This window comes from Bacillus sp. JS, assembly GCF_000259365.1.
Taxonomy (GTDB): Bacteria; Bacillota; Bacilli; order Bacillales; family Bacillaceae; genus Bacillus; species Bacillus stercoris.
On the sequence record NC_017743.1, the window covers coordinates 1006029 to 1063699 of the forward strand.

Annotated in this window: 57 protein-coding genes, 2 tRNA genes, 4 pseudogenes and 1 riboswitch (2 of these 64 cut by a window edge); of the genes and pseudogenes, 49 read left to right on the plus strand and 14 right to left on the minus strand. The window is 43.6% G+C overall.

Annotated features, from left to right (window positions below; all coding sequences use genetic code 11):
- Positions 1–41 (plus strand) — tRNA-Leu (locus MY9_RS05005); it begins 41 nt to the left of the window's first position.
- Between the two features lie 77 nt (positions 42–118).
- Here the strand turns inward: MY9_RS05005 and spo0M are convergent.
- The gene (gene spo0M / locus MY9_RS05010) at positions 119–895 is read right to left on the minus strand and encodes a sporulation control protein Spo0M (RefSeq protein WP_014663284.1); all 777 of its coding nucleotides are present in this window, start codon (positions 893–895) and stop codon (positions 119–121) included.
- A 140-nt stretch (positions 896–1035) separates the two neighbouring features.
- On the opposite strand from spo0M, the gene MY9_RS05015 reads away from it, so the two are divergent.
- Positions 1036–1239, plus strand: coding sequence for a hypothetical protein (locus MY9_RS05015; protein ID WP_014663285.1), 204 nt, complete (start codon positions 1036–1038; stop codon positions 1237–1239).
- Positions 1240–1323: 84 nt separating this feature from the next.
- Here MY9_RS05015 and MY9_RS21855 read toward each other — a convergent pair.
- Positions 1324–1593: pseudogene (locus tag MY9_RS21855) on the minus strand (spore coat protein).
- A 41-nt stretch (positions 1594–1634) separates the two neighbouring features.
- On the opposite strand from MY9_RS21855, the gene MY9_RS05025 reads away from it, so the two are divergent.
- Both MY9_RS05025 and thiC read left to right on the plus strand, forming a co-directional pair.
- On the plus strand, positions 1635–2336 hold the full coding sequence (locus tag MY9_RS05025) for a Type 1 glutamine amidotransferase-like domain-containing protein (RefSeq protein WP_041521272.1): 702 nt from the start codon (positions 1635–1637) through the stop codon (positions 2334–2336).
- A 59-nt stretch (positions 2337–2395) separates the two neighbouring features.
- Positions 2396–2503: riboswitch (TPP riboswitch) on the plus strand.
- 132 nt (positions 2504–2635) lie between these two features.
- The gene (thiC, locus tag MY9_RS05030) at positions 2636–4408 is read left to right on the plus strand and encodes a phosphomethylpyrimidine synthase ThiC (RefSeq protein ID WP_014663289.1); all 1773 of its coding nucleotides are present in this window, start codon (positions 2636–2638) and stop codon (positions 4406–4408) included.
- A gap of 37 nt (positions 4409–4445) precedes the next feature.
- On the opposite strand, the gene MY9_RS05035 is transcribed toward thiC, so the two are convergent.
- Positions 4446–5801 carry an FAD-binding oxidoreductase gene (locus MY9_RS05035; protein ID WP_014663290.1) on the minus strand — a complete coding sequence of 452 codons (1356 nt, stop codon included), beginning with the start codon at positions 5799–5801 and terminating at the stop codon, positions 4446–4448.
- A gap of 249 nt (positions 5802–6050) precedes the next feature.
- Between MY9_RS05035 and senS the strand changes: the two genes are divergently transcribed.
- The gene (gene senS, locus MY9_RS05040) at positions 6051–6248 is read left to right on the plus strand and encodes a transcriptional regulator SenS (RefSeq protein WP_003245192.1); all 198 of its coding nucleotides are present in this window, start codon (positions 6051–6053) and stop codon (positions 6246–6248) included.
- Between the two features lie 24 nt (positions 6249–6272).
- On the opposite strand, the gene katA is transcribed toward senS, so the two are convergent.
- Positions 6273–7724, minus strand: coding sequence for a catalase KatA (gene katA / locus MY9_RS05045; protein WP_014663291.1), 1452 nt, complete (start codon positions 7722–7724; stop codon positions 6273–6275).
- A 406-nt stretch (positions 7725–8130) separates the two neighbouring features.
- Here katA and MY9_RS05050 point away from each other — a divergent pair, with 406 nt between their 5' ends.
- The 6 genes from MY9_RS05050 to rpsN all read left to right on the plus strand — a co-directional run bounded on the left by MY9_RS05050 (position 8131) and on the right by rpsN (position 12912).
- Positions 8131–8898, plus strand: coding sequence for an ABC transporter ATP-binding protein (locus MY9_RS05050; protein WP_014663292.1), 768 nt, complete (start codon positions 8131–8133; stop codon positions 8896–8898).
- A gap of 17 nt (positions 8899–8915) precedes the next feature.
- Complete coding sequence (locus MY9_RS05055; RefSeq protein ID WP_014663293.1) at positions 8916–9914, plus strand: aliphatic sulfonate ABC transporter substrate-binding protein; 999 nt, start codon at positions 8916–8918, stop codon at positions 9912–9914.
- Entirely contained in the window at positions 9911–10741 is an 831-nt protein-coding gene (locus tag MY9_RS05060; protein WP_081483603.1) for an ABC transporter permease, read from the plus strand. The genes MY9_RS05055 and MY9_RS05060 overlap by 4 nt, the downstream gene beginning before the upstream one ends.
- 20 nt (positions 10742–10761) lie before the next feature.
- The gene (gene ssuD, locus MY9_RS05065) at positions 10762–11892 is read left to right on the plus strand and encodes an FMNH2-dependent alkanesulfonate monooxygenase (RefSeq protein ID WP_014663295.1); all 1131 of its coding nucleotides are present in this window, start codon (positions 10762–10764) and stop codon (positions 11890–11892) included.
- 100 nt (positions 11893–11992) lie between these two features.
- Positions 11993–12529: a hypothetical protein gene (locus tag MY9_RS05070; protein ID WP_041521494.1), complete on the plus strand. Its 537-nt coding sequence runs from the start codon at positions 11993–11995 to the stop codon at positions 12527–12529.
- Between the two features lie 113 nt (positions 12530–12642).
- On the plus strand, positions 12643–12912 hold the full coding sequence (rpsN, locus tag MY9_RS05075) for a 30S ribosomal protein S14 (RefSeq protein WP_014663297.1): 270 nt from the start codon (positions 12643–12645) through the stop codon (positions 12910–12912).
- Between the two features lie 17 nt (positions 12913–12929).
- Here the strand turns inward: rpsN and MY9_RS05080 are convergent, their stop codons facing one another.
- Positions 12930–13403, minus strand: a complete 474-nt coding sequence (locus MY9_RS05080) for a hypothetical protein (RefSeq protein ID WP_014663298.1) — start codon at positions 13401–13403, stop codon at positions 12930–12932.
- A 1-nt stretch (position 13404) separates the two neighbouring features.
- Entirely contained in the window at positions 13405–13605 is a 201-nt protein-coding gene (locus tag MY9_RS05085) for a helix-turn-helix transcriptional regulator (RefSeq protein WP_009966860.1), read from the minus strand.
- A 193-nt stretch (positions 13606–13798) separates the two neighbouring features.
- Between MY9_RS05085 and MY9_RS05090 the strand changes: the two genes are divergently transcribed.
- A tRNA-Gly gene (locus tag MY9_RS05090) sits at positions 13799–13872 on the plus strand.
- A 90-nt stretch (positions 13873–13962) separates the two neighbouring features.
- On the opposite strand, the gene MY9_RS05095 is transcribed toward MY9_RS05090, so the two are convergent.
- Positions 13963–14586: a B3/B4 domain-containing protein gene (locus MY9_RS05095; RefSeq protein ID WP_014663299.1), complete on the minus strand. Its 624-nt coding sequence runs from the start codon at positions 14584–14586 to the stop codon at positions 13963–13965.
- 82 nt (positions 14587–14668) lie between these two features.
- Between MY9_RS05095 and queG the strand changes: the two genes are divergently transcribed.
- The 19 genes and pseudogenes from queG to MY9_RS05190 all read left to right on the plus strand — a co-directional run bounded on the left by queG (position 14669) and on the right by MY9_RS05190 (position 30897).
- Positions 14669–15829 carry a tRNA epoxyqueuosine(34) reductase QueG gene (gene queG / locus MY9_RS05100; protein WP_014663300.1) on the plus strand — a complete coding sequence of 387 codons (1161 nt, stop codon included), beginning with the start codon at positions 14669–14671 and terminating at the stop codon, positions 15827–15829.
- A gap of 66 nt (positions 15830–15895) precedes the next feature.
- Positions 15896–16825 (plus strand): amidase domain-containing protein, encoded by a 930-nt coding sequence (locus tag MY9_RS05105; RefSeq protein WP_014663301.1) that lies wholly within the window; start codon positions 15896–15898, stop codon positions 16823–16825.
- A 37-nt stretch (positions 16826–16862) separates the two neighbouring features.
- Positions 16863–17345: a tRNA (uridine(34)/cytosine(34)/5-carboxymethylaminomethyluridine(34)-2'-O)-methyltransferase TrmL gene (gene trmL / locus MY9_RS05110; protein WP_003233442.1), complete on the plus strand. Its 483-nt coding sequence runs from the start codon at positions 16863–16865 to the stop codon at positions 17343–17345.
- Positions 17346–17468: 123 nt separating this feature from the next.
- Complete coding sequence (locus MY9_RS05115) at positions 17469–18110, plus strand: YhbD family protein (RefSeq protein WP_041521274.1); 642 nt, start codon at positions 17469–17471, stop codon at positions 18108–18110.
- Positions 18101–18814, plus strand: a complete 714-nt coding sequence (locus MY9_RS05120) for a bactofilin family protein (RefSeq protein ID WP_014663303.1) — start codon at positions 18101–18103, stop codon at positions 18812–18814. Before MY9_RS05115 ends, MY9_RS05120 begins: the two co-directional genes overlap by 10 nt.
- Positions 18815–18825: 11 nt before the next feature.
- Positions 18826–19533, plus strand: coding sequence for a hypothetical protein (locus MY9_RS05125; RefSeq protein ID WP_041521275.1), 708 nt, complete (start codon positions 18826–18828; stop codon positions 19531–19533).
- A gap of 348 nt (positions 19534–19881) precedes the next feature.
- Positions 19882–21777 carry a serine/threonine protein kinase PrkA gene (prkA, locus tag MY9_RS05130; RefSeq protein ID WP_003224051.1) on the plus strand — a complete coding sequence of 632 codons (1896 nt, stop codon included), beginning with the start codon at positions 19882–19884 and terminating at the stop codon, positions 21775–21777.
- 179 nt (positions 21778–21956) lie between these two features.
- Positions 21957–23135, plus strand: a complete 1179-nt coding sequence (gene yhbH / locus MY9_RS05135; protein WP_014663305.1) for a sporulation protein YhbH — start codon at positions 21957–21959, stop codon at positions 23133–23135.
- Between the two features lie 159 nt (positions 23136–23294).
- The gene (locus MY9_RS05145; RefSeq protein ID WP_003233431.1) at positions 23295–23759 is read left to right on the plus strand and encodes a MarR family transcriptional regulator; all 465 of its coding nucleotides are present in this window, start codon (positions 23295–23297) and stop codon (positions 23757–23759) included.
- 35 nt (positions 23760–23794) lie between these two features.
- The gene (locus tag MY9_RS05150; RefSeq protein ID WP_014476241.1) at positions 23795–24460 is read left to right on the plus strand and encodes an HlyD family efflux transporter periplasmic adaptor subunit; all 666 of its coding nucleotides are present in this window, start codon (positions 23795–23797) and stop codon (positions 24458–24460) included.
- 40 nt (positions 24461–24500) lie between these two features.
- Positions 24501–26099, plus strand: coding sequence for an MFS transporter (locus MY9_RS05155; RefSeq protein ID WP_014663306.1), 1599 nt, complete (start codon positions 24501–24503; stop codon positions 26097–26099).
- Between the two features lie 22 nt (positions 26100–26121).
- Positions 26122–26652, plus strand: coding sequence for an NAD(P)H-dependent oxidoreductase (locus tag MY9_RS05160; RefSeq protein WP_014663307.1), 531 nt, complete (start codon positions 26122–26124; stop codon positions 26650–26652).
- A 12-nt stretch (positions 26653–26664) separates the two neighbouring features.
- Positions 26665–27039 carry a hypothetical protein gene (locus tag MY9_RS05165; protein ID WP_014663308.1) on the plus strand — a complete coding sequence of 125 codons (375 nt, stop codon included), beginning with the start codon at positions 26665–26667 and terminating at the stop codon, positions 27037–27039.
- A pseudogene (locus MY9_RS21085) lies at positions 27039–27195 on the plus strand (hypothetical protein). The gene MY9_RS05165 and the pseudogene MY9_RS21085 overlap by 1 nt, the downstream one beginning before the upstream one ends.
- A 4-nt stretch (positions 27196–27199) precedes the next feature.
- Positions 27200–27961 (plus strand): hypothetical protein, encoded by a 762-nt coding sequence (locus tag MY9_RS05170; RefSeq protein WP_014663309.1) that lies wholly within the window; start codon positions 27200–27202, stop codon positions 27959–27961.
- Between the two features lie 2 nt (positions 27962–27963).
- Entirely contained in the window at positions 27964–28329 is a 366-nt protein-coding gene (locus tag MY9_RS05175; protein WP_014663310.1) for a GntR family transcriptional regulator, read from the plus strand.
- Position 28330: 1 nt separating this feature from the next.
- Positions 28331–29029: an ABC transporter ATP-binding protein gene (locus tag MY9_RS05180; RefSeq protein ID WP_014663311.1), complete on the plus strand. Its 699-nt coding sequence runs from the start codon at positions 28331–28333 to the stop codon at positions 29027–29029.
- A 16-nt stretch (positions 29030–29045) separates the two neighbouring features.
- A complete protein-coding gene (locus tag MY9_RS05185) occupies positions 29046–29963 on the plus strand; it encodes an ABC transporter ATP-binding protein (RefSeq protein WP_014663312.1) in 918 nt (305 codons plus the stop codon).
- Complete coding sequence (locus MY9_RS05190) at positions 29956–30897, plus strand: ABC transporter permease (RefSeq protein WP_014663313.1); 942 nt, start codon at positions 29956–29958, stop codon at positions 30895–30897. The genes MY9_RS05185 and MY9_RS05190 overlap by 8 nt, the downstream gene beginning before the upstream one ends.
- 90 nt (positions 30898–30987) lie before the next feature.
- Here the strand turns inward: MY9_RS05190 and cspB are convergent, their stop codons facing one another.
- Positions 30988–31191 (minus strand): cold shock-like protein CspB, encoded by a 204-nt coding sequence (gene cspB, locus MY9_RS05195; RefSeq protein WP_003224086.1) that lies wholly within the window; start codon positions 31189–31191, stop codon positions 30988–30990.
- A 436-nt stretch (positions 31192–31627) separates the two neighbouring features.
- Here cspB and MY9_RS05200 point away from each other — a divergent pair, with 436 nt between their 5' ends.
- A complete protein-coding gene (locus MY9_RS05200; RefSeq protein WP_014663315.1) occupies positions 31628–32458 on the plus strand; it encodes a MetQ/NlpA family ABC transporter substrate-binding protein in 831 nt (276 codons plus the stop codon).
- Positions 32459–32460: 2 nt separating this feature from the next.
- Here MY9_RS05200 and dgcK read toward each other — a convergent pair whose 3' ends face one another.
- The gene (gene dgcK / locus MY9_RS05205; protein ID WP_014663316.1) at positions 32461–33540 is read right to left on the minus strand and encodes a diguanylate cyclase DgcK; all 1080 of its coding nucleotides are present in this window, start codon (positions 33538–33540) and stop codon (positions 32461–32463) included.
- Between the two features lie 171 nt (positions 33541–33711).
- On the opposite strand from dgcK, the gene tcyP reads away from it, so the two are divergent.
- Both tcyP and MY9_RS21860 read left to right on the plus strand, forming a co-directional pair.
- Complete coding sequence (gene tcyP, locus MY9_RS05210) at positions 33712–35103, plus strand: L-cystine transporter TcyP (RefSeq protein ID WP_014663317.1); 1392 nt, start codon at positions 33712–33714, stop codon at positions 35101–35103.
- 93 nt (positions 35104–35196) lie between these two features.
- Positions 35197–35317, plus strand: a pseudogene (locus tag MY9_RS21860) (hypothetical protein); the annotation flags it as partial.
- A 207-nt stretch (positions 35318–35524) separates the two neighbouring features.
- Here the strand turns inward: MY9_RS21860 and MY9_RS05215 are convergent.
- The 3 genes from MY9_RS05215 to MY9_RS05225 form a co-directional block, all read right to left on the minus strand.
- The gene (locus tag MY9_RS05215) at positions 35525–36094 is read right to left on the minus strand and encodes a DUF2812 domain-containing protein (protein ID WP_041521277.1); all 570 of its coding nucleotides are present in this window, start codon (positions 36092–36094) and stop codon (positions 35525–35527) included.
- Complete coding sequence (locus MY9_RS05220) at positions 36081–36398, minus strand: PadR family transcriptional regulator (protein ID WP_014663320.1); 318 nt, start codon at positions 36396–36398, stop codon at positions 36081–36083. Before MY9_RS05220 ends, MY9_RS05215 begins: the two co-directional genes overlap by 14 nt.
- Before the next feature lie 365 nt (positions 36399–36763).
- The gene (locus MY9_RS05225) at positions 36764–37210 is read right to left on the minus strand and encodes a hypothetical protein (RefSeq protein ID WP_014663321.1); all 447 of its coding nucleotides are present in this window, start codon (positions 37208–37210) and stop codon (positions 36764–36766) included.
- Positions 37211–37359: 149 nt separating this feature from the next.
- Between MY9_RS05225 and MY9_RS05230 the strand changes: the two genes are divergently transcribed.
- Positions 37360–37935 (plus strand): YhcN/YlaJ family sporulation lipoprotein, encoded by a 576-nt coding sequence (locus MY9_RS05230; protein WP_014663322.1) that lies wholly within the window; start codon positions 37360–37362, stop codon positions 37933–37935.
- A gap of 119 nt (positions 37936–38054) precedes the next feature.
- A pseudogene (locus MY9_RS05235) lies at positions 38055–39019 on the plus strand (hypothetical protein).
- Here MY9_RS05235 and MY9_RS05240 read toward each other — a convergent pair.
- Positions 38951–39604, minus strand: a complete 654-nt coding sequence (locus tag MY9_RS05240; protein ID WP_041521279.1) for a spore coat protein — start codon at positions 39602–39604, stop codon at positions 38951–38953. The pseudogene MY9_RS05235 and the gene MY9_RS05240 sit on opposite strands and share 69 nt — an antisense overlap.
- Before the next feature lie 82 nt (positions 39605–39686).
- Here MY9_RS05240 and MY9_RS05245 point away from each other — a divergent pair, with 82 nt between their 5' ends.
- Together MY9_RS05245 and srtA are read left to right on the plus strand one after the other, a co-directional pair.
- Entirely contained in the window at positions 39687–43337 is a 3651-nt protein-coding gene (locus MY9_RS05245) for a 5'-nucleotidase C-terminal domain-containing protein (RefSeq protein WP_081483604.1), read from the plus strand.
- Positions 43334–43930, plus strand: a complete 597-nt coding sequence (gene srtA / locus MY9_RS05250) for a sortase SrtA (RefSeq protein WP_014663326.1) — start codon at positions 43334–43336, stop codon at positions 43928–43930. The genes MY9_RS05245 and srtA overlap by 4 nt, the downstream gene beginning before the upstream one ends.
- A 30-nt stretch (positions 43931–43960) precedes the next feature.
- Here srtA and MY9_RS05255 read toward each other — a convergent pair whose 3' ends face one another.
- Complete coding sequence (locus MY9_RS05255) at positions 43961–44869, minus strand: RluA family pseudouridine synthase (protein WP_014663327.1); 909 nt, start codon at positions 44867–44869, stop codon at positions 43961–43963.
- Positions 44870–44979: 110 nt separating this feature from the next.
- Here MY9_RS05255 and MY9_RS05260 point away from each other — a divergent pair, with 110 nt between their 5' ends.
- From MY9_RS05260 to yhcY, 11 genes are all read left to right on the plus strand, one after another.
- Positions 44980–45375 carry a YhcU family protein gene (locus MY9_RS05260; protein ID WP_014663328.1) on the plus strand — a complete coding sequence of 132 codons (396 nt, stop codon included), beginning with the start codon at positions 44980–44982 and terminating at the stop codon, positions 45373–45375.
- Positions 45376–45512: 137 nt separating this feature from the next.
- The gene (locus tag MY9_RS05265) at positions 45513–45935 is read left to right on the plus strand and encodes a CBS domain-containing protein (protein WP_014663329.1); all 423 of its coding nucleotides are present in this window, start codon (positions 45513–45515) and stop codon (positions 45933–45935) included.
- A 125-nt stretch (positions 45936–46060) separates the two neighbouring features.
- Positions 46061–46723, plus strand: a complete 663-nt coding sequence (locus MY9_RS05270; protein ID WP_014663330.1) for an HAD family hydrolase — start codon at positions 46061–46063, stop codon at positions 46721–46723.
- A gap of 15 nt (positions 46724–46738) precedes the next feature.
- Positions 46739–48280, plus strand: coding sequence for a bifunctional GNAT family N-acetyltransferase/carbon-nitrogen hydrolase family protein (locus MY9_RS05275; protein ID WP_014663331.1), 1542 nt, complete (start codon positions 46739–46741; stop codon positions 48278–48280).
- A 366-nt stretch (positions 48281–48646) separates the two neighbouring features.
- Entirely contained in the window at positions 48647–49999 is a 1353-nt protein-coding gene (locus MY9_RS05280; RefSeq protein WP_014663333.1) for an aspartate aminotransferase family protein, read from the plus strand.
- Between the two features lie 27 nt (positions 50000–50026).
- On the plus strand, positions 50027–50605 hold the full coding sequence (gene glpP / locus MY9_RS05285) for a glycerol uptake operon antiterminator GlpP (protein WP_014663334.1): 579 nt from the start codon (positions 50027–50029) through the stop codon (positions 50603–50605).
- Between the two features lie 178 nt (positions 50606–50783).
- Entirely contained in the window at positions 50784–51608 is an 825-nt protein-coding gene (gene glpF, locus MY9_RS05290) for a glycerol uptake facilitator protein GlpF (RefSeq protein ID WP_014663335.1), read from the plus strand.
- Positions 51609–51626: 18 nt separating this feature from the next.
- Positions 51627–53117: a glycerol kinase GlpK gene (gene glpK, locus MY9_RS05295; protein ID WP_014663336.1), complete on the plus strand. Its 1491-nt coding sequence runs from the start codon at positions 51627–51629 to the stop codon at positions 53115–53117.
- Between the two features lie 140 nt (positions 53118–53257).
- The gene (glpD, locus tag MY9_RS05300; RefSeq protein ID WP_014663337.1) at positions 53258–54925 is read left to right on the plus strand and encodes a glycerol-3-phosphate dehydrogenase; all 1668 of its coding nucleotides are present in this window, start codon (positions 53258–53260) and stop codon (positions 54923–54925) included.
- 130 nt (positions 54926–55055) lie between these two features.
- Entirely contained in the window at positions 55056–56801 is a 1746-nt protein-coding gene (gene pgcA / locus MY9_RS05305) for a phosphoglucomutase (protein ID WP_014663338.1), read from the plus strand.
- Positions 56802–56949: 148 nt separating this feature from the next.
- On the plus strand, positions 56950–57671 hold the 5' portion of the coding sequence (gene yhcY, locus MY9_RS05310) for a two-component system sensor histidine kinase YhcY (protein ID WP_014663339.1). 418 nt of this gene lie beyond the right edge of the window; only the first 722 of its 1140 coding nucleotides appear in the window; it begins with the start codon at positions 56950–56952; its stop codon lies beyond the right edge, outside the window.

Below are 57671 nucleotides of genomic sequence, written 5' to 3' on the forward strand. Positions count from 1 at the left end.
GTGTTCCTTCTGGAGTGTCGGTTCGACCCCGACCACCGGTATACTGAAGAACCTGTTTCTTATTTAGAAACGGGTTTTTATTTTATCGAAGAAAAGGAGCCTTAGCTCCTTTTTTTACTTACTCAGCGTATTGGTCTATGATCTCTTCTAGTACCTCTTCTAGCTCTTCTGCATCTTCAAGCTCTGATTGGCTGAAACGGATACGAACAAGCTGTTCTCCGTCATAATACATCTCTTCCAGCCATCCTCGCAGTCCTCTTGCCCTGCGGTCGACTTCGAAAATGATTTCCAAACCGTCTTCGTCTAAAAGGAAAATGAGCTCTAATTCATCAAGCATCTGACGATAATATCCGGAAGTCGGGACGAACTCGAATTCTTGAACGAACGGAAGGCGACGCTGGAAGTAGGGTGCTTGTTCGCAGTCTGCTTCGTTAAGACGGAAGCCCAGGTTTTCGATAGCTCCCAGGACATTTTCAATCCAAGGGTGCGCTTCAACGAAAATGCGGTCATGATCAGATTTGTCGATACCGCCTTGAATGTCAAGGTCTGTCACCACGGCAACCTCTACTTTTCCTACAGTGATCGGCGTATCTAGAGGCAGAGTGAATGCGAACGGAAATTGATGCTCTTCTCCAGGCTGAATGGCAAATGAACCAGTGACCCGGAAAGAATGAATTGTAGCGTATTTCCGGTGCTCTTCGTCGTCTTTTACAATGACGTACTTGGTGTTAAGCTGTAAGTCAATATAGCGGATGTCCTGAGCGATTTTTCCGCCTTTGACGTGTACAGTTCCCCGGACTTCTTCTCCCGGAAAATATGCATCTTTCTCTAAAATTGTATCGACTTTTGCAGCTCCGATTCCGGCACTTGCCGCAAGTTTCTTAAAAAATGACATGTTTGATCTTCCCCTTTTTCTTTTTCTCAACAGGTATACGCAAGAAGGAGGAAAAAAGATTCATTTGATTCATACTTTTTTCCTATTATTCATCTAAGCCTAAGGGCAGACTAAGAATAATATTGAAAACAAAGGAGTAGGTGGAAGTGAATAAAGAAAATTTGGTTGCAGATGAATTACACAGAATGTTTTTGGCTGGTGAGCTCCAAATCACAGTAGAGGAGGATATAAACCATATTTCCGAAAGGCTGAGAAACGGCGATCTCAGTTTAGACCGATTAAGCGGTGAAGACGCGTTTATAAAAGAAACGGTAAACGAGGCTTTAAGAAGAGTGGAGCAATAAAAAAGAGACGGGATCTCATCTTTGAGATCCCGTCTCTTTTTGTGGTCTTTGCTGCAAGATAAAAGCGAATCGATTTGAAATTGCTCACCCAAGCCACCCTTTTTCCAACAGAAGATCTGACAGTTCATCATGGAGATGGACAGTGGTATCTAATTGATCATGCAATGCTCTTCTGATGTGGGGATTTTCGGCTTCTGTTATTGCGACAGTGTATTTTTTCATGCTGGTTTTTATTGTTGTTAACAAATCAAAAATGTCTTCGGGATAAAGACTCAATGAGCAAGCCACCTCCTTTGGTTTTTATAGCAGCTCCTGATAAGAAAGTATTTTGCTTTGTTTCTTGCTTCTATTCAAAATGCTATAATAAACAACAAATTTTGTTGGGGAGTGTAATGATGAAACAGATTATTGCGATGGGAGGCGGGGGTTTTTCGATGGAGCCGGAAAATTTGTCCCTCGATCAATATATCCTCAATCAATCGGAACGGGAGTCACCTCGTATTTGTTTTTTGCCGACCGCGAGTGGAGATTCCCAAAACTATATTCAGCGGTTTTATCATGCGTTTCAAACAATGGATTGTGTGCCGTCTCATTTATCCTTATTTAAGCCGCCGTCAACAGATTTAACTTCTTTTGTTATGGAAAAGGACGTGATCTATGTTGGCGGGGGAAATACGCGCAATATGCTTGTGCTGTGGAAGGAATGGGGGCTGGACTTTATTCTCAGAGAGGCATGGAAGAACGGAGTGATTTTAGCTGGATTAAGTGCAGGTGCGATATGCTGGTTTGAAGAAGGCGTGACAGATTCGACCGGGCCGCTGACAAGTATGAAAAGTTTAGGTTTTTTGCAAGGGAGCTTTTGTCCTCATTATGACGGGGAAAAGGATCGGAGACCGGCATACCACCTGCTGATAGCTAACGAATTTTTGTGCAATGGCTATGCGGCGGACGATGGAGCGGCTCTCCATTTCATAAATGATCAGCTGTTTCAGACTGTGAGTTCAAGATCGGATGCAAAGGCATATCGGGTGATGAGGGATGAACATGGGATATCTGAAATCCCGTTGCCCGTCACATATTTGGATTCAATTAGCTGAATATTTTCTATATTCCTCTTTTTTTTCGATTGGTTTTATGTTAAGATGAGTCCGAAATCAATAGTTACTGGGGGTGCCCGCTTTCGGGCTGAGAGAGAAGGTAAGCTTCTTAACCCTTTGGACCTGATCTGGTTCGTACCAGCGTGGGGAAGTAGAGGAATTGTTTTTATTATTGTCGTGCTGGGCAATAATATGTTTCTTTCTGACTGTAACCGGGTTCATTTTTATGAATCCGGTTTTTTGTGCTGGTTATGGGCTTGATTTTGTCCTTTCAAACGTAGAGAGGGGAAGGATAAGTAATGCAAAACAATTCAGTGCAGCAAGCCAACATTTCTATTATGTCGAGTTTTTCGGGCAGCAAAAAGGTATACGTGGAGGGTTCTTCTTCAGACATCCAAGTGCCGATGAGGGAGATTACATTGAGTCCGACGACGGGATCGTTCGGCGAGGAGGAAAACGCACCTGTGCGTGTCTATGATACAAGCGGACCGTATACGGACCCCGAAGTTACTATTAATATTCAAGAAGGATTAAAGCCGCTCCGCCAAAAGTGGATTACAGAGCGCGGTGATGTGGAAGAATATGAAGGTCGTGCAATAAAACCAGAAGATAATGGTTATAAAAAAGCAAATCCAAACGTAAGCTACCCAGGGCTAAAGCGGAAACCGCTGAGGGCGAAGGCTGGTCATAATGTCACCCAAATGCACTATGCCAAAAAGGGAATCATTACACCTGAGATGGAGTTTATCGCTATTCGAGAGCATGTGTCTCCCGAATTTGTAAGAGACGAGGTGGCAAGCGGCCGGGCAATCATTCCTTCAAACATTAATCACCCTGAAAGTGAGCCAATGATTATCGGCCGGAATTTTCATGTGAAGATTAATGCGAATATCGGGAATTCAGCTGTTACGTCATCCATTGAAGAGGAAGTGGAAAAAATGACGTGGGCCATCCGCTGGGGAGCAGATACAATGATGGATCTCTCTACAGGAAAAGATATTCATACGACGCGTGAATGGATTATTCGCAATTGTCCTGTGCCTGTGGGAACTGTTCCGATTTATCAGGCGCTTGAAAAAGTAAACGGTGTAGCGGAGGATTTAACGTGGGAGATTTATCGTGATACGCTGATCGAGCAGGCAGAACAGGGAGTGGATTATTTTACGATTCACGCGGGTGTTTTGCTTAGGTATGTGCCGCTGACTGCCAAAAGGACAACTGGTATTGTGTCCCGCGGGGGCGCAATTATGGCACAGTGGTGTCTGGCTCACCATCAAGAAAGCTTTTTATACACTCATTTTGAAGAGATCTGTGAAATCATGAAAGCGTATGATATTGCGTTTTCTCTTGGGGATGGCCTGCGTCCCGGATCAATCGCCGATGCTAATGACGAAGCACAGTTTGCTGAATTAGAGACGCTTGGAGAGCTGACGCAAATCGCGTGGAAGCATGATGTTCAAGTGATGATTGAGGGTCCTGGACATGTTCCGATGCATAAAATCAAAGAGAACGTCGATAAACAAATGGACATTTGTAAAGAAGCGCCTTTTTATACATTAGGGCCGTTGACAACGGATATTGCCCCTGGATATGACCATATTACTTCAGCGATCGGAGCGGCGATGATCGGTTGGTATGGGACAGCAATGCTATGTTATGTAACGCCGAAGGAGCATTTAGGGCTGCCAAACCGTGATGATGTTCGTGAAGGAGTCATTACATATAAGATCGCTGCGCACGCTGCGGACCTTGCAAAAGGGCATCCCGGTGCGCAAATCCGCGATGATGCGTTATCGAAAGCCCGTTTTGAATTCCGCTGGCGGGATCAGTTTAATCTCTCTCTTGATCCGGAGAGAGCGCTTGAATATCATGATGAAACCCTGCCGGCTGAAGGAGCAAAAACCGCTCACTTCTGTTCCATGTGCGGTCCAAAGTTTTGCAGCATGAGAATTTCTCAGGATATTCGAGATTATGCGAAGAAAAACGATCTCAGTGAAGCAGAAGCCATAAATAGAGGATTAAAAGAAAAAGCAAAAGAATTTGTCGATACGGGAAGCAATTTATATCAATAAAAAAGATGAAGATGGAGAATGCTCCATCTTCATTTTTTTAGAAAAACAGAGAACGTCGAAGCGGAGGAATACTCTGTTCAAAGCGGAAAACATTTTCTGGATCATATTTCGTTTTGACACGGCGGAGTCGTTCAACATTTTCGCCGTAATATGTTCTTGGCCAGTTTCTGATTTCGATATCTGGCCAATTTACGTAGTCCCCCATCGTTTCTCTCGAAAGGGATGTTCTCAGCCTCTCAATCCAGCGGACGTTTTGTCTTTTTTCTTCAGGGGATGTCCAGTTTGTTAGGTATTCCTGGGCAATGATTGCATCACGATAATAAAATGCTGTTTGGTCTGGAGCGATCCGTCCGGCTGCTCCGCCGAGCGACTGCTGCCAGACGCTGGCGTTTTGATTCGGAGCGTGCTCCAAAAAGTGTTTAATCGTTGAAATCGCACGTTCTGATAATGGCTTTTCAATGAAAGAGCCGGAGCGTTTCATTTTTTGAGGCTGATTGCCTCCCGGGCTGTTAAAAAAGGTTACCGCTTCAATGAAGGGCATTGCGATTACCATTCCGCTTGTCGGGCTTCCTGCTTTCAATAAAGGCTTTAACAGTTTTTTTAACTCTGTTTTTGGACCGACAAATTGGCCGAGGGCCTCTATCCGGTTTACTTCTTTAGGCCAAAACTCTATTGATGAGGTAAGCCGGTCATCTGTATAGGGGGCCCAGTGCTGCCACGTGTTAAATACTTCTTTAAAATCATCCCAGCCCCATGTAATTGAAAAAATCGACACTTGAGAGATGGGCACTGCTTGAAATGTCATGGAGGTGACAATGCCGAAATTGCCGCCTCCGCCTCCCTGAGACGCCCAAAATAAGTCTGGATGGTTTGAAGAGCTGACTGTAACCAAATCAGCGCCCTCTTTTTCGTCTGCTATTATCATCTCGAGACTCACGAGGCGGTCACAAGTAAGACCGGCAGCCCTTGTTAAAAGTCCAATACCTCCTCCGAGAGTTAAACCTGTGAGCCCTACATTAGCAATGGTGCCTGCGGGAAGCGTCAGGCCGTATTGCCAGAGAGTCCGATAGACTTCTCCCAATTCAGCGCCTGCTTCAATATAGGCAAGCTTTTTATCCTGATTTACAGTTATTTTTTTCATTTCGCTTAAATCAATAACAAGACCGTTATTTAAAAGGGAGAAATTTTCATAGCTGTGCCTGCCGCCTCTAATACGGAAAGGCACATGGTTTTCACGCGCCCATTTCAGCGCATTGAGTGCATCTTGTTTGTTTTGGCAAAACACAATGATGTCAGGATACCTTTCTAAGTTCAGGTTAATATTGGTTCTTGCTTCGTTATAGTCCGGATCATCCCGTGTGACGATACGTCCGGTCAGTTTTGTATTTTCCACACTCCCACATCTCTTTCTCACGTATTCTAGTTTCTCTAGCTTATGCGTCAGGGTAAAAGAGTGTATAAGGAAAAAGCGTGGATATAATCTAATAAAGCGTCAATATCTTCAAAATATAGTTGACAGGTCGGTATTGTATGAATTAACATGGTCAGTACAAATTTTCAAAACTGTCGCGCTGATCGGAACACCGAAGGCTCTTATCGTTTAGATAAGGGCCTTTTTTGTATAAAAAAGGAGGGATTATTGATGGGGGTCAAAAAAGAAAAGGGAAGAAAACGATTCAGGAAGCGAAAAACCTACGGGAATCAGATTTTGCCGCTCGAGCTGCTGATTGAAAAAAACAAACGAGAGATTATAAACAGCGCGGAGCTCATGGAGGAAATTTATATGAAGATTGATGAGAAGCATACGCAATGCGTAACTAAATATAAAAAAACCCGCTGATTTCAGCGGGTTTTTGCATTTCGATTAAGCATCTTTTTTAATCGGCAATCCAAGGCCTTCTGCGACGCGTTTTCCGTATTCAGGGTCCGCTTTATAGAAGTGCTCGATTTGACGGAGCTTGATGTCTTCTTTTTCTACCGGCTTCATAGCGTTAACAATATTTTCAACAAGGCGGGTACGTTCATCTTCGCTCATTAAACGATATAGGTCACCGGCTTGTGTATAGTGATCGTTGTGATCGTAGCTTACGCTGTCAGCGATACCTTGTACCGGATATGCTGCTTGCTTATCCTCAGGTGACTCTTTCGGGCCGCCGAAGCTGTTAGGCTCGTAGTATACAGATCCGCCGCCATTATCGTCAAAACGCATTTGTCCATCACGCTGATAATTGTTCACTTTGTTGCGTGCACGGTTGATTGGCAGCGCTTGATGGTTTGCGCCGACACGGTAGCGGTGTGCATCATGATAAGCAAACAGTCGGCCTTGAAGCATTTTATCCGGTGAAACATCAATACCAGGCACGAGTGTTCCAGGTGAGAATGTCGCTTGTTCTACTTCTGCAAAGTAGTTTTCCGGATTTCTGTCTAGAACCATGCGTCCGACCTCGATTAACGGGTAGTCTTTTTGAGACCAAACTTTTGTGACATCAAACGGATCGAAACGGTACGTATTTGCATCTTCTAAAGGCATGATTTGCACATATAGTTTCCATGCAGGGTAATCACCGTTTTCGATTGCGTTGAAAAGGTCTTCTGTATGGTAATCAGGATTTTCACCGGCAATTTTTGCTGCCGTATTGACATCAAGGTTTTTCACGCCTTGTTCTGTTTTAAAGTGATATTTAATCCATACGCCTTCGCCTTCGGCATTTGTCCATTTGAATGTATGGCTTCCGAAGCCGTGCATGTGGCGAAGTGTCGCAGGAATTCCGCGGTCAGACATCAGGATTGTCACTTGGTGCAGCGACTCTGGTGAAAGTGACCAGAAATCCCATACAGCCGTAGGATTTTTCAGGTGTGTTTTTGGATCTCTTTTCTGTGTATGGATGAAATCAGGGAACTTAATCGCATCGCGGATAAAGAATACCGGCGTATTGTTGCCGACGATGTCGTAGTTTCCTTCTTCGGTATAAAATTTAACAGCAAATCCGCGTGGGTCGCGAACTGTGTCAGCCGAGCCAAGTTCACCGGCAACTGTTGAGAAACGGATGAACAGCGGTGTGCGTTTGCCGACTTCAGAAAGGAAAGCGGCTTTCGTATATTTTGTTACGTCGTTTGTCACTTCAAAATATCCGTGTGCGCCTGCTCCTTTAGCGTGAACAACACGTTCAGGAACACGTTCTCGGTTGAAATGGGCCAATTTTTCGAGTAAATGTACATCTTGAATTAAAGTTGGTCCACGAGAACCGGCAGTCATTGAGTTTTGGTTATCTCCAACCGGAGCGCCCCAGCTAGTTGTCAGTTTATTTGAACTCATGTTATCACCTCTTGGAATTTATAAGAACATAATATCATCTCTAAGTAAAAAGTCAATATTATTTTATAATTATTATAAAATAGTTATCTCTATTAAGCGATATCTAGTATTGAAAATGGTGAAAAACCTTGTTATATCAGCTGTTTCATAGCATTTAATAATTTTCGAAGAAATCATTTTTTCTACTCTACTTGCGAAACAAGCAGAGTAAGTGATAAACAAGGATGTCAAAAGCCATATTTTAAAAAAGAGTTGACATATCGGAATAATTTGAATTAACATGTTATTCAAACAAAAAAACAATTGGGCAGCTGATCGGACCGCCGAAGGCTCTCATCTCTACAAGAACAGAGATGGGGGCCTTTTTGTTTTTTGAAGGCGGGGTTGGCAGAAAGAGGGGATAAAAGTGGCTGTGACCATCAGCATCAAAGAAAAGTCATTTGTTCAAGAGGGCCGCAAAAACACGGTCTTAGAGAACATACAATTATCAATCGCACCAGGTGAATTTTTAACGCTTATCGGACCGAGCGGGTGCGGGAAAAGCACCTTGTTAAAGATTATTGCGGGACTTGATTCTGAATATGACGGGAGTGTTGAAATCAACGGCCGCAGCGTAACAGCTCCGGGGATTCAGCAAGGATTTATTTTTCAGGAGCACCGCCTCTTTCCTTGGCTGACAGTTGAGCAGAATATTGCCGCCGACTTGAATTTGAAGGACCCAAAAGTCAAACAGAAGGTGGATGAACTGATCGAGATTGTCAGATTGAAAGGATCGGAAAAAGCATATCCGCGCGAGCTGTCAGGCGGCATGTCACAAAGAGTTGCCATTGCCCGGGCCCTTCTGCGGGAGCCTGAGGTGCTGCTTTTAGATGAACCGTTTGGTGCACTTGATGCTTTTACAAGAAAACATCTGCAGGACGTGCTGCTGGAGATATGGAGGAGGAAAAAAACAACGATGATTCTCGTGACTCACGATATAGATGAATCTGTTTATTTAGGAAATGAGCTTGCGATCCTTAAGGCCAAACCGGGGAAAATCCATAAGCTGATGCCCATTCACTTGGCGTATCCGCGGAACCGGACGACTCCGGATTTCCAAGCGATCAGGCAGAAAGTGCTGTCGGAATTCGAGAAAACAGAAGATTTGGTGTACGCTGAAGGATCAGGGATATAGAAAGGGCGGAAGCGGAAATGAAAAAAAGGCTCATTGTATTGGCTGCCGTTATTTTTCTGCTCGCAGGCTGCGGAGCAAACGGAGCCAATGGTGATCACAAACAATTGAAGGAAATTCGTATTGGTATTCAGCAAAGTTTAAGCCCGCTTTTGATCGCGAAGGAGAAAGGCTGGTTCGAAGATGCATTTGAAAAAGAAGGCATCAAAGTGAAATGGGTGGAGTTTCAAAGCGGTCCGCCCCAATTTGAAGGCCTTGCGGCAGACAAACTTGATTTTTCTCAGGTCGGCAATTCGCCTGTGATCGCTGGACAGGCGGCAGGCATTGACTTTAAAGAAATCGGTTTGTCACAGGACGGTTTGAAAGCAAACGGCATCCTTGTCAATCAAAACAGCGGCATTCAAGACGTTAAGGGCTTAAAGGGGAAGAAAATTGCAGTCGCCAAAGGCAGCAGCGGGTTTGATTTTTTGTATAAAGCGCTTGATCAAGTCGGGTTGTCAGCTAATGATGTGACAATTATTCAGCTTCAGCCTGATGAAGCGGCTTCGGCGTTTGAAAACGGATCTGTTGATGCCTGGTCCATTTGGGAGCCGTACTTGTCATTAGAAACTATGAAACACGGAGCAAAAATCCTTGTGAACGGAGAAAGCACAGATTTATATTCACCGGGCTTTACTTTAGTAAGAACCAAGTTTTCAGAAGAGCATCCAGACGAAGTGGTCCGTTTTCTGAAGGTGTTTAATAAGGCTGTTGTATGGCAAAAGGAACATTTGGATGAAGCAGCAGAACTGTATGCAGACATTAAAGATCTCGATAAAAAGGTCGTCGAAAATGTGCTGAAGAATACTGAGCCCCTGAATGAGGTCATTAGTGACGATATTGTGAAAGCACAGCAGGAAACAGCAGATTTTCAATTTCGAACGCAGGCAATAGATAAGAAGATTGATGTGAAGGATGTTGTGGATAACACTTTTATCAAAAAAGCATTAAAGGAATATTCCTCAGGAGGTGATCAGTGATGAAAGCAGAGGCTGCGGGCTCGCTGCCCAAAACGAATGCGGAAGCAGTGCGAAAAAAGCCCGGAAGGAAGAAGTATGGCTGGACGAAGGGGCTTTTACTGCCAGCTGCCATCATTGCCATCTGGCAGATTATCGGCGCGCTGGGGCTTGTGTCCGCTACAGTGCTGCCTACGCCTGTGACGATTGTCCTGACCTTTAAGGAGCTTATTTTGTCCGGTGAGCTGTTCGGCCATCTGCAAATCAGCATTTATCGGGCGGCGCTTGGTTTTTTGCTTGGCGCGGGACTTGGATTGATAATCGGGATTTTGGCCGGATTCTCAAAACGAACGGAGCTGTATCTTGATCCGTCGTTGCAAATGCTTAGAACGGTACCTCATTTGGCCGTCACGCCGCTGTTTATTTTATGGTTCGGATTTGACGAAGTATCTAAAATTTTGCTGATTGCGCTCGGTGCCTTCTTTCCCGTCTATATCAATACGTTTAACGGTATCCGCGGAGTTGATGCGAAGCTGTTTGAAGTCGCTCGGGTCCTTGAATTTAAATGGTATCAGCAGATAACCAAAGTGATATTGCCGGCAGCCCTGCCCAATATATTGCTAGGCATTCGCTTATCGCTCGGCATTGCATGGCTCGGGCTCGTTGTAGCAGAGCTGATGGGCTCAAGCTCGGGAGTCGGCTATATGATTATGGATGCGAGACAATTTTCACAAACGAACAAAGTCTTTGCAGGGATTATCATTTTTGCAGTGGTTGGAAAGCTGACGGATTCCTTCGTCAGGCTGCTTGAACGAAAGCTGTTAAAGTGGAGAAACAGCTACGAAGGATAGAGTATCTAAGGGGGATGAATATGGAAATTCTTTGGTTTATACCGACTCATGGAGACGCGAGATATTTAGGATCTGAAATTGATGGACGGACTGCGGATCATCTTTACTTTAAACAAATCGCGCAGGCGGCAGACAGGCTGGGATATACAGGGGTTCTTCTGCCGACGGGAAGATCGTGCGAGGATCCGTGGCTTACAGCGTCGGCGCTGGCAGGAGAAACAAAGGACTTGAAGTTTTTAGTCGCGGTAAGACCTGGTTTAATGCAGCCTTCTTTAGCAGCCAGAATGACATCCACCCTAGACCGCATTTCAGACGGACGGCTGCTGATCAACGTTGTGGCAGGTGGCGATCCGTATGAGTTGGCAGGTGATGGCCTGTTTATCAGTCATGATGAGCGCTATGAAGCAACAGACGAATTTTTAACCGTTTGGCGAAAACTTTTGCAGGGAGAAACGGTTTCCTATGAAGGAAAGCATATAAAAGTGGAAAACAGCAATCTGCTTTTCCCGCCGCAGCAAGCGCCGCATCCGCCTATCTATTTCGGTGGATCGTCGCAGGCAGGGATTGAAGCTGCCGCAAAGCATACAGACGTGTACTTGACATGGGGGGAGTCGCCTGAACAAGTAAAAGAAAAGATTGAGAGAGTCAAAAAGCAGGCGGAAAAAGAAGGGAGATCTGTCCGGTTTGGCATTAGGCTGCATGTCATTGCCCGTGAAACTGAACAAGAGGCGTGGGAAGCGGCTGAGCGCTTGATCAGCCACTTGGATGATGACACCATTGCCAAAGCGCAGGCTGCTTTAAGCCGTTACGACTCTTCAGGCCAGCAGCGGATGGCCGTTCTTCATCAAGGCGATCGGACGAAGCTTGAAATCAGCCCGAATCTGTGGGCGGGGATCGGTCTGGTCAGAGGAGGGGCAGGAACAGCCCTTGTCGGTGATCCGCAGACTATTGCCGACCGGATAGCGGAGTATCAGGCACTCGGCATAGAATCATTTATATTCTCCGGCTATCCGCATCTAGAAGAAGCGTATTATTTTGCAGAGCTTGTATTTCCACTTTTGCCGTTTGAAAACGATCGGACGAGAAAGCTTCAGAACAAAAGGGGAGAAGCAGTAGGAAACACTTATTTTGTCAAAGAGAAAAATGCATGAGTTTAATTAAAATACAGCCCCCGAATATGGTATGATTTTCAAAAAGGGGGCTGTTTTTCTGAAAACATTGAGAAGCGCAGCAGTCATTTGCCTGATAGCTATGCTGTCAGCATGCGGACATTCAAAACAGATGGAAATCAAAGCAGCGGACATACCAGATTTTGAAAAAAACAGAATGGATGTTGCAGCTTCACAGGCATTCACTGCTGAAGCCGTCAATATCGGTGAAGGTATTTCTTCAGCTGACATGTACATCGAACATTATCAAAAGGGAAAGCTTGTTGAGACGGTTGGTCCAGTTCGTGCAGATTATTCAGAGGAAAAAACCGATACCATACAATTCGTTTATTTTGTGAATGAAGAGGGGGAAGGAAAGGATAAACACACCACCATTCATTTTGGCATTGTGGATAAACAGGGAAATATAGCAGCTGATTCATCGGTGAAACGTGACGATAGCGCAACACAGGAAATGACTCAGAATATTTCATCGCCGGAACCGATTTCTTTCGAGAAGCCTGTTTTGATCGGCAGCAGTATTAGAGGGACTGACGAGACAATGCATACCTCTGAACATAAAAAAGAGCTCATTAAGCATCAAGATGCGTTACTGTATTATGTGAAATTGCATCATTAGAAACGGGCGGCTTCAGGCCGTCTGTTTTACAAAGCGGTATGCTTGCTTTTTTAAAGGGAGCATGATACATTTTAAATCGTAATAATTTCGATTTGATGAGGAGGCTATGTGACTTGGCTAAAAAATCAAAAGTGGCAAAAGAGTTAAAACGACAACAGCTTGTTGAACAATACGCTGATATCAGACGCCAGTTGAAGGAAAAAGGAGATTACGAGGCACTCAGCAAGCTGCCAAAAGATTCAGCGCCGGGAAGGCTCCACAATCGCTGCATGGTAACGGGGCGCCCGAGAGGATATATGAGAAAGTTTAAAATGTCCAGAATCGCTTTTAGGGAGCTGGCCCATAAAGGCCAGATTCCCGGTGTGAAAAAAGCAAGCTGGTAAGAAAAAACTCCGGCCGATTACAGTGCGCCGGAGTTTTTTTCGTTTTTCTTGAAAGAGATGACGTAGGAAAGGTGCTGGATGATCATGATGACAAACACAATAATAATAGGGAAAAACGGTATGCGCGATTGAAAAAGCGGATAAAAAATGAGAAGCACCGCAGCGGCAGGCAGCGAGAAGTAGACAGCGATATATGAAGCGCGGCATGCTTTTGCCGTCATCATCTGCTCTCTTTCATCCTGCTCTTCAAATTCATCAGGCAGAAGAAGCTGCTTTCTGGCAGGGCGGCTTTTTTTCTGTAAGTACAAATAAACCGCAGTCGCCGCAATAAACAGAACAAAGGGGGTGAGGTTTATTTCAAACACCGTCCCGCCGCTCTTTGTGCGGAAAAAAGATGCTATGCCTTCCGAGGCTTCAAAGTATGAAATCAGCGTCCAGCATGCAAGGCCAAATAACACCAGTTGAAAAGCTGCTTTTGTTTTCATGCTCATCTTAGTTTTCCTCCTCTAACCAAAAGACATCCTCCATTTTCATGGAGAAGGCTTTGCAGATTTTCAATGCTAACAGCAGTGAGGGAACATAATCGCCTTTTTCAATGGCTGCCACAGTCTGTCTTGTGACGCCGACCGTTTCTCCGAGTTTTTCCTGAGAATAGCCGAAGCGTGCCCTCAGCTCTTTTACTTTATTTTTCATCATGACGTCTGTCCCCTTCACTTTCTTGTTTCATTATATTGTATAGTATACTTAACATTATGTAAATGTTACTTAACAAATTTACAAAAAGATAACTTTTTTTCGACAAAATTTTTATATTCCCTTGACGAAAAATAAATAAACCTGTAATATAAGAACAGTCAAAGCGGTACTGTTACTGACATTCACAAATGCGGGTGTAGTTTAGTGGTAAAACCTCAGCCTTCCAAGCTGATGTCGTGAGTTCGATTCTCATCACCCGCTCCATACATACGTTATTAACGCAGTGTTTCGTTTCTCAGATAAACGAAGTATTGCGTTTTTTTATGTAAAAAAGAACACGTTATTCGTGTTCTTTTACGTAAGCCAATGTACTGTATGGGTGCCGCCGTGAATTTGTTCAAACATTTTCGTTAATGATGATAAGAGTTTAACAGCGCTGCTTTTCTCAATGGATGGCGGGAAAAAAATGATTTGTAGCATATTTTTGGTCTCGTTTGAAACGGGATGTTGATTGAAGCTGTTTTTAAAATCGCCAAAAATGCCGTTTTCATCAGAGAAAAGCAGGATGTTTTCTTTTTCTCCCAATGAGATCCGGACAGACTCATGAAGCTTTCCGGCATCATAAATCATAATGGGCAGAGAATATTTTAATGCGAAAAAATCGATTGTGTCATGGGCCGAGTCCTTACTTTCCATGAATTGTTCTTTTGATATCGGGTTCAGCATGTCCTCCATTGGGGTTGTTTCTCCCTCAAATGAAGGGTTAAGCTGTTTAAAGAGTTCCCGCCATTCCTTGACGAAGGGTTCATCGGGTATACCGCCGTCTGCATAGTCGAAAAACAGGGACTCCTGGAATAGACGGAGTCTGCCTTTCAGCATTTGCGGTGAGGAGCCGACTTCGATATTCTCATAAATGACAGCTGCTGCATGTAAGCCAGCCGCACGTTCAGTAATAACAGAATCAAGTTTGATATTCACTAGCATTCACTCCAGTTACGTGATATCAACCTATTATAAACGCTGTATCGTTTTATCACAAAGAAAGGAGGCTGTGCAAAACATGAACGTTTATCAGCTCAAAGAAGAATTAATTGAATACGCGAAAAGCATTGGCGTGGACAAGATTGGTTTTACGACCGCTGATACTTTTGACAGTTTAAAAGACCGTTTGATTCTTCAAGAATCACTCGGCTATCTCTCCGGCTTTGAAGAGCCGGATATTGAGAAAAGGGTGACGCCGAAGCTTCTGTTGCCGAAAGCGAAATCAATAGTGGCGATTGCTCTCGCATATCCTTCCAGAATGAAGGATGCGCCAAGAAGCACGAGATCTGAGCGCAGGGGCATTTTTTGCAGAGCCTCCTGGGGCAAAGACTATCATGATGTGCTGAGGGAAAAGCTCGATCTGCTGGAGGAATTTCTAAAAAGCAAGCATGAGGATATCAGAACGAAGTCAATGGTTGATACAGGTGAATTGTCTGATCGCGCCGTTGCGGAACGTGCCGGCATCGGATTCAGTGCGAAAAACTGTATGATCACAACGCCAGAGTATGGCTCTTATGTGTATTTGGCGGAAATGATCACAAATATTCCTTTTGAGCCTGATGTGCCGATTGAAGATATGTGCGGGTCCTGCACGAAATGTTTGGACGCCTGTCCGACGGGGGCATTGGTTAATCCGGGGCAGCTTAATGCGCAGCGCTGCATCTCTTTTCTGACCCAGACAAAAGGATTTTTGCCTGATGAATTCCGGACAAAGATCGGAAACCGCCTGTATGGGTGCGATACGTGCCAAACGGTATGTCCTCTCAATAAAGGGAAGGACTTTCATCTTCATCCGGAAATGGAGCCTGATCCTGAGATTGCCAAACCGTTATTGAAGCCGCTCTTGACCATCAGCAATCGGGAATTTAAGGAGAAATTCGGACATGTCTCAGGTTCTTGGCGCGGGAAAAAACCGATTCAGCGAAACGCCATTCTCGCCCTTGCGCATTTTAAGGATACTTCCGCACTGCCCGAGTTGACGGATCTGATGCACAAGGACCCGCGCCCTGTCATCAGGGGGACAGCCGCATGGGCAATCGGTAAAATCGGAGACACCGTATACGCGGAAGAGCTTGAAAAAGCGCTGGAAAAAGAGAAGGATGAAGAGGCAAAGCTGGAAATTGAAAAAGGAATTGAGTTGCTAAAAGCTTCAGGCATGACTAAACAAGGCCTGTCCTGACATACGTATAGAGCAGAAGGAAAAAACACTTGAGATCATCCAAGTGTTTTTTCTCTATAAAAAAGTATGGCGGGTGGGGTGAGCTTGAAGCACATTTTAGAACAATTAGTGGAGGAGCGGCTGGGCTTTCTGGTTAACGGGCATGATATGAGACAGGAGTCTCAAGTCGGAGACCTTAAAGTCATGGAGCGTAAGAAAAAGCTTCTGGAAAAACGTAAAGTTGACATCATAAAAGCGAAAGCAAAGGCCGTGATTAATCATGTGCAGGTTGAGGATGACGGAACGACCTGCCTTACGTATACCATCCATTACGAATACTTGTGTAAGGAACAGGACGACAGCTTGTATATAGAAGAGCACATAGAGGAGCGAAGGGCTTTCCTGTATGATCACATTTTGATTAGTGATCAGGAAGTTGCGAAAAAGCCGGCTGGATTTCATGAAGGGACCAGTATTATTGACTATTCTGAAGAGGAAAGAGAAGCGTTTGGCAGGGCTTTTCAATACGATCGTCTCGGCGCTGTACAATATGCCGAAAAATATTGGAACAAGCGCAATCCTGCTTATAAAAATTTCAGCGATAACTGTACCAATTTTATTTCTCAGTGTCTTCATGCGGGAGGCGCGCCGATGCGCGGCCACCCGAACAGGGGGTCAGGCTGGTGGATGAAACAAAGCTCATGGAGCTACAGCTGGACGGTGGCTCATTCGATGAAAATGTATTTGTCGAATTCAAAGGCCGGACTGCGTGCGGTGCGGGTGAAATCAGCGGAAGAACTGATGCCGGGCGATGTGATTTGCTATGACTTCGAAGGAGACGGCCGGTTTAATCATACAACGATTGTCGTGGCAAAGGACAAAGGCAATATGCCGCTTGTTAACGCCCAGACCTATGACAGCCGGATGAGGTATTGGTCATATGAGGATTCAACGGCATACACGCCGTCAATACGATATGCTTTTTTTCATATCGTTGATGATACGACAAAAGAGTAATTAATGTTATAATGATGGGCGGATAAGAAAAACAGAGGTGAACATTGTGGCATTACATGTCGTTTTATATCAACCAGAAATTCCCGCTAACACAGGGAATATTGCGCGTACTTGTGCAGCAACCAATACTACGCTCCACCTGATTCGTCCGCTCGGCTTTTCAACGGATGATAAAATGCTGAAGCGTGCCGGACTCGATTATTGGGAGTTTGTTAATGTTGTGTATCATGATTCGTTAGAGGAATTGTTTGAAGCATATGAAAAAGGCCAATTTTTCTTTATTACGAAATTTGGCCAGCAGCCTCATACATCATTTGATTACACTGATCTTGACGAGGATTATTTCTTTGTGTTCGGAAGAGAAACAAGCGGTTTGCCAAAGGATTTAATTCAAAATAATATGGACCGCTGCCTGCGTCTTCCAATGACAGAGCACGTCAGATCGTTAAACCTGTCCAACACTGCCGCGATTCTCGTTTATGAAGCGCTGCGTCAGCAAAATTACCGTGATTTAAAATAGTGAAAAACCCGCTCATCGCTGATGGGCGGTTTTTTTGTGCCTGTTGAAATACTTTGTTTCGTTTTCGGGCTTAACAACGTAACAGTGTTATGTTACAATGTACCCATCAAAGGAGCTGGACTTATGGAGGAACAATTAATCTCTAAAAAAGAATTACTTGAAAGAACATCGATTTCATACGGTCAGCTGTATCGATGGAAGCGAAAAAATTTAATACCCGAGGAATGGTTTATTCGCAAATCCACTTTCACAGGGCAGGAGACGTTTTTTCCGAGGGAGGATATTTTAAAACGTATCTCAATGATTCAAAAAATGAAGGAAAACTTGTCTCTGGACGAAATGAGGGAAATGCTGTCACCGAAGATGAAGGATGTCAGCATGACCGCTGATGAATTGCTTCGTAAAGGGTTGATCTCAAAGCCTGCACTTGAAGTCTATTCAGAAGACGGAAGTAGTCCGGTTTTTTCATCCCGCGACTTGCTGTCGCTGTATGTGCTTGAAGGACTGCTGCAGTCTGGAAATGTCAGCTTGGCAGAAGCAAAAATGGCTGCAGAGGTATTAAAGAAGCATGATACTGAAAAGATTGAAAAACAGACGGAACTGATTGTGCTGCGCAAGCTCGGTGTTACAACTTGTTTTATAGCGGCTGCGGCGGACAGCATTTTGTTTGAATCATCCGTCAAGGTTGTGGAACGGGTAGATTTATTAAAAGCTTCAGAGGAATTAAAAACAACATATATGCAGGAGGGCCAACAATGGATGTAGTGGAAAAGCTGGTGATAAACGGATCGGGAAGCTCAAAGGGAGGAACATTTCAATCAGTTGAGATTAACGGAAGCGGAACAGTGGCTGGAGACGTGGAGTGTGACACTTTTTCTTTTAATGGAACGGGAAAAGCTGACGGCAGCGTCAAAGCGAAAGCGGTAACCATCAGCGGTTCTGGAAAGATACATGGAGACGTTGAAGCTGAATCTATTCGGATTAATGGAACTGGTTTTATTCAAGGAGAGGCAACAGCTAAACAATTAAAAATCGCTGGATCATCAACATTTGGCGGGACTGTCAAGGCTGATGAGATTGACATTAGCGGAAAAACCGTCATGGAAGCGGATTGCGAAACGGAAACCTTTCAATCAGAAGGGAAATGCAAAATCAGCGGTCTTTTAAATGCAGACCAAGTGACCATTAAGCTTTGTTCCGGGGAAAGCGATGTACGGGAGATCGGCTGCCGCCATCTTCAAGTGACCTGCAGAAAAGGAATGCTGACATTACTCAGATTGATGCCGCAGCCTGTTCTAACGGCAGAGCTGATCGAAGGTGACGTGATTGAATTGACAAATACAAAGGCGAAAACCGTGCGCGGAAATAAAGTGATAATCGGTCCGGATTGCCGGATTGAAACCGTCGAATACAGCGGCGACTATACTTGTGATCCAAGCGCATTGGTAGAAACATGCACGAAGGTGTGAGGAGGATCGAAATGGAGACAACAAAACTGGGAAATTTAAAATTATATGGCGCTGGCCATGCCGCCGGAGGCGCGTATCACAATGTCGTCATCAAAGGTGAAGGTGTGGTCGGTGATGGGCTGTCTGCTGCGGGCTGCCGCATATTCGGAACAGGCTGCTTTCTCGGGACTGCAGAGACTGAGCGGCTGCGTGTGTTCGGAGAAAGTGAGTTTAAAGGCAATCTGACCGCGGGAAGAATCAATATTTTTGGCACAATGAAAGTCAGCGGCTCACTTCAATTTGATCGCTTTAATTTGAAGGGCCTGACAGAGATTTCCGGGAGTATGACTGGAGAATCGTGCGATGTGAAAGGGAAGCTTAGCGTAAAAGGTGATTGTGAAACAGAAAGGTTCCATGGAACAGGCTGTGTTGATGTATCAGGGTTATTAAATGCTGGTGACATCAAGCTAGGATTGAGCCATGATATAAGCCATGTGCGCGAAATCGGCGGAACAACAATTACTGTGAAAAGACGCACGAGCTTTTTTAACCGGAAGAAAGTGAAACTGATCGCAGACGTCATAGAAGGAGATAAGGTTTATTTGGAGAATACCGATGCGGCAGTTGTCAGGGGAAAAGAAGTGATTATCGGGCCGGGATGCAGTATCGGAACAATTGAGTACGAAAACAGATACGAATGTGATCAACATTCACAGATTAAAGAAAAAACAAAACTGTAAAATATTGTTCTGTTATACAAAAAGGGTGCTCTTTCAGGAGCACCCTTTTTTATTCTTTTCCAGGCTTGCTATCGTATCCTGCAGTAAAAATTGATACTAAAAAAGTGACAATGACCCCCATCATGATGATTGTTTTCACCGTCTCTCCCCCTCCTCAATTTTTCCGTGCTGTCCGAGTCTGGATGATTCTGTATTTTCTTTATTATGAACGGTCGCAGTCTGCCTTGTCAACGATGTATAAGTATCTTTATTTTTAAGAAACCAAAGCATGTATCACGAGTTGGCGGCATAGATTGTAACAAAGTACCTTATTTGCATAGTGTATCAAACATGATAGAGGAGGTCCTTATGGATATATTAAAGAAAATTGAACAGTACAGAGAGGAAGAGCAGCGGCTGAAATGGGAAGGAACTTTCGCCGATTATTTGGAGATTATTAAAGAAAATCCGATGGTCGCGCAATCTGCTCATTCTCGAGTTTTTAATATGATAAAAGACAGCGGGATAGAGGAGATTGACGGACGCAAGAAGTACAGTTTTTTTGACCGTGAGCTGTTTGGGCTTGAAGAATCTCTGGAGCGTCTTGTGGAAGAGTATTTTCATCCGGCTGCCAAACGTCTAGATGTCAGAAAGCGGATTCTATTGTTGATGGGACCTGTGAGCGGCGGTAAATCTACGTTGGTCACCATGCTTAAAAAAGGTCTCGAAGCATACACGCTGACAGATAATGGCGCTGTATATGCGATTAAAGGCTGCCCGATGCACGAGGACCCTCTACATTTAATCCCCCACCATTTACGTGATGACTTTTACAGAGAATACGGTATTAGAATAGAGGGAAGTCTTTCTCCTTTAAATGTCATGAGGCTGGAGGAAGAGTACGGAGGAAGAATTGAGGATGTGAAGGTGGAGCGCATCTTCTTTTCAGAAGATAAGCGTACGGGAATTGGAACATTCAGTCCATCTGACCCAAAATCTCAGGATATTGCCGATTTGACCGGGAGTATTGATTTCTCAACAATCGCCGAGTACGGTTCGGAATCAGATCCGCGCGCTTACCGGTTTGACGGAGAGCTGAATAAAGCGAACCGCGGGATGATGGAGTTTCAGGAGATGCTGAAATGTGATGAGAAATTTCTCTGGCATTTGCTTTCATTGACACAGGAAGGGAATTTTAAAGCGGGGCGGTTTGCGTTAATTTCTGCTGATGAGCTGATCGTGGCGCACACGAATGAAACGGAGTATCGCTCATTCATTTCTAATAAGAAGAATGAAGCCCTGCACTCGAGAATCATCGTGATGCCGGTTCCTTATAATTTAAAAGTGTCTGAGGAAGAGAGAATTTATGAAAAAATGATCGCAGAGAGCGATGTGTCGGATGTTCATATTGCCCCTCATACTTTGAAGGTCGCCGCGATGTTCTCAATCCTTACCCGGTTAAAAGAGCCAAAGCGGTCGGATATTGATCTGGTCAAGAAAATGAGACTGTATGATGGAGAAAGTGTGGAAGGATATAATTCCGTCGACGTTGAGGATATGAAAAAAGAATATAATGATGAAGGAATGAGCGGCATTGATCCGCGGTACGTGATCAACCGGATTTCTTCAACGATTATCAGAAAAAATATGGAGTCAATTAATTCTCTCGATGTCCTTCGTTCCTTAAAAGAAGGTCTTGATCAGCATCCATCAATTTCAAGCGAGGACAGGGAGCGGTATTTGAATTTTATTTCTGCCGCCCGCAAGGAATATGACGACATTGCGAAAAAGGAAGTCCAAAAAGCGTTTGTGTATTCGTATGAAGAATCAGCAAAAACACTTATGGACAATTACCTCGATAACGTAGAGGCTTATTGCAATAAAAATAAGCTTCGTGATCCTTTGACAGGAGAAGAAATGAACCCTGACGAAAAGCTAATGAGATCCATCGAGGAGCAGATCGGCATTTCGGAAAACGCCAAAAAAGCGTTCCGCGAAGAAATTTTAATCCGCATCTCGGCCTATGCGAGAAAAGGCAAGCGGTTTGATTACAATTCCCATGAAAGACTGCGTGAAGCAATTCAGAAAAAGCTGTTTGCTGATCTGAAGGATGTCGTTAAAATTACGACTTCAACAAAAACGCCGGATGAGCAGCAGCTGAAAAAGGTAAATGAAGTCGTGGCCCGTTTAATTGATGAGCACGGCTACAACTCGACGAGCGCCAATGAGCTGCTGAAATATGTCGGCAGCCTGCTGAACCGATAAGCAACGTGACCCGTCCGAATAGGGCGGGTTATTTTGTCCCATTTTCTAAATAGTTTGTCAATTAAATGTGCTTTTGTGCATATGATGAATATAAATCTTTTCAAAAGACTTGTTTCATAATCTGGCACAAGCCGGAATACGTATGTATCACGACCACAAATGGTTAAGGAGGGGAATTCATGTCCCAAAATGACAGCGGCCATTTTTTGATTTCTGAGGAAAACTGGTCCCTCCATCGCAAAGGCTTCGATGACCAGCAGCGTCACCAGAAAAAGGTGCAGGAAGCGATCAAAAACAATCTTCCGGACCTCGTAACTGAGGAAAGCATTATTATGTCTAATGGAAAAGATGTAGTGAAAATCCCAATCCGTTCACTTGATGAGTATAAAATCCGTTACAACTATGATAAGAATAAACATGTAGGGCAAGGAGACGGCGACAGCCAGGTTGGTGATGTTGTGGCCCGGGATGGATCAGACAAAAAACAAGGGCCAGGAAAAGGGCAGGGTGCCGGTGATCAGGCAGGCGAGGATTATTATGAAGCGGAAGTTTCATTAATGGATTTAGAAGAAGCGCTTTTTAAAGAATTAGAGCTTCCGAATCTCCAGCAAAAAGAGCGGGACAATATTATTCATACAGATATTGAGTTTAATGATATTCGTAAAACAGGGTTAACCGGTAACATTGATAAGAAAAGAACAATGATGTCAGCCTTTAAACGAAACGCAATGTCAGGAAAGCCGTCGTTCTATCCAATTTATCCGGAGGACCTGAAGTATAAGACGTGGAATGACATCACAAAGCCTGAATCAAAAGCTGTCGTTTTAGCAATGATGGATACAAGCGGCAGTATGGGGGTTTGGGAAAAATACATGGCCAGAAGCTTCTTTTTCTGGATGACCCGTTTTTTGCGGACGAAATACGAGACTGTGGAAATTGAATTTATTGCCCATCATACAGAAGCAAGAGTTGTCTCGGAGGAGGATTTTTTCTCAAAGGGAGAAAGCGGCGGAACCATTTGTTCTTCCGTATATCGGAAGTCGCTTGAGCTTATTGATGAAAAGTACAATCCCGCTCGCTATAACATTTACCCGTTTCATTTTTCTGACGGTGACAACCTGACATCTGACAACGCGCGCTGTGTGAAATTGGTTAATGATATTATGAAGAAGGCCAATCTATTCTGCTACGGCGAGGTCAATCAGTACAACAGGCATTCAACGTTAATGTCTGCATATAAAAATGTGAAAGATGATAAATTTAAGTACTATATTTTAAAACAGAAATCTGATGTTTTTCAGGCGCTGAAGAGCTTTTTCAGAAATGAAGAGTCTGGTGTAAGCCATCAATTTTCGTAATGAAAAGCCCATTTCAGGGCTTTTTTTTATTTAATAAAAGTAAGAAAACGCTTGCGGAAAAAATACGGGAGAAAAAGAAATTTTTCCTTTGACAAATCTTCTTTCATTTATTAATATTTTATCTTGTGAACTATTATTGAGGAATGAGGTGAAAAGGAGTTGACTGAATCAGAACGTGCTTTGCTCACTTTTGAACAGCTCTTCGATACGTCTCGGGCGATTTATAAAAAACAGAAGAAGATATTGGAGATTGTGCTTGAGCCTTTTGATATTACAGTCCTTCAATATTTGCTGATGTTTAAAATTCATCAAAGCGGAAGCACCCCGCTAAGCAAGCTGGCAATGTCGCTTGATCTTAAGCCTGCTTCTGTGACGCGGATGACAGATATTCTGTATAAGCGCCAATTGATGAATCGATATGACAGTCCGGATGACCGCCGTATCGTCATGATTCAGTTAACCGAAGAGGGGGAAGAACTGATAGAAAAAGCCGCTGTGCAATATGCAAAAATGGGTGCGGGCTTGTACCAAAAGCTTGATACCTCCCAGCTGCAGTATTTGCGCAAACTTGCCGGAAGCTTAACGAAGCTTGCTGAAGGCTGTTCAGAAAAAAGCGGTAATTAAAAACTTCTCACATATTTTCACCAGCTTTCCGCAAAATGATAGAGGATGAAACGAAAGGAGAAAACAAAATGAACAGAGGACGTTTAATTCTGACCAACATTATCGGTTTGATTGTTGTTCTTGCAATTATAGCTGGAGGTGCTTACTACTATTATCAAAGCACTAACTACGTAAAAACAGATGAAGCAAAAGTAGCCGGCGATATGGCTGCTATTACTGCTCCAGCAGCAGGTAAAGTATCTGACTGGGATCTGGACGAAGGAAAAACAGTGAAAAAAGGCGACACAGTTGCAAAAATCAAAGGTGAACAAACTGTTGACGTAAAATCCATTATGGATGGAACAATTGTGAAAAACGAAGTGAAAAACGGACAAACCGTACAAGCTGGTACAACAATTGCACAAACGATTGACATGGACAACCTATACATCACAGCAAATATTAAAGAAACAGATATTGCGGATATTGAAGTAGGAAATAGTGTAGACGTAGTAGTTGACGGAGACCCTGATACAACATTTGACGGTACTGTAGAAGAAATTGGATATGCGACTAACTCAACTTTTGATATGCTTCCTTCTACAAATTCAAGCGGAAACTACACAAAAGTAACACAAAAAATTCCAGTGAAAATTTCAATCAAAAACCCATCTGATAAGGTGCTTCCTGGTATGAATGCATCTGTTAAAATTTCTGAGTAAAACAGATCAGTCATCAAACCATGAAAGGAGGTTGTCTTAGATGGCTACAGGCAAAGAAAAAAATGCAAAAAGCCCTATGTCATTGCTGATTGTGCTAATGGCGGGTTTATTTTTGGCAATTCTCAACCAAACATTGCTTAACGTTGCAATGCCGCATTTAATGACTGAATTTGGCGTAAGTGCAACGACGATTCAGTGGCTGACAACAGGTTACATGCTTGTTAACGGCGTATTGATTCCGTTATCTGCCTTCCTGATTACACGGTTTGGCCAACGGAGTCTCTTTCTCGTCGCGATGTTCTGTTTTACGCTCGGTACGTTAGTCTGCGGTATCGCACCTAACTTCTCTACAATGCTGATCGGCCGTTTGATTCAGGCCGTGGGCGGAGGTATCTTGCAGCCGCTCGTTATGACAACCATTCTGTTAATTTTCCCGCCTGAAAGCAGGGGGAAAGGAATGGGGATTTTCGGGCTTGCGATGATGTTTGCTCCAGCGGTCGGCCCGACTCTTTCCGGGTGGATTATTGAGCATTATACATGGCGCATTATGTTTTACGGACTTGTGCCAATCGGCGCAATTGTTATCATTGTGGCTTTCTTCATCTTTAAAAATATGGTGGAGCCGCAAAAAATCAAACTCGATACTCTGGGAGCCATTCTCTCGATTGTCGGATTCGCCTCCTTATTATACGGAGTCAGTGAAGCCGGATCTGACGGCTGGACCGACCCGATTGTACTGTCTACAGTTATTATCGGCGTCATTGCAATTGTTGCTTTTGTTGTTCAGCAATTGCGCCATGATGATCCAATGCTTGATTTCAGAGTGTTTAAATATGACATTTTCTCACTTTCGAGTGTCATTAATATCATTATTACAGTGGCACTTTACACAGGTATGTTTCTTTTACCGATCTATCTGCAAAACCTGGTCGGCTTTACGGCACTTCAATCCGGTCTGCTTCTGCTTCCGGGTGCGATTGTCATGCTGATTATGTCACCGATCTCAGGTATTTTGTTCGATAAATTCGGACCGAGACCGCTTGCGATTATCGGGCTTCTTGTGACAGTGGTAACAACTTATCAATACACGCAATTGACAATTGATACACCATATACGCACATCATGCTGATCTATTCAATCCGTGCATTTGGTATGTCTCTCTTAATGATGCCAGTCATGACAGCCGGGATGAACCAGCTTCCTGCCCGTCTGAACAGCCACGGAACGGCGATGAGCAACACGCTTCGCCAAATCAGCGGATCAATCGGTACAAGTTTAATTACGACGATTTATACAAACCGGACGACATTCCATTATTCACAAATTGCAGATAAAACGAGCACGGCGGACCCGAACTTCCTCCATGCGTTCCAAAATGCAGTTTCGAATTTAATGGTGAATATGAATGTGTCTTATGATACAGCGAAAACGTATGTGTACTCACATATTTATAAACACGCGTCACTCGATTCCAATGTCATGGGGATAAATGATGCCTTTATGTGGGCAACCTTATTCTGTGTAGCAGGTTTGATTTTAAGTATCTTCCTGCGTGACGTCAGAAAAGATAAATTGCGTAAGAAGAAAAAAGAGGAGCTTTCATTACTTCCTGCTCCTAAAGAAGCTAAGGAATCTTAATCTGTACAGGGAGGTTTCCTGAATGAAAATTTATGTAGTGTATGATAGTGAAGGCGAACATACTAAAGTGCTTGCAGAAGCGATTGCTGACGGCGCGAGAGAAAACGACGCGGCTGAAGTGTTCATCGACCATGTAGACCAGGCGGATATCCGCAAGCTTAAAGATATGGATGCGATTATTTGGGGATGCCCAGGGCATTTCGGAACAATCAGCTCCGGTCTTAAAGCTTGGATCGACAGACTTGGTTACTTGTGGGCTGAAGGCGAACTGATCAACAAAGTCGGTGCTGTTTTCTGCACAACGGCAACAACACACGGCGGCTTGGAAATGACAATGCACAATTTAATCACGCCGATGTTCCACCAAGGAATGATCGTTGTCGGACTGCCTGGCAACGTGCCTGAAAACGCACTTTATGGCTCTTATTACGGAGCAGGCGTCACTTGTCCGGTTGATAGTGATGAGTTAATGTCTGAGGAAGGTATTCAGCTTGGACGCGCGTTGGGAAGACGTGTCAGCCAAGTCACAGGAAACCTAACAGCAGGACAGTAAGGAGAGGTTGAAATGGCCATTATTATAGCAATTATTGCTGCTGTCATTGTCATTGCGGCCCTTATTACATTTAATGTCCGCAGCGCCTCACCTGGACCTGAGAAGCAAGAAGCAACTGATAGAATCGCACCTCCAGAAGAGGAAAAAAACGAAGCGCAATACCCTGCTGAAGCAAGGGCTGCCGAGCACACGCCATCTGTTGTCGAAAATGATTCTCCAAAAGAGAAGCGTAACACAATGGGTGATGATATTTACAGGCAGGCGCTGCAAAAGTTTAAGCATTCTGACGAAGATCAGGCAGAAGAAGAGGTTACTGAGGAAAGTGACAAAATGCAGGACCGCAGCTATCGTGATGCGCTGCTCTCTATGAAAAACAAGAAAAAATAATGAAAAAGGCAAATCCGTTTACTCATGGCGGATTTGCCTTTTTTGCTGTTTCCACCAATTATGTTTTTATCAAATAAATCCATGGAATATGTTGTATTCCATCTTGATCTAGTGTACTATGTTACTCATACACCGAGGATTTTTTCCGGGAGGTAAAGACATGAATTCTTTTTTAGGTTTATTAAAGAAAGATATCAAGCTTTCAAGAATGTGGCTGCTATTATGGATATGTGGAATCATTTTCTTATTGGGAACAGGCCATATTATAGCTTCTCGCACGAAAGAACCTCTAGTCATTTTTGGTTTTTTTGTTGCAGTTGCTTTTTTTCTGCTTTTCTTATCTCCTGTTTTTGTTTTTTATCACCTTCGCAAGGAAGGGAAATCACAGCTTTGGCTGTACAATCCAAATGGCGGCTTCTGGCTGTTTTCTTCTAAATTGGCAGCATCTTTGCTCTATCAATTTGTGATTCAGTTGGCATTAACAGCCTATGGGCTATGGATGTATCATATGCTCTCTGTAAAAAATCTGCTGGAGCATCAAGTTGATATAACGAGTACAGTGGCTTTGCTGAATATGTATGGGCTTATTTCTTCGTTAGATATGTCAGTAACAGTCATCGTGTTTTGGACTGTTTTTCACGCTCTCAGGAATTGGCGCGGAATGCGATGGGCTGCGATGGTTCTGTTGGTCGCAGTGTGGTTATTCTTCGATGAATACATCATAAGCCCTTTGGTTGAATCTCAAAAGCATTTCTGGCCGGTAACAGTCTATTGCAATTTTGATTTCCACTTCCATAACGTTTGGAAATTGGAATTAAAACCTATCCATCTGTCTGTGCTAGGGTTTCCTATTACCTTAGTCATCACGTTCTTGCTGCTCATCATGGCTTCAAAACTGCTTGATCGTAAAGTAGAGGTGTAAATATGGATAATCAATTTCAATCCTCGAAACCGATTTATCTGCAGATCGCTGATCAGATCTTTTATAGGCTGGTCAGGAAGGAGCTGCTCCCAGGAGACAAGCTTCCTTCAGTAAGAGAAATGGCGATTCAAACTAAGGTAAATCCCAATACAATTCAAAGAACTTACAGTGAAATGGAAAGGCTGGGTATTGTGGAGACAAGAAGAGGTCAAGGGACGTTTATTGCGGAAAAAGCTGAAATCGTAGACGAGTTGAAAGAAAGGCTGACACGAGAAGTCCTGGAAGGCTTTGTCAAGCAAATGAAAGAGCTGGGGCTCACGAAAGAGGAAATGGTAGAGGGGATTAAAACATTCACAGAGGGAGGTTAAAATGGAAATCAAGCTAGAACACGTATCAAAAAAATACGGCCGCCATACGGCCGTCGATGATGTCTCATTTACCCTATCATCTGGACGGATTTATGGTCTGATCGGACCGAACGGCAGCGGCAAGTCAACGACCCTGAAAATGATGGCTGGCCTTTTGTTTCCGACTTCAGGGTTTGTAAAAGTAGATGGAAAACAAGCTACGAGAGATATGGTGCGTCAAACGGCTTATCTTACTGAGCTTGATATGTTTTATCCGGATTTCACTGTCAAAGATATGGTGAATTTTTATCAGTCGCAGTTTCCTGATTTTCAAACAGAACAAGCTTATAGGCTATTGAAAGAGATGCAGCTGGATCCGGAAAAAAAGATCAAAAAGCTATCAAAAGGAAATCGGGGCAGGCTGAAAATCGTTCTTGCTTTAGCGAGACAGGCAGACGTCATCTTGCTTGATGAACCTTTTTCGGGGCTTGATCCGATGATGAGGGACTCCATCGTAAACAGCCTTGTGTCGTACATTGATTTTGAGCAGCAGATTGTCGTGATCGCGACACATGAAATTGATGAAATTGAGACGTTGTTAGACGAAGTCATCATACTCGCAAATGGAGAAAAAGTGGCGCAGCGCGAAGTAGAAGATATTCGTGAACAGGAAGGCATGTCTGTTTTGCAATGGTTTAAATCAAAAATGGAAGTTTGCTAGAAAGAGGAGGAATATGATGAAAACAGTGTTGGAATTGAGAAATGTGACAAAAAACATCAGAGGCCGAACGATCATTGATGATCTCAGTTTTACGATTCGTGAAGGTGAAGTATTCGGTTTTTTGGGACCAAACGGAGCTGGGAAAACGACAACCATCCGGATGATGGTAGGCTTAATGAAGCTGTCGAAAGGTGATGTCCTCATTTGCGGTCAATCCATTACGAAAGAATATGCCAAGGCGATTAAGCATATTGGAGCGATCGTAGAGAATCCAGAGCTGTATAAATTTTTAAGCGGATATAAAAATCTCCAGCAATACGCAAGGATGGTCAAGGGTGTTACGAAGGAAAAAATTGATGAAGTTGTTGAGCTGGTTGGTTTAACAGACAGAATCCACGACAAGGTGAAAACATATTCTCTAGGAATGAGACAGCGTCTTGGCTTGGCACAATGCCTTCTGCATGATCCGAAAGTGCTGATCTTGGATGAACCGACAAATGGACTTGATCCGGCGGGAATCAGGGAAATCAGAGATCATTTAAAGAAGCTGACCCGAGAAAGAGGAATGGCTGTCATCGTTTCAAGCCACCTGCTGTCAGAGATGGAACTGATGTGTGATCGCATTGCGATTCTGCAAAAAGGAAAGCTGATCGATATTCAAAATGTAAAAGATGAAAACATTGATGAGAACGATACATATTTCTTCCAGGTTGAGCAGCCGAACGAAGCAGCTTCCGTGCTAAAACAGTACGATTTAGTGAGTAAGACAAATGGTGTAGAACTCAAACTGGCTAAAGACGAAGTCCCTGCGGTTATTGAATTGCTGGTGATGCAGCAAATCCGCATTTACGAGGTCAAGATTATAACAAAATCATTAGAGGACCGTTTCTTAGAAATGACAGGTGAAACAAAAGAGGAGGTTCAGCATGCTTAATTTGATTTATAATGAGTGGATCAAAATTTTCAGCCGTGCCGGAACATGGGTGATGATCGGAATTCTGGGGCTAACAATGGTTGGATTTGCATTTTTGGCGAATCATTTTTCTGCCGGTGAAGCAAATTCTCATTGGAAACAAGAACTTCAAGCACAAAACGCCGAATTAAAGAAAGAAATCAAAGACGATCCTTCACTGAAAGATGGATATAAAGAAATAATCACACTCAACAACTATCGCATTGAACATAACATCCCAAATGACACGGGCTATACTGTATGGTCTTATGTAACGGATTCAGCAGGTTTTACCATCCTTACCGGACTGTTTACCATTATTATCGCAGCCGGAATTGTCGCGAACGAATTTAATTGGGGAACGATTAAGCTGTTAATGATCCGCCCGCTCAGCCGTTTTCAAATTTTGATGTCAAAATATATTACAGTTCTCCTGTTTGGGTTCCTATTGCTGTTGATTTTATTTATCGGTTCTACTTTATTAGGGTTGATTTTCTTCGGGACGGGTGGTGAAACCGCCGCGAATATTCATTTAATCTATAAGGATGGCCATGTCATTGAGCAAAACATGATGAGTCATTTGGCCACAACGTATCTTTCTGAATCCGTCTCGGCCTTAATGGTGGCGACGATGGCGTTTATGCTGTCTGCAGTATTCAGAAACAGCTCTCTTGCAGTAGGGTTTTCCATCTTTTTATTGGTTGCCGGTACGACAGCCACTGCATTTATTGCAGCGAAATTTGACTGGGCAAAGTATATATTGTTTGCTAATGTCGATTTAACTCAGTATGTGGATGGGACACCGTTAATAGAAGGGATGACTATGACGTTTTCTATCGTCATGCTTGCGATCTACTTTATCATTTTCCTGCTGCTTGCTTTTGGAATCTTCATGAAACGGGATATTGCAAACTAATGAAAAAGCTGTTTTGCTTATGCAAAACAGCTTTTTTGTCAAAATAAAAACTGCAGGTGCGAACCTGCAGTTTTTCATATCAATTTATGCTTACGCTTCTTTAGTAACGTTAGCAGCTTGTGGTCCACGGTTTCCTTCAACGATTTCAAAAGAAACAGCTTGGCCTTCTTCTAAAGTTTTGAAGCCTTCGCCTTGAATAGCAGAGAAATGAACGAATACATCGTCTTGACCTTCTACTTCGATGAATCCGAAACCTTTTTCAGAGTTGAACCATTTTACTTTACCTTCTAACATGAAATTTCCTCCTAAAGCGATCATAACGCTTAAATTCACTATTCTTGCTCTTAACAAACTTTCAAGACGAAAACTCTTACAAAACTTTCTTCTTAAAGATAGTTCGAACAAAAATAATTACCTTTACTCTACCAGTAATCTTCAGAAAAAACAACTGCTTATTGAAACTTTTTTGGGAAAATACCATATTTATTTTTCAATTTGATATTTATTTACGGAAATTCATCTGCTTTCTCGATATGTGATCATACGTTGGCCTTCGTATGCCTTCATTTTGGGAAGATAATGTCATAGGAATTGACAACCTGATTGGATATGAGTAAGGTAAAAGTTAATCAATATTACAAATGACAACGTTTATCAACTAAGAGAGCGTATGATTTTTTTGTCTGATATTGCTTGCATGCTCTAATACATAGATAGGAGTATGGTCACAATGAAAAAGTGGCTTATATGCAGTTTCGTCCTTGTTCTTTTCGTTTCATTTACTGCATGTTCACCGTCTGCAGAACATGAATCGATAAAAATCGGGATTGCTGAGTCTGACGGGGCAATATGGAACTATATTGCTCAAAAGGCTGAAGAGGCAGGGCTGGATATTCAGCTGATCCCTTTTTCTGATTATGCGGAGTCTGATATCGCACTTGCTAACAAAGAAATTGATGCCAACGCCTTTCAAACCATTTCATATTTTCAATCGTTCACTCAAAAACACAAACTTAAGCTTGCACCGCTCGGTACGACATACATAACGCCTATGGGCATTTATTCAAAACAATATGACAGAATCCAAGATATACCGCGGGGAGCTGTTGTTTCTGTTCCCGATAAAGCGTTCGATTTTGGCAGGGCGCTTACTGTGCTTCAGGAGGCGGGATTGCTAACGTTGAAAAACGGATTTAACGGTACAGGTTCAGTTGATATGATTAAAGATAATCCGAGACACCTGAAATTGAAAGCTGTCCGGCAACAGGATGCAGTGAGCGGTGGGGATGTGTTTGTCATGAAACCATCTGAAGCAAAAAAAGCGGGCCTGAACCCGAAAAAGCATACCATAAAGAGCGGCAGTCTCATGTCGGGGGAAGAGATGAATTTGATTGTTGTCAGAGCGGAGGATCAAGATCGGGAAGCGCTGCAAACCATTCTTGAGCTTTATCAAGCTGATGATACAGCGGCATTTATAGAAAAAGAATATCAGGGAGATCTTGTCCCGGCTTTTCTGCCTTTGAAACGTCTTTCAGATTGGAAGAATGAATTCGAACATTGAATTCATTCTTTTTTTTCTGAAAAACACACTTTGTTCCGTCCCGTCTCTTTCGCTTTGTAAAGCATTTGATCGGCAAGAATGGGCAAGGATCTTGGCCGTTCCGTATTATTGGGGTAATGAGCGGCCCCCAGTGATATCGTAACTGAAAGCTTTTCGCCGTTTTTTAATATAATCGGTTCATGACTGACAGCGCTCCTGATCCGTTCTGCGATTTGGGCTGCTTTATCTAGAGAACAGTTCGGCAGAAGCACGGCAAATTCTTCACCACCGATCCTAGCGGCTGGATCACTATTTCGGATGCTCTGCTTCAGACGTAAGCCCAGCTCTTTGAGCACCTGATCTCCTTCATGATGGCCATATTGGTCGTTGATGGTTTTAAAATGATCGATATCCATATAAATCAGTGCAAATTGAAAATGCGGGGTATCGGCCGCCTGTCGATACAGAGCTTTTGTGATTTCTTCAAACTTTCTTCGGTTATACACGCCTGTTAAAAAGTCAAAGTGCGCTTGAAACTTATATTGTTTATAAAGAAGATGTGCATTTGTTTCATGATCAATAATATATAAACTGAGCATACCGCCCGCTATTGAGATGATCCAAAAATATAAATGAAGTTCATATGAATGTAAGTCTATAAGAAAATAAAAGGCAAAGGAGATCAAGCTATTTGTGATTATTATAAGATAGAAAGCATGTTTTAGTTGAACTTTTTTTCTTCTAGAAACAATGAGTGACGGGATGGCAGCGATACAAATGATAATAACCGAGTAAAGTGCAGATGTGTTCATTGTGATCAGCATGCGGCCAGCAGCGATCATAGCCAGGGCCGTTGCCGTTGAAACCCAGCCTCCATAAAGAGCGGCAATCATAATAGGGATATTTCGAAGATCAATAATTGAATGCTGATAGGTAAATCCAAACACCATCAGAATAACCCCGAGCAAACCGCAGGCCAGTCCTTTAACAGCTTGAAAGGATATGCTGTCTTTTTTATGTACTAACCTTTCTTTAAACAGGTGGGTGAAGAGATAATTAAATGTGATTAAAATCGTCAAGTTTACAAACAGTTCTTTCAGCAAATATTATCACCCTTATATAAGGTACTAAAGATGGAAGGGAAAGAAAAGAAAAAAAAGGCATTATATAAGGTTTTTTTGCTTGAATTGATAAGTTAAAATAATTCGCACTTGACCCATCGGAATTAGTGTAATATAGTAAATGAGAAAATTTGAAGGGAGAGTTTACCTGCTTTGGAGACTTTACTAGTTGTATTACATGTATTTATTTTATTTTTACTTATCTTAGGGCTCTTTGTTATGCAGAAAAAACATGTTTCCTTCTCTAAACGTGTATTTACTGCGCTGGGACTGGGGATTGTATTTGGATTTGCGCTTCAGCTGATTTACGGCCCGACTTCAAATATAGTTATTCAAACAGCTGACTGGTTTAATATTGCCGGGGGCGGATATGTCAAATTGCTTCAAATGGTTGTCATGCCTCTTGTCTTTATTTCGATTCTCGGTGCATTTACAAAGCTGAAACTGACAAAAAATCTCGGGAAAATCAGCGGTTTGATTATCGGGATTTTAGTAGCAACAACAGCTGTTGCAGCAGCTGTCGGTATCGTGTCCGCACTTTCATTTGATTTGCAGGCGATTCAGGTTGACCAAGGAAGTACAGAGCTTTCACGGGGGCAGGAGCTTCAGCAGAAATCAGAGGATATGACAGCGAAAACGCTGCCGCAGCAGATTGTTGAACTGCTGCCTGGAAACCCGTTTTTAGATTTTACGGGAGCTAGACCGACTTCAACGATCGCTGTCGTTATTTTTGCCGCTTTCCTTGGAGTGGCATTCCTCGGCGTAAAAAACAAACAGCCGGAACAGGCAGAAACATTTAAAAAACTGGTTGATGCCGTTTATGCCATTGTCATGCGTGTTGTCACGCTTATTTTGAGACTGACGCCTTATGGGGTGCTGGCTATCATGACAAAAACGATTGCAACGAGTGATCTTGACAGCATTCTAAAACTGGGCATGTTCGTGATTGCTTCATATGCCGCGTTAATCACTATGTTTATCATTCATTTGCTGCTGCTGACGTTCAGCGGCTTGAATCCTGTGATTTATTTGAAAAAAGCGCTGCCTGTACTTGTATTTGCATTTACGTCAAGGTCAAGCGCAGGTGCTTTGCCGCTGAATATTAAAACACAGAGAAGCATGGGTGTGCCCGAAGGGATTGCAAACTTTGCCGGTTCGTTCGGCCTTTCGATCGGCCAAAATGGATGTGCGGGCATTTATCCTGCAATGCTGGCGATGATGATTGCCCCGACTGTCGGTCAAAATCCATTCGACCCGGTGTTTATTATCACTGTTATCGCAGTCGTTGCCATCAGCTCCTTCGGTGTTGCCGGAGTCGGCGGCGGAGCGACTTTCGCAGCGCTTCTTGTATTATCATCATTAAACATGCCTGTAGCGCTTGCCGGTTTATTAATCTCAATTGAACCGTTAATTGATATGGGGCGTACTGCTTTGAATGTCAGCGGAAGTATGACATCCGGCCTTATTACAAGTAAGGTCACGAAGGAAATTGATCGAGGGACATTTAATGATCAATCCAGAGTGATTGTAGCTGAAGAAGCGTAACATATGAAAACGTGTAATCCGACAGGGATTACACATTAATAAGACCCATGAACCTTGCAATATAAAGGTTTCATGGGTTTCTTTTTTTGTTTTTTTTGGGAAGATCAAGCCGGCATTACTGATCAATGGATTGATCTAATTGAAATGAAAATTATATTCATGGTATCTTGAAGACGCTAACTTATCTGAGGCACACACACATAATAGATTCCTTCTTAGAAGGTGAGTTGGCTAATAATCTAATTCAATCGTGCCTGAACATAAAAAGGCGATTACATGTATAGCATCGCAAGTGTATACCCCGATATACTGTGATGTCTAATTTTCGGAAACGAATAAAAGAAAAGCGCTCGCCTGTGGTAGATGCATTCCCTTCAATTCCTTCATTGAATTAAAAAAGTTCATAATGAACCTCTTCGCATTATTTTTCCATTAACATTGAATACTTTCGATACACTTTATAGAAACTGGCGGCAAAGAGAACAACCATAAGGGCGGGAAGCGACCTCAAAAGAACAAATGGGGTTTCAAATAAAAATGCTTTCCAAAACCATTCACCTTTCATACTCCAAAGACCTTCAGTTAAATATAAACCTGAATCCTTATAGATCATATAAGAAAAAAACAAACACATGAAACCTAAACCAGAAGAATAATTCATCAATCTTTTATAATAATTACTCTTTGATTGGCGATCCGAGAAGATTTCATTTTGACCATCATTTTCTTTTTGCCAATACCGAATTCCACTAAGCCAAGGGCCATTTATATAAATCCAACCGAAGTCTTCATATATCACTTTGTAATCTTTGAACTTTTTCTTTGGTAAAATATCTTGGTAATCCAGTCGGATGACATATCTCTTGTCAGTTTTTTCAAAAGTGTATATTCCTAATCCACTAATATTTGTACACCGATAGCCTTTTTGTAATTGCTCGTTCAGCCATTGTTCCTCTTTTTCAATATCAAAAAACATCTTAAATTTCTTCATTCGATTCACTTCCTTCGTACAAGGATAAAATATGCAGTAACCTATTTTGTTCCATTTTTAAAATGGCGCTTCCTTCTTCAGTTATCATGTAAACTTTTCTTCGGCCTGATTCTCCAACAGGTTCAATCCAACCATGCTTATTCAAGTTTTCAATCGCACCGTATAATGTACCCGCTGCTAAAATAACAGTACCGTTACTTATCTTTTCTATCTTCTGCATTACGGCATAGCCATGGAGCGGCTCACGCAGAGCTAATAAAATATAATGCATGGTTTCAGACAACGGTAATAATTTGTGTTTCATATCCGCACCCTCTATTCAGTTTGACTATATAGTTCAACTTAATAATAATGTAATACAGTTCAACTGAATAGTCAACAGCATTTTCCAACGCTCAAGTAAATTCTAAATGTTGAGTGTTGAAGCAAGAAACAAAATGAATAGTGTTCTGTCCTTTTCAGCCTTTTGATTAATAATGAATCGATAAAGATTGCTTCGGATAGAGCGGCAGCATAAACAAAAAATCCTTCAAACGTTCTAATTGAACGAAAGAAGGATTTTTTTAGCTCGCCAATTGTACTCCAAAATAGGTGAAAAAATATAGAAAACAAGAAGTTTAAAAGAAAAAAACACCTAGAGGCCAATGTTGAGTCAGGTTACACGTTTTTTTAACGGCCGGGTTCTAAGTCCTCCAGCATTTCCATCATCGTGTTGTCGTCCATGACATTCATTGCGCTTTGCTCAAAATGAATGGGTTCAGCATAATGAGGCTGTCTTTTTTTCGGGGCTGTTTCAGTTTGCCTCGATTGTGTCTGTGTATGCTGATGCTGTGTTTGCTGTTGTCCGGCATTCTGGTGCTGACGGCCGTTTTGCCGCTGGCTTTGATGTTGTGAACGGTCATGGTTATCACCGCTACCGCCGCCTAATGCTTGTTTGACCATGTTTCCTACATTAGAAGCATCAAATGTGTTATTTCCTGAATGTCGTCTGTTCATTTGTCCTGTGATAAACCCGCTGATTCTTTGGCGGATCTGAGGTGATAATGCAGCAATAAGCATAGTTGATCCGATGATCAATGCTGCGGGGCTGATTCCTCTTCGCTGGTTGAACAACATGATCCCTCCTTTGCAATGTATTCATATTTTCCCCCTCATTAGACAAATTAACCGTTATATTTCCCGGGAAAGCATTTCCTTCAGATTTTCATGCATAATTAAAGCCAGTTAGAAAAACCTATAAGTAAAGTGATAAAGGAGGAATTCACATGCTTGGAAAAAAACAAGTCCTTGCGTCTGTGCTTCTTATCCCTTTGCTTATGACTGGCTGCAGTATGGCCGACCAAGGTGAGGGCAGACGTGACAATAATGATGTAAGAAATGTAAATTATCGAAATCCGGCCAATGACGATATGCGCAATGTGAACAACCGGGATAACGTTGACAACAATGTTACTGATAATGTCAATAACAATAACAATCGTGTAAATGACGATAATAACAACGACCGGAAACTCGAGGTTGCTGATGAAGCAGCTGATAAAGTAACAGATCTAAAAGAAGTAAAGCATGCCGATGTCATTGTTGCTGGAAATCAAGCTTACGTTGCAGTCGTTTTAACCAATGGAAATAAAGGTGCAGTAGAAAACAATCTGAAGAAAAAAATAGCCAAAAAGGTAAGATCTACTGACAAAAACATTGATAATGTTTACGTTTCAGCTAACCCTGATTTTGTAGAGCGTATGCAAGGATATGGAAAACGTATTCAAAATGGTGATCCAATCGCCGGGTTATTTGATGAATTTACACAAACTGTACAGCGCGTATTCCCTAACGCTGAATAAATGAAAAAAGCCGCACAAATTGTGCGGCTTTTTCTATGCGTTGATGACACACTGTGAACTCAGGCTGCATAGAGTAAAAATAAAAGGTACAAGACGGACCGGCTCAGGGAGGGAGACGTTTGCGGGGTGGCATAGGAAAGCGTGCGGCATCCGCTCTATTCCTGTGCGGAGTCCTTGTGATGCTGGCTGTAAGCTCAGCCATCGTATCAAGCACGATGTATATTCTGTCTTTGCCAGGGCAGGCATCTGGAATCACAAAAGAACAAGTGACGAAGCACATGAAGAAAGAGTCATTTAAACAGGCCGATATTTATTACACTTCTAAGGAAAAGTCCTTACTGCCATTGACGAAAGAAACGCTTGAATATGCGGTCAGTATTAATCAATTTATGATTGGATATTCGAATCAAAAGCCTATTGATATTATTTTTTTTTCTAATGAAAAACAGATGGAGGATTACTCCGGGTTATTGGATGTCGTTGGTTTTTATTCTGAGCGGGAGCAGCTGATCGGATTGTTGCCTGAAGAGAAAAAGAAACTTTTAGAAGGGGACGAGGTAGCGGTTTATTTGTACCAGAGATTGTTGATTCATGAATACACACATCATGCGTTTCACCAGAAACTGAAGGAGCTTGAGGCGGACCCCGATGAGTTTCCGTTATGGTTTCATGAAGGGTTAAGCGAGTGGATTGCGAACTATGAATTGCTTATCGATCCGATCACGTTTTCTGTTGTCCCTTTTGACCGTTTGCAGTCAGACCGAGACTGGCAGGAAGCCAGAGCCGAATATGAAACTGATGTCTATTTGCAAAGCTTTTATATGATCGATGAGCTGACGGGTAAATACGGGAAAGACATTATATCAGAACTGATAAAGGAAACGGCAAAAAAAGGGGACTTTAAAAAAGGGTTTAAATCAGCAACAAAGGAAAGTCTTGATCAATTTGAAAAAGACTTTAAGAAAAAATTTGAAAAAAGTGAGGCATTGGATAGTATCTATCCAATGCCTTTGTATTAATGAAGCCCTTGCTGGCCCATACCGCCTTGTGTCGGAGGTATTTGTCCTTGTGCAGGGGCGAATGAATTTCTCAGCTGTTCCATGTCCTGCGCATCAAGCTGAGGAACTTGGTAATAGCCGTGTTTGTTTTGATATAGGAAAATTTCAAATGCCATTTCAACATACTCCTGAATTTGCGCAGACAGTACGCGTCTTACGGCCGGATTTGTCATTTCCAGAGAAGCCATCGTCAGCATAGAAGCTTGTGCTTTAACCGCGCAAAGCATTTGTCTGCTGATGATGCTGTCATCAATATCATTCATGGATTGAACAGGCTTTTTAGGCTGTGACGGCTGCATGCCATAAACAGTCTGGTTGTCTTCCTTCATCATATAAGTTGCTGTTTTTTGTGAAGGTTCGCTTCCTGTTTTGAAACATTCTGCAGTTATATTGTATTGAGAAGAAATGAATTGATATTGACGATCAAGGATATTTAATAATTCTTGATCCTTACAGAATTGTCTCAGCATCATAAACTGATCAAGTACAGTAAGTGTTCCGGACAGCACCTCGTGCATATCAAACATTTCATGTCCGCCGTGGTTTTTATGCGGTTTTCCAGGGATACCTTTGTTCATTTGGGATTGCTGCTGCTGATTTAACTGATCCAAACCGAATTCCTCCTTGTTTTTCAGATCAGCTGTATTTTGTGCCAGTCCGCCGCGTATTATGCAGAAGCCTGAAAGGAATTATATGCTGGCTGTCGAAATGGTAAGCAGACAAAGTCATTGTCATTATGTGTATATTAAGGGAGGAAATATGATGAGGCGTATGATGCATATGGTATTGATCATGGCATTGATATTCTTAAATGTCATGTACACGTGCGAAGCGGTAACTGCAGCTGAACCGCAGCAGGCTATATCAGTTGAGAAGGCAAAACAGCAAAAAGAAGGACAGGCGCTTGTCGAAGGATATGCAGTCGGCCAGGCGGTTTCCCCGCAGCATTACAAGCTGACAAGCCCATTTTCAAATGATTATAATGTCGCGCTGGCAGACCGCAAAAATGAGATATCACCCGATCATATCCTTCCTGTGCAAATCCCTTCAGCTTTCAGAAACCAGTTCGGGCTGCAAACCAATCCGCTTCTTCTTGGAAAAAAGATAACGGTTCAAGGCAAGCTTGAAAATTACTTTAACACGACGGGACTTAAAAACGTTCAGTCGATGAACCTAACCGATGACACGAAAACTCCGCCGGCTGAACACACAATGACCATAAATGAAGCGCGGGGAAGGCTGAATGAAGAAGTAACGATAAAAGGGATCGTCACAGCTGATCAAAACGCAATCGGAGGCGGGAAGCTGTCAACCTTTTTGCAAGATGAAACCGGAGGCATTAACATGTATTCGCCTTCCCCCGAACAATTTCCTGAATTAAAAGAGGGCATGGATGTCACGGTGACAGGTAGAATCACGACTTACCAGGGACTGAAAGAAATCGTTCCAGTCTTATCAGGGATTAAAATCAATCAGTCAAACCAGCCTCTCCCCGCCCCTAAACAATTAACAATCAATGAACTCATTAATGGCAGCCTGGGTGATCAGTATGAAGGCCGCCTTGTGACATTAACTGCATTTGTCTCCTCAATTCCAAGTTCTCCTTCAGGCGGCGGTTACAATGTAACGATGATTGATGACGACCATCATGCAATGACGCTCCGGGTTATGAATGAAACAGGGGTGATAGACGAACTTAATGAGGGCAAGTGGTATGAATTTACTGGGGTGTTAAGCAGATACCAATCCTTTCAGCTGCTTCCGCGAAAATCGTCTGACCTGAAGCTGCTTGAAGAGCAGCCCGCACCTCCGTCTGCTGAGGGAGAATATGAAGGGGTTGTTGACCGGGTTGTTGACGGCGATACCATTCATCTCAAATCTCCGGTTCTTGGAACGACCAAAATCCGGTTTGTAAATGTAGATACACCTGAAACATACCACACACCAAAAAATGACGCAGACGAAAATCAATTAAGATTTGGCAAAAAAGCATCTGACTATCTAAAAACGGTTCTGTCCCCAGGTGATAAAATCACTGTTAAGGTCGGGAGTGAAGCCAAGGACAGCTATGGCAGGCTGCTCGGACAAGTCATAACCGAATCAGGTTCCAACGTGAACTTAGAGCTTGTGAAAAATGGCTATGCTCCGACGTATTTTATTTGGCCGGTTGACAATGAAGAGGATTATCAGCAGTTTCAGTCCGCAGTAGCTGCTGCGAAAAAAGAACAAAAAGGAATTTGGAATGAAAACGATCCGCTCATGGAAATGCCGTTTGAATTCAGAGCCAGAGAGCAAGGGAAAGGCTTGACAAGATATGTAGGGGATTCGTCGAATCAAACATATGTGCAGCCGGCTGACTGGAAGAGGGTCGCGGTGGAAAACAGAATTTTCTTTGCATCAGCAAAGGAAGCGGAGAACGCAGGATATAAAATGAGGCAAACGGCACCTGAAAAAAATGTGCCGCTAAGAATTCTCAGCATGAATGATTTGCATGGCAAGATCGATCAGCAATATGAGCTTGATCTTGATGGGAACGGAACTGCAGACGGCACATTTGGACGCATGGACTATGCCGCCGCATATTTAAAAGAAAAAAAGGCTGAAAAGAAAAACACGCTAATGGTGCACGCGGGAGATATGATCGGAGGCAGCTCTCCAGTTTCATCTCTTCTTCAGGATGAGCCCACTGTAGAATTAATGGAGGACATCGGATTTGATGTCGGAACTGTGGGAAACCACGAATTCGATGAAGGCACCGATGAACTGCTGAGAATTTTAAATGGCGGTGATCACCCGAAAGGCACAAGCGGATATGATGGACAGAACTTTCCCCTTGTATGTGCCAATTGTAAAGTGAAATCAACTGGAGAGCCCTTTTTGCCGGCTTACGACATCATAAATGTGGAGGGCGTACCCGTGGCTTTTATCGGAGTTGTCACACAGTCGGCAGCTGGTATGGTTATGCCTGAAGGAATAAAAAATATCGAGTTTACAGATGAAGCGACAGCGGTGAATGAGGCGGCCAAAGAGCTGAAGAAAAAAGGCGTAAAGGCCATCGCAGTTCTCGCACATATGTCAGCTGAACAAAACGGCAACGCCATTACCGGTGAGTCTGCTGATCTTGCAAACAAAACAGATTCTGAAATTGACGTGATTTTTGCCGCGCATAATCATAAGGTTGTTAACGGCGAAGTGAATGGAAAACTGATTGTTCAAGCGTATGAATATGGAAAAGCGATAGGCGTCGTTGATGTAGAGATTGATAAAACGACAAAAGACATTGTCAAAAAGTCAGCGGAAATCGTATATGTGGATCAAAGTAAAATCGAACCGGATGCCAGCGCTTCAGCCATTTTAAAGAAATACGAAACTATTGCTGAACCGATTATCAGCGAAGTAGTCGGCGAAGCAGCTGTTGATATGGAAGGAGGGTATTCAAATGACGGTGATACACCACTTGGAAACCTGATTGCGGATGGAATGAGAACTGCCATGAAAACGGATTTCGCCCTTATGAATGGCGGAGGCATACGTGAAACGCTGAAAAAGGGCCCGATTACGTGGGGAGACCTTTACAATATTCAGCCGTTTGGAAATGTGTTAACGAAGCTTGAGATTAAAGGAAAAGATTTAAGAGAGATTATCAATGCGCAAATCTCGCCGGTTTTTGGGCCTGACTACAGCATCAGCGGGTTTACGTACACGTGGGATAAAGAAACTGGAAAAGCAGTCGATATGAAAATGGCAGATGGCACCGAGATCCAGCCTGATGCCACATATACATTAACCGTCAACAACTTTATGGCGACGGCGACAGGCACCAAATACCAGCCGATCGGATTGCTCGGGAAAAATCCGGTGACAGGGCCAGAGGATTTGGAAGCGACAGTTGAGTACGTGAAGAGTTTTGATGAGCCAATTGCGTATACAAAAGAGGGAAGGATTAAGCTCGCTGCAGCCAGTGATATTGAAGACCCTGTAACAGAAGACCCGGTTACGGAAGAGCCTGGAGATGACCTGGGGACGGAGCATCCAATGAAAGAGGTTCCAGAGCCTGATGTGGATTTGCCTGATATAAAAGAGACTCCGGGCACAGCACCGGTTCATCAGCTGCCACCTTCAGCCATTTTGAGATTCGTTGAAATACCTATCAACAACACAAAAAACGCTGCCAATAGCATCAGCACATTGCCTTTACGAAACGAGGGCGGGGAAAGCGGGTCAGAGCATCCGCTTCCGGATACATCAGCAAACTACTATAACTTTATGGTGATCGGTGCGGCGGTGACATTATCCGGAACTTATTTATATGTCAGAAGAAAAAGGAGCGCCTCCAGAACGTGAAAAAAGTTATTCCACTACTTATCATTGCGGCCGGCCTAGTGATCGCAGGCTATGGAGGCTTTAAATTGATCGATACGAATATGAAAACGGAACAGACATTAAAAGAAGCAAAACTTGCGGCGGAAAAGCCGCAGGAACCTTCGGGAATGAAAAATAGCGCAGATCAGGCAAAGAACAAAGCATCATTTAAGCCTGAAACCGGCCAAGCGAGCGGCATTTTGGAAATACCGAAAATCAATGCAGAGCTTCCGATTGTGGAGGGCACTGATGCTGATGATTTAGAAAAAGGTGTCGGGCATTACAAGGATAGCTATTATCCTGATGAAAACGGACAAATTGTGCTGTCAGGGCATCGAGATACCGTGTTTCGCCGGACGGGAGAGCTGGAAAAGGGAGATCGGCTCCGCATTCTGCTGTCTTATGGAGAATTCACATATGAAATTGTAAAAACAAAAATTGTTGATAAGGATGACACATCTATTATCACGCTCCAGCATGAAAAGGAAGAGCTGATTCTGACGACCTGTTATCCGTTTTCATACGTGGGAAATGCCCCGAAGCGCTATATTATATATGGAAAGCGAGTCATTTAAAAAGCCGCAGGAAATACCTGCGGCTTTTCTTTATGAAAAATATGTAGAGCATAGGATTTCTATATCAGCCGGGAAAGGCGCTTCGGCAACAATCAGCTCGCCGGTTATCGGGTGAACGGCCTGTACCTTTTTGGCATGCAGCGCCTGCCTGTTTAACAGCTTGTTCCCGCCTCCGTAAAGCGAGTCTCCTATCAGTGGATGGCCGATGCTCGCCATATGAACACGAATTTGGTGTGTTCTTCCTGTTTCCAGCTCTAATTCAACGAGCGACAGACGCTCTTTCACATTGCTGGCCATTACCTTGAAATGAGTAACGGCTGCTTGCCCGCTGAGTGAAACCCGGCGCCTTGTCGGGTGTGATCGGTCTCTGCCGATCGGTGAATCAATTGTTCCTTTTTTCGTCCGTAGCTTTCCTTCAGCGATGGCGGTATACGTACGCTTCAGCATCTTTTTCTCTAGCTGCTGGTCTAAGATGGCGTGTGCCAGACGATGCTTGGCAAAGACGATAGCGCCAGATGTATCCTGATCCAGACGGTGGACGTGGCGCACCTTACATGTTTCGCCATTTATCTGATAATGATACGCGATCAAATTAGCCAGTGTGCCTGTTTGCCCATCCTCATTCGGGTGCGTCGCTATGCCAGCTGGTTTATTGACGATGAGCATGTGATTGTCCTCAAATAAAATATCAAGCTCTCCATACTCCGGAATGACCGAAGATGCTTCACTTTCCTGAAGATCAATGAACACGCGGTCTCCCTTTTTTACAATCATATTGTTTAAGACGGATTCGTGATTGACCTTTATCTGATGATGTGTCATCCAGTCTTGTATCACAGGTTTAGAAGCTTTGAGCCCTGTTTTGAGTATGGAAAACAGCCATTGGCCGTCCTGTTTTTCATTGATGAGGACCTCAAGCCCTCTGCCTTTTTGTTTCATGTCAAATGGCTCCTTTTCGAAGCGGAAGGCTGCTGTTTCTCATAGGAAACACTTACCTTAGCTTTCGCGTTTTTTTCTGTGCTATTCTTGAGTAAGACTTAGGATATTCGATGGCAAGAAAGGTGATTGACGTGAGAATTGTGAACGCAGCAACTGCAGAACAGGAGAGCTTTATCAAGGAGCTGTCTATGGAGCTGATCCATGATGTATTTCCTCTTTATTTCTCCGAACTGGACATTCAGCGCTTTAAAAAGAAAGGCGTTCTATCTTTAAATAACCATTATTACCAAGGAACATTAAAAGAAGCATTTCAAATTATGGCTTGTCTGCAAATGATACATATTATCCTGACAAAGCCTTCGCCGCACTCTGATGTGAGTGATCAGGCGATTTTTGAAAAAAACAGCAAGATGCTGAATGATTTTGGGATTTATTTTCCGTTTGCTTTTTCTGACTTTCAAAAGAAGGCAAACAAAGCCTTTTTCGGTCACAGAAGGCTGATATAATCAGGTGGCAAGAGCTTTTCTATTTTCAGAAAAGCTCTTTTTTGTATCAGAGAAATCATATCATAAAACCTTTCCTCTAACTCCCTTTTTAAACGGCTCGTGTCTGAACATACTAATGATTGAAAGGGGTGCTGACAATGAGTTCAGTTAAAGATACAATGACAACGCAGGTGGCAACCGTTTCTCCGAATCAAACGATTCAGGAAGCGGCTTCTCTAATGAAACAGCATAACGTCGGGGCGATTCCCGTTGCAGAGCAAGGTGTTTTAAAAGGAATGCTGACTGACCGTGACATTGCATTAAGAACTACAGCTCAGGGCCGTGATGGCCAGACACCCGTTTCAGAAGTGATGTCAACAGAACTCGTATCAGGAAACCCTAATATGAGTCTGGAAGACGCGTCGCAGCTGATGGCCCAGCACCAAATCCGCCGCCTTCCTATTGTAGATCAAAACAATCTAGTCGGGATCGTTGCGCTTGGAGACCTGGCAGTCAATCAGATGTCGAACGAGTCTGCGGGAGCAGCGCTGACAAACATTTCTCACCAAAACATTCATTAAATAGAAAGAGCTTGCAGTGTGCAGGCTCTTTCTTCACATACACCTTACTTTTTGAAAGCAGACTTGTTTCGGGGTATAGTAAATGTATACATATGTCTCAATTCGGACTAAAGGAGTTGTACCGAGTGATTAAAGCGTTAATTTTTGATTTTGACGGACTTATTCTAGATACAGAAACACACGAATATGAGGTCCTTCAGGAAATATTTGAAGAGCACGGCTCAGTGCTGCCGCTATCTGTCTGGGGGAAGGTCATCGGAACTGCAGCGGGATTCCGGCCTTTTGAATATTTAGAAGAGCAGATCGGGAAAAAGCTGAATCATGAAGAGCTCACAAAATTGAGAAGAGAGCGGTTTGCCAAACGCATGGAAACAGAAAAAGCGAGACCTGGTGTCGAAGCGTATTTGAATGCGGCAAAGGATTTAGGCTTAAAAGTAGGCCTTGCTTCCAGCTCCGATTATAAATGGGTGTCGGGCCATTTGAAGCAAATCGGCCTGTTTGATGATTTTGAGGTTATTCAAACGGCGGATGATGTGGAAGAGGTAAAGCCGAATCCTGAGCTCTATTTATTGGCGGCAAAGAATCTCGGGGTATCGCCAGCGGAATGTCTCGCGTTTGAGGATTCTGTCAATGGTTCGATTGCTGCGAAACGCGCAGGAATGAAGTGTGTCATTGTCCCGAATAAAGTAACGGGCACCTTGATGTTTGAAGACTATGATCACAGGCTTGAATCAATGGCGGAAATGGAGCTCGCCCTATTGCTTGATCATCTGAACTCACAAAACTAGAAAGGAGCGAGTAGGTTGTCTGAGAAATTAGATTTGACCCGGTTTGAAAAGAAAATGGTTATCCGCAATATCGAAGAGAAAGACATCGACAAGATTATCGATCTTCAAAAGGACTGCTTTCCGGGGATGGAGCCTTGGAAGCGAGAGCATTTAATCAGCCATTTGGAGCATTTTCCAGACGGGCAGTTTTGTGCAGAATTCGAAGGTGAAATTATCGGTTCTTGCTCAAGTCTCCTGATTAACTTTGATGAATATGATGACCGCCATACGTGGCAGGACATTACCGATGACGGTTATATCACCAACCATAATCCGGACGGCTTGAATATGTACGGAATTGAGGTCATGGTGCATCCGAAATACAGACGGATGAAGATCGGCCATCGTTTATACGAGGCGAGAAAGGATTTAGCGAGACGCTTAAACCTAAAAAGCATCATCATAGGCGGACGGATTCCGAACTATCACAAATATGCAGAGGAAATGACGGCCAGAGAGTATGTTGAACAGGTGACACGCCACCAAATTTACGATCCGGTCCTTTCTTTTCAGCTGATGAACGGCTTTACCCTTATGCGAATTAACCCGAATTATCTCCCGGATGATACAGCTTCGATCAAGTATGCGACGCTGATGGAATGGAATAATGTCGATTATCTTCCGCAGCAGACAAAGCGCTATTATAAGTCAGCGTTCCCTGTGAGAATTTGTGTGATCCAATACGAAATGAAGAAAATTTATTCCTTTGAGGAATTTGCGAATCAAGTAGAATACTATGTCGATGTTGCTTCTGACGCAAGATCTGATTTTGCGGTGTTCCCGGAAATTTTCACAACCCAGCTCATGTCTTTCCTTGAAGAAAGGTCACCGAGCTTGGCGGTACAGAGAATTACCGAGTATACAGAAGATTACATCAGCCTTTTTACTGATTTGGCTGTGAAGTATAACGTCAACATTATCGGCGGGTCCCATTTCGTCGAAGAGGAAGGCAAAATTTATAACATCGCTTACCTGTTCAGACGGGACGGAACGATCGAAAAGCAATATAAACTCCATATTACGCCGAATGAACGCAAATGGTGGGGAATCAGCGCCGGAGACCAGGTTCGCGTGTTTGATACAGACTGCGGAAAAATTGCGATCCAGATCTGTTATGACATTGAATTTCCTGAGCTTGCCCGGATTGCGGCTGACAAAGGCGCCAAAATCATCTTTACGCCATTTTGTACAGAAGACCGTCAAGGCTATTTGCGTGTCAGATACTGTTCGCAGGCTAGGGCGGTTGAAAATCAAATTTATACCGTTATCTCGGGAACGGTTGGAAACCTGCCGCAAACGGAAAACATGGATATCCAATACGCCCAGTCAGGCATCTTTGCCCCGTCTGATTTTGAATTCGCCCGAGACGGTATTGTCGGCGAAACAAACCCGAATATTGAAATGGTCGTCATCGGTGATGTTGACTTGGAAATTCTCAGAAGACAACGCCAAAACGGCACAGTGCGCCAGCTAAAAGACAGACGGCGTGATATTTATCATATTCACTATAAGAAATAATCCGGAAACCCGCCTGAATTGGCGGGTTTTTTTAAAACAAAAGCGGATTGATACGTTTTCTTTAAAGTAAATTGTATATTGGAAGGCGCTTTATGAAGTTTCTTCCAATTCCCTATATCATACAGAAAACGGCTAGGTTTCACATGGCTATTGCAATAGCTGTCCAAGTCGTTTCGTGTGCGACCTTTATCAATACAATGCTGCATCCTCTTTCTTCATGAGGAAAGAGGACGTTTTATTATTCACAAGGTTTATTGACTCTGACCCCGTCTGGCTTTATATTGAAGGCAGGGAAATCATCACCAAGACATCACATAAAGAGAAGGTCTGTTTCAATGAATTGGCATTTTAGGGTACGCTAATGAAATGGAGATGATGGGGATGGAAAACATTCAGCAAAATCAGGGATTAAAGCAAAAAGATGAGCAATTTGTGTGGCATGCCATGAAGGGAGCGCATCAAGCGGAAAGCCTGATTGCCCAGAAGGCTGAGGGGGCCTGGGTAACCGACATAGACGGACGACGCTATTTGGATGCGATGTCCGGTTTGTGGTGCGTCAATATTGGTTACGGCAGAAAGGAGCTTGCGGAGGCTGCCTATGAGCAATTAAAGGAGCTGCCTTATTACCCGTTAACGCAAAGTCACGCACCCGCAATTCAACTGGCGGAAAAGCTGAATGAATGGCTTGGCGGCGATTATGTGATCTTTTTTTCCAACAGCGGATCGGAAGCTAACGAAACTGCTTTTAAAATTGCCCGCCAGTACCATCTGCAAAATGGCGATCACAGCCGTTATAAATTCATCTCAAGATATCGGGCATACCACGGCAATACATTGGGAGCGCTCTCAGCTACCGGACAGGCGCAGCGGAAATATAAATACGAGCCTTTAAGCCAAGGGTTCCTGCATGCAGCTCCGCCGGATATATACCGGAATCCTGATGATGCTGATACGCTTGAAAGCGCAAATGAAATCGACCGCATCATGACATGGGAATTAAGCGAAACGATTGCTGGGGTCATTATGGAGCCCATCATTACAGGCGGAGGCATCCTAATGCCGCCGGACGGATATATGAAGAAGGTGGAGGACATTTGCCGGCGCCACGGAGCTCTTTTGATTTGCGATGAAGTGATCTGCGGATTTGGACGGACAGGCGAGCCGTTCGGGTTTATGCACTACGGCGTGAAGCCTGATATCATTACGATGGCGAAGGGGATCACAAGCGCGTACCTGCCATTGTCAGCTACTGCTGTGAAACGGGACATTTTCGAAGCGTATCAGGGAGAAGCTCCTTATGACCGTTTCCGCCACGTGAACACGTTCGGCGGAAGCCCGGCTGCCTGTGCCTTGGCATTGAAAAACCTGCAAATTATGGAGGACGAACAGCTGATTCAGCGCTCACGCGATCTTGGAGCAAAGCTTTTAGGTGAGCTTCAAGCTCTGAGAGAACACCCGGCAGTCGGAGACGTCAGAGGAAAAGGGCTGCTGATCGGAATCGAACTCGTCAAAGATAAATTAACCAAAGAGCCGGCTGATGCTGACAAAGTAAATCAAGTGGTTGCGGCATGCAAAGAAAAAGGGCTGATTATCGGCAAAAACGGAGATACAGTTGCCGGCTACAACAACGTCATCCAGCTCGCACCGCCATTTTGCCTGACAGAAGAGGACCTTTCCTTTATCGTGAAAACGGTGAAAGAAAGCTTTCAAACGATATAATATAAAAGTGATTGATTAAAGGAGCACATGATGAGTTTTCACAACCAGCCGATCTTACCGGCTATTCGCAATATGAAGCAATTTGATGAGTTTTTGAACAGTTCATTCTCTTACGGTGTTATTCTTGATATTCATCTCGGCCAGCTGAAGGGCGTGATCAGAGAAGCGCAAAAGCATGGAAAGAACATGATGGTGCACGTCGATCTCATTCAAGGGATTAAGCATGACGAATACGGAGCGGAATTTATATGTCAGGATATCAAGCCCGCTGGGATTATTTCAACAAGATCGAACGTGATTGCCAAAGCGAAGCAGAAGAAAATTTATGCCATTCAACGCCTGTTTTTGCTTGATACAAGCGCGATGGAGAAAAGTATGGAGTTTATCGGCAAACATAAGCCTGACTTCATCGAAGTGCTTCCCGGCATCGTTCCGTCACTCATTCAGGAAATAAAGGAGAAAACGGGGATTCCCATCTTTGCCGGCGGCTTCATCCGTACGGAAGAGGATGTAGAGCAGGCATTGAAAGCGGGGGCTGTAGCTGTCACAACATCCAATACCAAATTGTGGAAAAAATATGAAAACTTTTTGACAGAAAGTGATTGACACCGCTTTCATACACTGATACAATTGCACTAGGTTAATACATTGTGATGGAGAACTCGGAGACCACAGCAGCTCTTTACGGCAAATGTTTATGCACCCGTAAAGCGGTTTGTTGTGGTTTTTTTATTCTCTTCTTCTCTATCATGCTTTTTAATCGTGACTTTAGGAGGAATGTGCTATGACAGCATTTTGGGGAGAAGTCATCGGTACGATGCTGCTTATTATTTTTGGTGCAGGTGTTTGTGCAGGTGTCAATTTAAAGAAATCGCTTTCATTCCAGTCTGGCTGGATTGTTGTTGTATTTGGATGGGGATTGGGTGTTGCCATGGCGGCTTACGCGGTAGGCGGTATCAGCGGCGCCCATTTGAATCCGGCGCTAACGATAGCGCTTGCATTTGTTGGGGATTTTCCATGGAAAGAGGTTCCGGTTTATATTGCGGCGCAAATGATCGGAGCGATCATCGGTGCGGTGATTATTTATCTGCATTACCTGCCGCATTGGAAGTCAACAGATGATCCCGCTGCCAAGCTGGGTGTTTTCTCAACAGGACCAAGCATTCCGCATACATTTGCAAACGTTTTAAGCGAAGTGATTGGGACATTTGTCCTTGTGCTTGGAATCTTGGCCATTGGGGCAAATCAATTTACAGAAGGACTTAATCCTTTAATCGTCGGTTTCCTCATTGTAGCGATCGGTATTTCTCTAGGGGGCACCACCGGCTATGCCATTAATCCTGCGCGTGACTTAGGTCCGCGGATCGCCCACGCATTTCTTCCGATTCCGGGAAAGGGCTCATCAAACTGGAAATACGCATGGGTTCCGGTATTCGGCCCGATTTTAGGCGGATCGTTCGGGGGCGTATTTTACAACGCTGCATTTAAAGGGCACATCACGAGCAGTTTCTGGATTGTAAGCGTTATATTGGTTGTGGTATTGTTAGGACTCTATGTCTATACGAAATCACATTCTGCTAAAACATTATCAAATTCAAAATATATTTAATCAAAGGGGAGACATCTTATGGAAACGTACATTTTATCCTTAGATCAGGGGACAACAAGTTCAAGAGCGATTCTGTTTAATAAAGAAGGCAAAATCGTTCACTCCGCTCAAAAGGAATTTACACAATACTTCCCGAATCCTGGCTGGGTTGAGCATAATGCCAATGAAATTTGGGGCTCTGTGCTCGCGGTTATCGCGTCAGTCATCTCTGAATCAGGAATCAGCGCTTCTCAAATTGCGGGCATCGGCATCACGAACCAGCGCGAGACGACGGTTGTGTGGGATAAAGATACAGGCAGTCCTGTCTATAATGCAATTGTTTGGCAGTCCAGACAGACGTCCGGCATTTGTGAGCAACTTCGTGAAAAAGGATATAATGATAAATTCAGAGAAAAAACTGGGCTTTTAATCGATCCATACTTCTCCGGCACGAAGGTGAAGTGGATTTTAGATAATGTGGAAGGCGCAAGAGAAAAAGCGGAAAAAGGCGAGCTGCTGTTCGGAACGATTGATACATGGCTCATTTGGAAAATGTCAGGCGGAAAAGCGCATGTGACCGATTACTCCAATGCCTCCAGAACGCTGATGTTTAATATTTACGATTTAAAATGGGACGATGAACTGCTCGACATTTTAGGCATACCGAAATCCATGCTCCCTGAAGTGAAGCCGTCTTCCCATGTGTATGCGGAGACTGTTGATTATCATTTCTTCGGAAAAAATATCCCGATTGCGGGAGCGGCAGGCGACCAGCAGTCCGCATTGTTCGGCCAAGCGTGCTTTGAAGAAGGCATGGGAAAAAACACATACGGCACTGGATGTTTCATGCTGATGAATACCGGGGAAAAAGCAATTAAGTCCGAACACGGGCTTTTGACGACAATCGCTTGGGGCATTGACGGAAAAGTGAACTATGCGTTAGAAGGAAGCATTTTTGTCGCAGGCTCTGCCATCCAGTGGCTTAGAGACGGATTGAGAATGTTCCAGGATTCATCGCTAAGCGAATCTTATGCAGAAAAAGTAGATTCAACTGACGGCGTGTATGTCGTTCCGGCATTTGTCGGACTGGGAACGCCTTACTGGGACAGCGATGTGCGCGGTTCGGTTTTCGGCCTGACAAGAGGGACAACAAAAGAGCACTTTATCCGTGCGACACTGGAGTCATTGGCTTATCAGACAAAAGATGTGCTTGACGCAATGGAAGCAGATTCAAACATTTCATTAAAGACGCTTCGTGTAGACGGAGGAGCTGTGAAAAACAATTTCCTGATGCAGTTCCAGGGAGATCTGCTGAATGTTCCTGTGGAGCGTCCGGAAATTAATGAAACGACTGCACTTGGCGCGGCTTATTTGGCAGGTATCGCTGTGGGATTCTGGAAGGACCGTTCTGAAATCGCGAACCAGTGGAATCTGGATAAACGGTTTGAACCTGAATTAGAAGAAGAAAAACGAAATGAGCTGTATAAAGGCTGGCAAAAAGCCGTGAAAGCAGCTATGGCTTTTAAATAATGCAATACTATGGTATAATGGTTACAAGTTAATAAGAACGGTCCTGAGACGAGGAGAGACCACAGCACCAAAGTGTAAGCATGCACTTTGGCTGTTGTGGTCTCTTTTTCTATTTACCGTGACAACAAGGAGGAAACGTAATGATGAAACATCAATTTTCAAGTCTTGAAAGAGATCGCATGCTGACAGACATGACGAAAAAAACATATGATCTATTTATTATCGGAGGAGGAATTACAGGAGCGGGAACAGCTCTTGACGCGGCATCAAGGGGTATGAAGGTCGCACTAAGCGAAATGCAGGACTTTGCGGCGGGGACATCAAGCCGATCAACGAAGCTGGTACATGGCGGCTTGCGCTATTTAAAGCAATTTGAAGTGAAAATGGTCGCTGAGGTAGGGAAAGAGCGGGCGATTGTGTATGAAAACGGTCCGCATGTCACTACACCGGAATGGATGCTGCTGCCGTTTCATAAAGGCGGCACATTCGGTTCATTTACAACATCCATCGGGTTACGAGTGTATGACTTCCTTGCAGGTGTGAAAAAGTCAGAACGAAGAAGCATGCTTTCAGCAAAAGAAACGCTGCAAAAAGAGCCTTTGGTGAAAAAAGACGGCTTAAAAGGCGGCGGGTACTATGTGGAATACCGCACTGACGACGCGAGACTGACAATCGAAGTCATGAAGGAAGCGGTGAAATTCGGGGCAGAACCTGTGAATTACTCCAAAGTGAAGGAGCTTCTTTACGAAAAAGGCAAAGCCGTCGGCGTATTAATGGAAGATGTGCTGACAAAGAAAGAATATAAAGTGTATGCGAAAAAAATTGTCAATGCGACAGGTCCTTGGGTCGATCAGCTCAGAGAAAAAGACCATTCGAAAAACGGAAAGCATTTGCAGCATACAAAAGGCATTCACCTTGTATTTGACCAGTCTGTCTTTCCGCTCAAACAGGCTGTATATTTTGATACACCTGATGGCCGGATGGTATTTGCGATTCCTCGTGAAGGCAAAACATACGTGGGAACAACAGACACTGTTTACAAAGAGGCGCTGGAGCATCCGCGGATGACAACGGAGGATCGTGATTATGTCATCAATTCAATCAATTATATGTTCCCGGAACTGAATATCACTGCGAATGACATCGAATCCAGCTGGGCAGGGCTGCGTCCGCTGATTCATGAAGAAGGCAAAGATCCTTCTGAAATTTCACGGAAAGACGAGATTTGGACATCTGACTCAGGCTTGATCACCATTGCCGGCGGAAAACTGACTGGATACAGAAAAATGGCGGAGCACATCGTTGATCTTGTGCGTGACCGCTTAAAAGAAGAAGGCGCAAAGGATTTTGGCCCATGTAAAACGAAAAACATGCCAATCTCAGGCGGGCACGTCGGCGGTTCGAAAAATCTCATGTCCTTCGTTACCGCGAAAACAAAAGAAGGAATTGCAGCCGGTTTATCAGAAAAAGACGCAAAACAGCTGGCGATCAGATACGGCTCTAACGTAGATCGCGTCTTTGACCGGATAGAAGCGCTGAAAGATGAGGCCGCGAAACGCAACATTCCGGTTCATATTCTTGCTGAGGCAGAATACAGTATAGAAGAAGAGATGACTGCAACCCCTGCAGACTTCTTTGTCCGCAGAACGGGACGTTTATTCTTTGATATCAATTGGGTAAGAACATATAAAGATGCCGTTATTGATTTTATGAGCGAGCGATTCCAATGGGATGAGCAGACGAAAAACAAACATACAGAAAACCTCAACATGCTTTTACACGATGCGGTTGTGCCGCTTGAACAATAAACAATACGGGCTGTCTGCAGCCCGTTATTTCTTTTTACGTGCCGAAAGTGCCAGATCTCAGGTTATCAAGTGACAGAGGCACCCGCTTCATATAAAATAATGGCATAAGCTGATACATAGGAGGACGAACATGACTTGGAGAAAGAGCTATGAACGCTGGAAACAAACAGAACATTTAGATCCGGAATTAAAAGAGCGCCTCACTGAATTAGAGGGGAATGAACAGGCTCTTGAGGACTGTTTCTATAAAGACCTTGAATTCGGTACCGGCGGAATGCGCGGAGAAATCGGCGCTGGGACGAATCGGATGAATATTTACACTGTGCGCAAAGCATCAGCTGGGTTTGCGGCATACATCTCGAAGCAGGGTGAGGAAGCAAAAAAACGGGGCGTTGTCATTGCTTATGATTCTCGCCATAAATCGCCGGAATTTGCGATGGAAGCGGCAAAAACACTTGCGACACAAGGCATCCAAACATACGTTTTTGATGAGCTTCGCCCGACGCCAGAGCTGTCATTCGCTGTCAGACAGCTAAACGCTTATGGAGGGATTGTGGTAACAGCAAGCCATAACCCGCCTGAATATAACGGCTACAAAGTATACGGTGATGATGGCGGCCAGCTGCCTCCGAAGGAAGCGGACATCGTCATTGAACAGGTAAACGCGATTGAAAATGAGCTGACAATCACAGTGGACGAAGAAAATGCGTTAAAAGAAAAAGGCTTAATCAAGATCATCGGTGAAGACATTGATAAAGTTTATACAGAAAAACTGACGTCCATTTCTGTCCATCCTGAATTATCAAAAGAAGTAGATGTAAAGGTTGTTTTCACACCGCTGCATGGAACTGCGAATAAACCGGTCAGACGCGGCCTTGAAGCGCTCGGCTACAAAAATGTAACGGTAGTCAAAGAACAGGAACTGCCTGATCCAAACTTTTCCACTGTTACATCGCCAAACCCGGAAGAGCATGCGGCATTCGAATATGCCATTAAGCTTGGGGAGGAGCAGCATGCAGATATTCTCATTGCGACAGACCCTGATGCTGACCGCCTCGGCATCGCGGTGAAAGACGATCAAGGCAAATATACAGTGCTGACAGGAAACCAAACCGGAGCGCTGCTGCTTCATTACCTGCTTTCTGAAAAGAAAAAACAAGGCATCCTGCCAAATAACGGTGTTGTTCTCAAAACGATTGTCACAAGCGAAATCGGCCGTGCCGTAGCTTCATCATTCGGCCTTGATACGATTGATACGCTGACAGGCTTCAAGTTTATCGGTGAAAAGATCAAGGAATACGAGGCATCAGGCCAGTATACCTTCCAATTCGGTTATGAAGAGAGCTACGGTTATTTAATCGGCGATTTTGCCCGCGATAAGGACGCCATTCAGGCTGCGCTTTTGGCAGTTGAAGTTTGCGCGTTTTATAAAAAGCAGGGAATGTCATTATATGAAGCCCTTATCAATCTCTTTAACGAGTATGGTTTTTATCGTGAAGGGCTGAAATCTCTGACACTGAAAGGAAAACAAGGGGCAGAGCAAATTGAAGCGATACTTGCTTCCTTCAGAAAAAATCCGCCGCAGAAAATGGCCGGCAAACAGGTTGTTACAGCAGAAGATTACGCTGTAAGCAAACGGACGCTTCTGACTGAAAACAAAGAAGAAGCCATCGACTTGCCAAAATCAAATGTGCTGAAATACTTCCTGGAAGACGGGTCTTGGTTCTGTCTTCGTCCTTCTGGAACAGAGCCAAAAGTGAAATTCTATTTCGCCGTAAAAGGGTCATCTTTGGAAGACAGTGAAAAGCGTCTTGCCGCCCTTTCTGAGGATGTAATGAAAACGGTAGATGAAATTGTTGAGTCAACGAAAAAATAATTAAACTATCAGCCGGATCATTGTAAATGATCCGGTTTTTTCTTTTTCTCATCCAAAAGTCTGAAAGAAAATCATTCCACATACGAAGTAATGAAATACAAAAAACTGGTATAATCTTAAATACAAGATTAATGCCGGAGTGAGAAACGTGAGCAAAACGAGGATGGAGAAATTAAAAACGCTGAAAACGATTGCGGAAACCTTAAATCAAGGACACGATATCAATGCAACACTAGATGAGGTTTTAAAGGAATTGCTGAGTCTGACAAATCTTCAATCCGGATGGATTTTTCTGATCGAAGAAGATGGATCCTATACGTTAGCGGCCGACGCTTTTCTGCCTCCCGCTTTAAGCCGCAGGGAAAAAGTGCTGATGTGCGAAGGGGAGTGTTACTGCCTGACAAAATTCAATAACGGAGGGCTTAGAAGGGCTGCTAATATCATGAACTGCAAACGCATCGAATCAGCCGAAGAACTGCATTGTTTTGACACAGAAGGGATTACGCATCATGCAACTGTGCCTTTAGAAGACGGGGACAGGAGATTCGGATTGTTAAATGTAGCGGCGGCCGGAAAAACCATGTTTGATGAGGAAGAGCTGCATTTACTCGAGTCTGTCGCCTTTCAGATCGGAACGGCAATCCAGCGTATGAGGCTTTCCGAATATAAACAAAAAAATGCTCTTTTAATGGAGCGTAACCGCCTCGCTCAGGAGCTTCACGATTCTGTCAATCAAATGCTGTTTTCCGTCAGTTTAACTGCCAAAGCTGCAAAGACACTAACAAAAGACGAGCAGTTGCAGCAGATGATTGATTTCATTCAAAACCTATCACAGGACGCCCTCGCGGAAATGAAAGCGTTAATTTGGCA

Excerpts from the sequence above, each read along its gene's own strand:
- spo0M (WP_014663284.1), bottom strand. The coding sequence starts at position 895 with ATGTCATTTTTTAAGAAACTTGCGGCAAGTGCCGGAATCGGAGCTGCA.
- MY9_RS05025 (WP_041521272.1), top strand. The coding sequence starts at position 1,635 with ATGAAACAGATTATTGCGATGGGAGGCGGGGGTTTTTCGATGGAGCCG.
- thiC (WP_014663289.1), top strand. The coding sequence starts at position 2,636 with ATGCAAAACAATTCAGTGCAGCAAGCCAACATTTCTATTATGTCGAGT.
- senS (WP_003245192.1), top strand. The coding sequence starts at position 6,051 with ATGGGGGTCAAAAAAGAAAAGGGAAGAAAACGATTCAGGAAGCGAAAA.
- katA (WP_014663291.1), bottom strand. The coding sequence starts at position 7,724 with ATGAGTTCAAATAAACTGACAACTAGCTGGGGCGCTCCGGTTGGAGAT.
- MY9_RS05055 (WP_014663293.1), top strand. The coding sequence starts at position 8,916 with ATGAAAAAAAGGCTCATTGTATTGGCTGCCGTTATTTTTCTGCTCGCA.
- ssuD (WP_014663295.1), top strand. The coding sequence starts at position 10,762 with ATGGAAATTCTTTGGTTTATACCGACTCATGGAGACGCGAGATATTTA.
- MY9_RS05070 (WP_041521494.1), top strand. The coding sequence starts at position 11,993 with ATGCTGTCAGCATGCGGACATTCAAAACAGATGGAAATCAAAGCAGCG.
- MY9_RS05080 (WP_014663298.1), bottom strand. The coding sequence starts at position 13,403 with ATGAGCATGAAAACAAAAGCAGCTTTTCAACTGGTGTTATTTGGCCTT.
- MY9_RS05085 (WP_009966860.1), bottom strand. The coding sequence starts at position 13,605 with ATGAAAAATAAAGTAAAAGAGCTGAGGGCACGCTTCGGCTATTCTCAG.
- queG (WP_014663300.1), top strand. The coding sequence starts at position 14,669 with ATGAACGTTTATCAGCTCAAAGAAGAATTAATTGAATACGCGAAAAGC.
- MY9_RS05105 (WP_014663301.1), top strand. The coding sequence starts at position 15,896 with ATGGCGGGTGGGGTGAGCTTGAAGCACATTTTAGAACAATTAGTGGAG.
- MY9_RS05115 (WP_041521274.1), top strand. The coding sequence starts at position 17,469 with ATGGAGGAACAATTAATCTCTAAAAAAGAATTACTTGAAAGAACATCG.
- MY9_RS05120 (WP_014663303.1), top strand. The coding sequence starts at position 18,101 with ATGGATGTAGTGGAAAAGCTGGTGATAAACGGATCGGGAAGCTCAAAG.
- MY9_RS05125 (WP_041521275.1), top strand. The coding sequence starts at position 18,826 with ATGGAGACAACAAAACTGGGAAATTTAAAATTATATGGCGCTGGCCAT.
- prkA (WP_003224051.1), top strand. The coding sequence starts at position 19,882 with ATGGATATATTAAAGAAAATTGAACAGTACAGAGAGGAAGAGCAGCGG.
- yhbH (WP_014663305.1), top strand. The coding sequence starts at position 21,957 with ATGTCCCAAAATGACAGCGGCCATTTTTTGATTTCTGAGGAAAACTGG.
- MY9_RS05150 (WP_014476241.1), top strand. The coding sequence starts at position 23,795 with ATGATAGAGGATGAAACGAAAGGAGAAAACAAAATGAACAGAGGACGT.
- MY9_RS05155 (WP_014663306.1), top strand. The coding sequence starts at position 24,501 with ATGGCTACAGGCAAAGAAAAAAATGCAAAAAGCCCTATGTCATTGCTG.
- MY9_RS05160 (WP_014663307.1), top strand. The coding sequence starts at position 26,122 with ATGAAAATTTATGTAGTGTATGATAGTGAAGGCGAACATACTAAAGTG.
- MY9_RS05165 (WP_014663308.1), top strand. The coding sequence starts at position 26,665 with ATGGCCATTATTATAGCAATTATTGCTGCTGTCATTGTCATTGCGGCC.
- MY9_RS05170 (WP_014663309.1), top strand. The coding sequence starts at position 27,200 with ATGAATTCTTTTTTAGGTTTATTAAAGAAAGATATCAAGCTTTCAAGA.
- MY9_RS05175 (WP_014663310.1), top strand. The coding sequence starts at position 27,964 with ATGGATAATCAATTTCAATCCTCGAAACCGATTTATCTGCAGATCGCT.
- MY9_RS05180 (WP_014663311.1), top strand. The coding sequence starts at position 28,331 with ATGGAAATCAAGCTAGAACACGTATCAAAAAAATACGGCCGCCATACG.
- MY9_RS05185 (WP_014663312.1), top strand. The coding sequence starts at position 29,046 with ATGAAAACAGTGTTGGAATTGAGAAATGTGACAAAAAACATCAGAGGC.
- MY9_RS05190 (WP_014663313.1), top strand. The coding sequence starts at position 29,956 with ATGCTTAATTTGATTTATAATGAGTGGATCAAAATTTTCAGCCGTGCC.
- cspB (WP_003224086.1), bottom strand. The coding sequence starts at position 31,191 with ATGTTAGAAGGTAAAGTAAAATGGTTCAACTCTGAAAAAGGTTTCGGA.
- MY9_RS05200 (WP_014663315.1), top strand. The coding sequence starts at position 31,628 with ATGAAAAAGTGGCTTATATGCAGTTTCGTCCTTGTTCTTTTCGTTTCA.
- MY9_RS05215 (WP_041521277.1), bottom strand. The coding sequence starts at position 36,094 with ATGAAGAAATTTAAGATGTTTTTTGATATTGAAAAAGAGGAACAATGG.
- MY9_RS05220 (WP_014663320.1), bottom strand. The coding sequence starts at position 36,398 with ATGAAACACAAATTATTACCGTTGTCTGAAACCATGCATTATATTTTA.
- MY9_RS05225 (WP_014663321.1), bottom strand. The coding sequence starts at position 37,210 with ATGTTGTTCAACCAGCGAAGAGGAATCAGCCCCGCAGCATTGATCATC.
- MY9_RS05230 (WP_014663322.1), top strand. The coding sequence starts at position 37,360 with ATGCTTGGAAAAAAACAAGTCCTTGCGTCTGTGCTTCTTATCCCTTTG.
- MY9_RS05245 (WP_081483604.1), top strand. The coding sequence starts at position 39,687 with ATGCTGGCTGTCGAAATGGTAAGCAGACAAAGTCATTGTCATTATGTG.
- MY9_RS05255 (WP_014663327.1), bottom strand. The coding sequence starts at position 44,869 with ATGAAACAAAAAGGCAGAGGGCTTGAGGTCCTCATCAATGAAAAACAG.
- MY9_RS05260 (WP_014663328.1), top strand. The coding sequence starts at position 44,980 with ATGGCAAGAAAGGTGATTGACGTGAGAATTGTGAACGCAGCAACTGCA.
- MY9_RS05265 (WP_014663329.1), top strand. The coding sequence starts at position 45,513 with ATGAGTTCAGTTAAAGATACAATGACAACGCAGGTGGCAACCGTTTCT.
- MY9_RS05280 (WP_014663333.1), top strand. The coding sequence starts at position 48,647 with ATGGAGATGATGGGGATGGAAAACATTCAGCAAAATCAGGGATTAAAG.
- glpP (WP_014663334.1), top strand. The coding sequence starts at position 50,027 with ATGATGAGTTTTCACAACCAGCCGATCTTACCGGCTATTCGCAATATG.
- glpF (WP_014663335.1), top strand. The coding sequence starts at position 50,784 with ATGACAGCATTTTGGGGAGAAGTCATCGGTACGATGCTGCTTATTATT.
- glpK (WP_014663336.1), top strand. The coding sequence starts at position 51,627 with ATGGAAACGTACATTTTATCCTTAGATCAGGGGACAACAAGTTCAAGA.
- glpD (WP_014663337.1), top strand. The coding sequence starts at position 53,258 with ATGATGAAACATCAATTTTCAAGTCTTGAAAGAGATCGCATGCTGACA.
- pgcA (WP_014663338.1), top strand. The coding sequence starts at position 55,056 with ATGACTTGGAGAAAGAGCTATGAACGCTGGAAACAAACAGAACATTTA.